The following is a 57671-nucleotide window of genomic DNA, read 5'->3' as shown; positions in this document are numbered from 1 at the left end:
ACCGAGTACACCAGGCCTAGGGGTCACGCCTCGCATGGACGTACTCGGCGATCCTGTCGCCAGCTTTACATAGGTAGGCTGCCAGCGCCCCGAAGGGTCTGCAGACCGACGATTATGTTTTTGTTGATCCAGTGGGTAATCAAGTGCCAAGGAGTTGAGCTCTGTTGGCGGCACCTGTCGACAAAGCCTGCTTCTTCAGCTTTCCGATCACACGCGGGCAACGAGCAAGAACTTCTATGTAACGTGTCCGAAGGACACGCCAATGTCGCGCGCCACTAGGGACATCCGCGACTGACTAACAGATCAGCACAGCGCGCTGGCACTGAACGCCATCCTTCCCAGGTTTGAGGTAAACACGGATGACGTTGCGATGAAAAGGTCATCTATCACGACGAACGGCAGGCAAAAGGATTGGGCTTGGCGCCGCCCTACATTCCCGATGTCAGCGGGCAAGAGTGGCGTTGAGTTGATGTTGTCCTCGCCCGAGGCGAACAGAGCGTGACGATTGCGTTTTGATAGGCGGATCTCCAGACCGCGCGCACTGAAACCGATTACTACAGCTAATCTCTGAAGAATTTTTTTGCCGTTGAACAGGCTGGAATATGGGACAAAATCGGTGTGTCAACTTTCACAATCGAAATAAGGTGTATTCATGTCCGTAGATCTCGTTGCCAGGCTGGACGACAAGTTGCGCGCGAAGCGCGAAAGCTTTGACAAGATCCCGGTGGTCGATATCGCGCCGCTTCTCGATGGCAGCAACAAACAGGCGGTGGCTAGGCAGATACGTTGGGCTTTGTCGAATACCGGGTTCATGTACGTGAAGAACCACGGCATTTCCCAGGACTTCGTAGATGCGGTATTCGATGTCAGCCGCCGGTTCTTTGATTTGCCCATGGCGCAGAAGTTGGAATTGCATGTGAGCAGATCTGATGTAGCGCTACGCGGATATATCGAACCATTCGGGGAAAACACCGATCCTGGCAAGACGATGGACCTCAAAGAGTGCTTTGACATCGGCCCTGAACGTTCGACCCTGGAAGGTCCGTTTTTTGGATCCAATCAGTGGCCCGCTGTTCTGCCCGAGTTTCGCGAACTGACGTACGGATACCATCAGAAGATGGTGGACCTTGCGAAAAAACTGCTGACTGGCATCGCATTCAGTCTGGACTTGGCGGAGGATTATTTCGAGAGCCAGATGCGCAGTCCGATCAGCATTCAGCGCCTGCTTCATTACCCTCCGCAGAATGGCTATGTCGGGGAAAACATCATCGGCATCGGAGCGCACACGGATTATGGCAATCTGACCATCCTGGCGCAGGATGACGTGGGCGGTCTTCAGGTGATGAACCGGGATGGAGACTGGGTGGAGGGCACGCCTATCCACGGCACCTTCGTCATCAACATTGGCGACTTGATTCAGCGGCTCACCAATGATCTCTATCTGGCGAACATGCACCGGGTGGTGAATACCACGGGGCGCGAGCGGTACTCGATCCCCTTCTTTATTGATGCCGATTTCGATGCCATCATCGAACCGCTGGCCTCATGTGTCACCGAGAGCAATCCGCGTCGCTATAAGCCGGTGACGTGTGGGCAGCATAAATTCGGGCGTTTTGCAGCAAGTTATGCTCACCTGAGCAAGGTATAACGAGTCGACCGTGGACTATCCGCAAGTCATTGATTGTGGTTGGCGATTGACGTGAATGCCGGCTTTGGAATTGCAGGATTTACGGGAGGTGCTGTGCGAGCGCTGGGTGGAGGACCCCTACTTCCAGTATCTTTGCGGCGAGGTGTTCTTCTGCCATGCGCTGCTGTTCGACCGCTCGTCGATGACGCGCTGGCGCAGCCACATGGGCCAGGAGCGGGATCGTAGCGCTCTTGCAGGAAAGCCTCAGCATTGCGGTCAGGACCGGGGCGATGAAGCCGGCCGACACGCGCCAGGTGATCGTCGACACCACCGTGCAGCCGAAGAACGTCATGTTCCCGACCGACGTCAAGCTCATCCAGCGGGCACGCGAACGGCTGGTGCGGCTTGCCAGGAAAACGGGTCTTAATTTGCGCGAGACCTATGTGCGGGTCGGCAAGCTGGCCCTGATCAAGCACCAGCGCTATGCCCACGCCAAGCAGTTCAAGCGGGCCAACAAGGCGCTGCGCAGGCTCAAGACCTATCTCGGCCGGACCATTCGCGACATCTCCCGTCAGATCGCTGGCAATACGGAACTGGACGCGCTCTTCAAATGGCCGCTCTACCAGGCCTCCACCCTTCTCGAGTATCGTCAGCGCCAGCGCGGCCGCAAGATCTGGAGCCTGCATGCGCCAGAGGTAGAATGCATCGGCAAGGGCAAGGCCCATGCCCCTTATGAATTCGGGGTGAAGGTGTCGGTGGCCACCACGCTGAAGCCCTCGAAGGGTGGCCGTTTCGCCCTGCATGCAAAAGCGCTGCCCGCCAATCCCTATGACGGCCACACACTCACAAGCGTCATCCCCGCCATGGAAAAGACCATCGGCAACGAGATCGGCCGCATCCTTGCCGATGCCGGTTATCGCGGCCACAACCGGAAAGCCACAAGTTCAGGGTCTTCACCGCCGGCCAGAAACGCCGCGTCACCCCGGCCATCAAGCGCCAGATGCGCCGCCGCTCCGCATCGAGCCCGTGATCGGGCACATCAAGGACGAGCACCGGATGGGCCGCAACTACCTCGCCGGCCAGCAGGGCGACGCCGTCAACGCCATCCTGGCCGCCGCCGGCTACAACTTCTCCCTCCTGCTCAGGTGGCTGAAGGCTCTTTTGTGCCTGCTCATCGCCACCCTCCAAAGTCAGCCGAAGGAACTCGACGCCTGATCCCTCTCATTGTTCACGGCCGACTATTCTAACGAAAGCGGGCAATGCGAAATTGCCAGCAGAAGTCCGGGAACAAGAAAGTAGCCGCTCAAGAGCTTTTTGCGAGCCAGCTCGCAAAAAGCCGGGCTTTCGAGCCTGCCCTTGGATGGATTTTCAGATAAAACGCGACAGGTGACGGAATACTGTCGGGCACAAGTTCGACCAGCCGTCCCTCTTTCATGAGGTTTTTGACGAGCCCGTCCCAACCCAATACCGCCCCCACATCGTCTTGAGCAGCCTGGAGGGCGATCATGTAGTTGTTCACAGAAAACCTGCGCCCCTTTGGGCCCGGGTGTCCAAGCGCTTGAAACCAGTCCGTCCAGTTCGTCCAGTCGGTTTCCTCATTATTCATGTGGATCAAAGGCGCCTTGAGTAGATCTTCAACTCTGCGAATGCCCTGTTCTGTGGCGAACCTTGGAGTTCCGACTGCGACAATACGGTCCTGAAAGAGTTTGTGGCACTCCTCGCGATTCTCCTGCGGGTTGCCGTACTGAATACTTAGATCACACCGGTCAGCCATTCCGGGCACGTCGCTGACGATCTGCGCGACAGTAATAGTGGGATGGCTTTTCCAGAACGCTGAAATCTTCGGTGTGAGCCATAGCGAGCTGACGGCCGTGGTGGTTCGGATCGTCACGTCAACGGCTTCCGGGCGATCGCGCATCTGAGTAACCGCTTCGGAAATCGCCTCGAGCCCGCGTTGAACCGCGACGAACAAGAACGCCCCTTTCTCAGTCAATTCGACACCGCGGCTTCTGCGCAAGAACAGGTTGCATCCGAGGTCACTCTCAAGCGCCTTAATTTGATGGCTGACAGCCGCCGGCGTCACGTTCAGTTCCTGAGCGGCGTTCTTGAAACTGGCATTTCGAGCGGCCGCCTCGAAGCAGATCAGAGCAGTTATCGAGGAGAGGTCATACGGTCTTGACATAGAGCCTCTTCGGACCCGCTTTTTGTTTCATGGGATGGGCTCGCGGTGCAGGCGAGATTAGCTGAACTAAATCGAGCTGAAAATAAGTACTATTGCGCAAAGGGCCTTCAAGCAAGAAAATTTCATCTCAAATGGGCACGCCATTTATGGAACTTCGGCATGAACGTCCCCTCGCCCTCCATCCAAGAGTTGCTAGCGCGCCGCGTCTCGGGCCATGCCCTTGAGCAGCCGTTTTATACATCGCCGACGATTTACCAGCTCGATCTCGAGCACATCTTCTACCAGGAATGGCTCTATGCGGCGCCGGCGTGCCAGCTTGCGAAAGCGGGTGGCTTCGTGACGATGCGCGTCGGTGCTTATGAGGTGATCATAGTTCGGGGCCGCGATGGTGAAATCCGCGCTTTCCATAATTCTTGCCGTCATCGCGGCTCGATGATCTGCAAGGCCCGCGAAGGTCAAGTGGCCAAACTCGTCTGCCCCTATCACCAGTGGACCTACGAGCTTGACGGCCAGCTGATCTGGGCGAATGACATGGGGCCTGACTTCGACATGTCCAGATACGGCCTGAAGCCTGTTCATCTGCGCAATCTGGCCGGCCTGATCTACGTCTGTCTGTCGGATACCCCACCAGATTTCGCACCCTTTGCCAAACTGGCCCTGCCCTATCTTGAGGTCCATGACCTTAGCAATGCGAAGGTCGCGTATACGTCGACCATCATCGAGACGGCCAACTGGAAGCTTGTGTGGGAAAACAATCGCGAATGCTACCATTGCAGCAGCAACCACCCGTCGCTCTGTCGTTCCTTCTCGCTCGACCCGGAAGTGGCGGGCGTGTCTGCCGACGGGTCGGTCTCGGCGACCCTTCAGGCGCATTTTGACCGTTGCGAAGCCTCAGGCGCGCCTGCGCAGTTCCGGATCGCCGACAGCGGCCAATTTCGCCTTGCGCGGATGCCGTTGCAGCAAAGGGCCGTGAGTTACACGCTCGACGGCAAGACTGCCGTTCGCAAGAATCTTGGCCACGTGGCTCTGCCCGATGCAGGCACGCTGCTGAAGTTCCATTATCCGACGACCTGGAGCCACTTCCTGCCAGACCACTCTCTGACCTTCCGAGTCACGCCGATCAGTCTCACGGAAAGCGAGGTCACCACCGTCTGGCTCGTGAACGGTGCCGATCACCATCTTGCCCTGCTTCGGCGCGCCGGTGGCGACAAGCAGCGGACGCAGGATGAACATGCCGGCCTTCATCGCGTTGGCCGACAGCAGCACTTCGGGAACGAACAGGATGCCGTCGCGGAAGTCCGCGCCGACGATGCGCATGCCCTCGACCAGAGCCTCGGTTAACACCTTGTAAGGCGCCCAGCCGCGCTCGAGAAGGATATTGGTGCCTTCCTCGATTTCTTCCTTCAACCCGTCATAAAGATCGTCGTGCATCTGCTGCACCAACTCGTCGTCGGAGAGTTCCGAAAGGATGATCTCGTCGTCGGCCATGCTCGACACACTCGCTACTCTCAATGCCGCTCCTGATGTTCCCGCGAAAGAGTGTGAAGAAACGATCGTGCCGGTGCCCGCTGCCTTAAACAAGGAAAAGAATAAGACCCGCAAAGCTAGGCGGAGCCGGATAGTAGTACGCGCGGCTATCTGAGTGGCGACTTATTCTTTAAATCTACTCAGCGCCTGTCACATGAGATCTCTAGGAATGCGCTCACTGCGTATGCGAGAAAAGACCCTCACACCATTGTGGAACGCCTCAATTTCCTCTGAAATAATCCATTCAGTCTTTGTGCAGGAGAGCCTAGAGGCGCAATTTGTCTCGGTCTCCCATCCTTCTCGTGAAAGAATCGATGTTCGGCGGCACTCACCCGTCAGCGATAGTGGGTCGCTCGTTCCGATTGTCCATCTATCCTCAAAGTCGCCCCCATAGACAAGCTTGTGATCGAGACTACGGCTACGAGCCCCTTTGGAAACCTTGCTATAATGGGTGAGACCATTGTCCAAGTCACGTTCCATCCAGCGTCTGCTTTCACCGGCCGCTATTGTTTCAGAGATTGGAGCAGGTTTGACAGGCGCTGGTTCCGGAATGTCAATGCGTTCGTGCTTGCCTAGCAGAGGGAGCGAAAGTTTGAAGCTAGGCAATTCGACGCTGAGCGTAGCGTCATAAGGCGGAGGAAGCATCATGGGCCAGTAGGCAGTTGAAAGAGCTACCCGAACCTTGTGTCCAGGGGCAATACGGTAGCCGCAGGCGTCCAGAGAGACGGTGACGCGTTCGTCATGCCCCGGTGTCAGCAGGGTGGGAGCGTCGCTGTTGCGGTGAGCCAGATTCAACAAACCAAACGATACTCGCGCTTCTGTGCCGTCAGGATAAACATCGATGAGGCGGACAGCGATGTTCGCTAAAGGGGAGTCACTGAAGAGTACTAACTGCAATCGTGGCGTTCCCAGCAGGACCATTTCCTGCTTGAGAACGTCGCTCTCGAAAATCAGCGAACCGCCATCATCAATACGCTGATCGCCCGGAAACTCTAACCCGCTGCTAGTCACGTACCAATGCCCTGCGGCCGTCCCAGTATCGAGCGGCGAGCGCAAGAGCCTGCGTCCGATCGCTGTTTGACTTGGGTCTGCCGCCAGCTTGCACGAAGCATCCAGCGAAAGGTCGCACATTTCCGGAGCGTGCCACTTCTTTTTTGCAATCCAGTAGCCGGGCGCGCGTTCAAATTTGACCATTGGTCTTGCGCCATCAAGGATGAAGGCACGCACTTGCGATATGTCGGACGCCCCATTTGGTTCATCACGAAGCCAGTGGTTCCACCAATCAATAGCCTCGGTAACAAAGTCCGCGCGTGGTTTCGGGTTGGCCAAATGCGGCCACTCGTGAACCCAGGGCCCAACTAGAGCCTTCACCTTCAACGGATTACCTTCGACAGCCTTAAAGGGCGTGTTGCGATAACCGTCATACCATCCGGCAATGACTAGAGCAGGTACCGACAATTCAGCAAAGTTCTCGCAGATCGAACCGTGTTTCCAGAACTCATCGCGACGCTGGTGAGACAGCCAATCTCGGATGAAAAAGGGCTCACTTTCAAGGCGCTCGAGCCACATCGCGCGCCAACGGTCACCGACGAGTGACGGGTCAGGGGCCCGAGCCATGATAGACAGCATAGTAGCCGCCCAAGAAAATTGATCTGAAAGATGAACGCCGTTTTTGTAGTGGATATCGTCGTTATATCGATCGACGGTCGAAGCAACCGAAATGACGGCCTTCAAGGCGGGTGGCTTCATCGCAGCGACCTGCAAAGTGTTGAAACCACTCCACGAGAGACCCATCATACCTACGTTGCCGTTGCACCACGACTGCGCGGCGATCCATGCGATTACTTCAGCGGCATCAGCAAGTTCGAGAGACGTATATTCTCCATCGATAGCGCCCTCCGACTCTCCCGAACCGCGAATATCAACATGCAAACCCGCAATGCCGGCGACTGCAAAAGCAGGAAAAGAAGACTCGTCACGCAAATTCTCAGGTCGCTTGCGATAAGGATGAAATTCGAGAACCGCCGGAACCGGCGCCTTTTCTGATCCGTCGGGCAGCCAAATGCGCGCAGCGAGGCGTACCCCATCCTTTAGAGAAATCCATTCATTCTCGATAACAGTGAACGTTTGATTAGTCATTTTCACACCAAACTTAAGCAACGTTGAATGATAGCGTCTCTGCCAACCTGCCATTCGCAGTGATGGCCGCTCTGCGGACGAAAATGGATGAAACTGCCATTAGTTTTGCTCTCTTCTCGGTTATCATGTACCTAGCTACTGTAGTTTCCCTCGAAGTGTAGCCGTGAAATCCAATTTTGACTGGGTATTACGTTGATGTCCAAGTCGCAGGAGTGCCCTGCGAAAGCTCCGGTCGGCCTACTCACAGAGAAATCCATGGACGGCTAGTGCCGCCTGAACCGCCAGGTAGGCTAAAATGATCAGAATTACATTGCAGACCAAACTTGGAGTACCTTTGACGCGAACATGCCAGATTGTTGATGCATCTGCGCGAAATCCGGCAGTGAGAGCCTGACCCGAAACTCGGGATTGGGCGGGGAAGCGGTTGAGTGGCTCCGTCCGTTGTGATTTCGCTTAAGTTGTCTAGGTTGGACGGAGGCCACCTGCCGGTCATATTGCCGCGCGGGGCAGCGGGATGCCGCGCCGCGATACATGTCGTCGGTATCTATTGTGGAGTGCCGCAGGCGCTTGAATACTTTCGTGTCGCCGGGAACGTGCTGGAGGAGCGCGGCCTGCTATGAAGATCATCCGGACTTGCGTGTGGCAGCACGAGCTTCCGCTCACGAAGCCCTTACTGGCTGTCCGGCAGTCGGCTAAAATTCGAGAAACTCGACGGGACCTTCGTTCGCATCGACACGGATGCCGGCCTGTCCCGCTGGGGCGAAGGCTGCCCTTGGGGTAACACCTACCTGCCAGCGCATGGACCCGGCATCCGGGCCGGTATCGCGACACTGGCACCGGCGCTGCTCGGCCGCGACCCGCGCGCGATCGAGGCGATCAACCGCACCATGCAACTGCATCTTCGCCTTCCCGGCATCTTTGGAGGGCTACAGCACCAAGGTGCAAGGCGTCGAATCCGACTTGGTCGCAGCATGGACGGTTCGCTCCTGGCCGAGCGCGCATGGTTCACCGAGTAAAGGCCGACATCCTCCCGTCTGGCCGCGCGGGCGGTTCCCATCAAGCGTCAGCTTTGGGTGCCGCCCGCGAAATTTCCCGCGTCTTTATCCACCACCCGATGGATTAGGTGATCTGCGATGACCCATCCGGACGAGCTTGTCGCAGCCGATCTGTTGAGCGATCTCAGGGCCATATCGTGACATGGCCGACATCGACATGACGCGCCTTTGCGCTTATTGGCTTGAGCGTTGCGCGGCGCCTTGCGCAAGACGGGTGCTGCCATGTGCGTTTTGGTGAGTCCCATCAGCCTGCGCTGTGCAGTGGACTATCGCACCTATGGGCTATTCCAATCGCAAGTGCCGACGACCTACCTGGTCGCGACTAGCGGCCCTCTCCTGCCGTATCGGGCGGAAGCTCGGAGTGGCCTTGAGAATGCCCTTGCGGCCTCTCGCAGAAGCCGCTCGGCCTCGGTGATATGGCCGGCAATGCGCACGGCTTCGGCATAGATGACAGTGGAAGCCCCGCCTCGAAATGCACAGCGCGCTCGATCGCCCGGCCTCATAGCGGCGCCACGTTTGGCTGTTTCAGGTCTCGTCGATGGACCAGACGGGAGCAATCGATCGCTCGGCGATACTTCAGCCATGTTGACGCCGGCGCCTCACCGTCGCCTCAGCTGCGCCCAGCAGCGTCGCATGGGTTTTCCGACAATATTCGACCGACCAATTACAACAGCATCTTTGCCTGCGAGAGCTGTTCATTATAACGAGTTCGCCGCGAGAGCCCGGGCCGCCTTTGCGTTTATCTCGGCAGAAGGGGCCTAACCCAGACCGCCTGATCGAATCATTTCACTTCTTTCCGCAAGGTGAAGGCGGTGACGGAGGAATTGTGCGGCCACTCTTTCTCGGCCTCGACGGTGAGCGAGGCGACGATGCGGCTGGATGAGGCGCTCAAGGCGTTCTTCACGCGGCGGCTCGAGGAAAGCTATCCGTATCTCATCTTGGACGCGCGCTACGAGCGGGCTCGCGAGGCGGGCGTGATCGCCAGCCAGGCGGTGCTGGTGGCGATCGGCGTGGATTGGGAGGGCCGGCGCCAGGTTCTGGGCGTTGAGCTGGCCAACCGGGAGAGCCATTCGAGCTGGCGCGAGTTCGTGACGGGGCTCAAGAATCGCGGGCTCGCCGGCGTCGAGTTCGTCGTCTCCGACGACCATCCGGGGCTCAGGGCGGCAATCCGCGAAGTGCTGCCCGAAGCGGTCTGGCAGCGCTGCTACGTGCACTTCCTCAGAAACGCGCTCGACTACGTGCCGCGCAAGGCGACGACGATTGCCTGATGGAGCTCAGATGGTTCTACGACCGCCGCGACCTTGCCGAGGTCAAACGCGACCTGGCGCAGTGGATTGCCAAATGGCAGGCCAAATATCCGAAGCTGGTCAACTGGGTGGAGGATAACATCGAGGAGACGCTGAGCTTCTATCGGCTGCCGCTAGCTCACCACAAGCACATGAAGTCGACGGATGACATCGACAAGCCTGATTTCGACTTTTTCGATTCCTGTTGCGTTTCTTTGTTCGGCTCAGGTGAGCCTGTTTCTTCGTCCCGGCCCACAGGATTTCCCATGCGAGCGTGTCGAGACGCAGTCAAGGCTGGCCGGTGCGATGGCGCCGCGGCCGGCTGCGAGGTTTCCAGGCCACGCCTTGACGGCGTCGAGCACGGCGCCGTTCTGGAGCGGACCGAGGGCGTCGGTCGTGCCGCCAGATTTCCTTGTGCTATATTTGTCCGGCACGGACGACCACGTGGCAAAGAGTGGTGCGAGAGGATGAGAGTGCCGCCACGCAGCCGTTATAGTCGTTCCTCGTTTGTGGCGTCCGTGCGCCGCTTCGGCCCGCGTGACCGCCAATGCCGAACCATTAGCTCGTAGGCACGTTCGGCATTCTCGGCCGCGGCTTTCTCGCTGTTTCGCAACTCCTTCACGTTGTAGGCGTAAGCCGAACCGCGGCGACCGACACCGCGCTCGCCCGGCGCGCCGGCCTTGAGAGCGAGCTGCCTCTGCTTTGCCGCCACCAGCGCCGGGCGAGCCCAGAAGTAGTCCTGCTCCTTTGTCAGCAGATGCCAGATCAGCACGGCGAGCTTGCGGGCGACCGCCACAGCTGCGACCTGATGACCACGCTTGTTGCGGATGCGTAGGAAGAAGGCCCTGAGCGGTCCGGGCGCTTTCGCCGCCGCCCAGGCGGCCTCGACCAGCATGGCGCGGGCATGGGGACGCGATCGATCTCGCGGATGTGGCGGGCGATAGCGGCCCGCTCGTCGTCGGGAAGCACCTGCCGCTCGAGCCAGGCGCGACCGCGATTGTTGAACGGATCGGCATGCGGGCACTTCGGCACGAGGTGCGCCTGCAGGATGCCATGCACCTCGTTCTTCACGCGCGTGCGATGCCGAACGATCTGGTTGCGCCGCGGGACGAGGCGGCGAAGCCGCTCGGTCCGCTCGTCAGGTACCCAGACCTCCGGGAGAAAGCCGCTGGCATGGAGCTGCGCCAGAACGCCGGCATCGATCTTGTCGGTCTTAATCCTGGCATGGGCGATCGCCTTCACCTGCATCGGGTTGGCGACAATCACCCGGCCGACATAGGGCGACAGAACCCGCACCACCGCCATGGCGTTGCCCGTGGCCTCGACGACAACCTCATCCGTCCGTCGCAAACTGCGGCGGAACCCTTCCAGTCCCGAGCGGGTCATGTCGACCCGTCCGTGATGGCGCAGCCGGCCGCCTTCCCAAACCACCACCTCCGCAAAGGTGCGGTGGATGTCCATTCCAATCACACGTCTCATCGGCTCCCTCTCCTCAAACAGTCGGGAGCCGGCGGGCGACGCGACACCTACGGATCCGCGCTCTCGGCGCAACCGGGCAGGTCGCAGGGGCGGCCAGCTACTAACGCGAGCTCGCAGCTCATCGAATACATCGGCCTGCCCGCACTTGGCGTGCTCCCGGTGCCCCTGTCCCGGATGGTCGCACCATACGCCGAAAATCGCTCATCTCCAGCGGGGATCGGATGGCACCGTCATGATCATACCGGTTACGAACATGCTGGAGCGGCTGAACCAGGAGATCAAGCGGCGCACCCTGGTCGTTCGCATCTTCCCCAACCCGCGGAGTTGTCTGCGGCTGGTTCGGGCGCTGGCGGTCGAGATCCACGAGAACTGGCTCGAGGCGACCCGCTACCTCAACATGGATCATCTGCGCGAGCACAAGAAGGAGAGCCTGAGGGCCTTGGCCGCCTGAGCACCGTCATGTGTCCGCCGCTCCGCTAAACACGGGGGCTGCGCGGCGGACACGCCGACGTGACCGCAATGCCACACCATTTTGCAGAACTTGATGCACACAACTTCCCGCTTCCGGCAAGCCGAAGCATTTGTCTCAACTGTCTCATGGTCAGCCTTCTCTTTGCCGGCATCAAAATGTCCTCGTTCATCGCGAGGTAATTGATGCCAAAGTTGCTGACCCAGGAGGTAATCTTCAGTGCCGAAAACCGGCCGGTCTTTGGCTGGAATGGTGGCCGGCTTCATACCGGAATGGTCGCCGGTGTTTGATCGGAATGGCGGCCGGCTTCACGTCGGAATCCGCAGACGTCACCGCAATGCCACGCCATTTTGCAGAACTTGACGCACACAACTGTGTCAGCCCAATCGTTGCCTCCGCCATCGCAGCAACGATTCTGGATCCCCGTTATTTTCGCAGTAGTCGCGAATTCGTGGCTTGGCTTGGCCTTTTCCCGAGGCAAAGCTCAAGTGGAGGCAAGGAAAGGCTCGGGCGGATCTCCGACAGGGAAATCCGAAACGTCCGCAAGCTTCTGGTGATCAGAGCAACGGCTGTTTTGCGCTACGGCAGAACCAAGACCTCCGGAAACGAATGGCTCCGCGCTCTTCTTGATCGTAAGCCTGCACGTTTGGTCACAGTGGCCCTCGCCTATAAGATGGCGCGCACTGCTTGGCGCTGCTAACCCGAAAGCAGGACTATCGGAATCAGAAAGATCCTACCGCGAATGCTGCTATAGCTGGATAACTAGGCCAACCTCACCGATACCGAATTGCAAGTGCTGATGATGACGTGACGAACTACCGGCAGAGCCGGGATCAGGAGAACCCGTTGGAAGCGGAGCAACATCTACTACGGACATTTGATTGGGACCCGATCTGCGGATCATATCAGGGCCAGCGGCCGTGTTATGCCGCACCAACAGGCCGGACACATGGCTGCACCCGCCGGTGCGACGTTACCGAAAGAATCCCTTGCAATGCAGAGGCTGTCCGCCTGATCGTCTTCAGACGGTTGATCTGACCTTCGACGGGGCTCGTGCTCCAGGGCTGGGTGATTGCCGCCCGGACAGCCTCAATGTCATGGCCGATGCCTGCTGCAAGGGAGGCCAGTTCACTATCCGTGGCATCGGCGATCCATTGCTCGAGGCCGGCATCATCGTCGCCGCGTACCACTGCAGGAAATCGGCGGGCGAGTTCGCCCGCGATCGAAAGCTCCGGCGCATTTCATGGAGATGGTGAAGGAACCGCTCGGTCTGCTCATCGAGAGATATCGGGTCTTCGCTCAGGAACCATGCACAGTTCCGGCGCGATGGCCGCCGCCACCGCGAATTTGGTGGAGCGGTCGATGACTGCTCCTTGCGGGCGGCGGTCCACCTGTAGACGGTCGCCTTGCTACCTTGAAAGCCGCGGCACTTGATTTCGGCCCACAATTGCAATCCGTTGCGCTAGCCCTTCCTGCCAGCGTCTTTCGAGATAATCGCGAGCACGATCGGAACCGCTGCTGCCAAATCTGACGTGATTTCCCGACCAAAACACACATAGGAGAGAAACGACCGCAGTGCGCTGGTCAACATAAAGCTCTCTGCCACGATCCGCGCCTTCTCCGCTGCGAGCGCTGCCGCCGCCGTGTCGGACCTGCGATCACTTCTAGGCGGCCGGGAAACCCACTGTTTGAGCCGTCCAAATGGACTTCCATTTTGCCGTCTGTCTCGATACAAACACCTCCGTCCAAAGCGGAGACTTCTTCGCATGATCAGCTCAGGCTGGGCAGGAGGGGATCAGGTGAGCGCTTACGCTGATGCCGCAGCCAAAGCAGCTGGATCAGCCCGTTCGCAGCTGCGAATTGCCGGATTTCGATACGCGTTGCTCACGGCCGACAGACCCACTCTGCCAGCGTGTCGGCGCCAAGCCGGCTTAGGCCGCGCCGTCTGTTATCGAAGTTGCGGACAGCCCTTCCGACCAGGGCACATCAAAAAATTCCGGTCCAATGCCCTTGATGTCCAGCAACATCGCTGCGGAGGCAGGTGTTGCCGCGTCTCGTGTCTCAACCAGTAATGCATTCCGCTCCGCGTCCACCGCTTGACTTTTTCAAGGAGTAATTCGAGGCGGTCGAGTTCGCGACCGATCGGAGCCTTGAGGTGTTCCGGAAGCGAGGACTGAAGAAGTCTGAGAAGCACCGGGCCGGCCATCATTCGCCAGCCAACATGCGACCATGTGCTGCGGTCCGACTTCGATGGCCGGTGGCTCCTCAGCTTTGCAACGATCGAAGGCCAGTGGGCAACGCGGATGGAAACGACAGCCCTTCGGCACGCGTGCGGCGCTTGGAACCTCGCCCTGCAGGGCCGGCAGTTCGGCGCGACCTGCACTGCCGCCAATCTGCGGGGTGGCATTGCGCAAGGCGACGGTATACGGATGGCGGGGGTTGAACGTGATCTCGTCGGCGCTGCCGATCTCGACCAGCCGCCCAAGGTACAGGACAGCAATTTGGTCGGCGATCAACCAGGCGAGCGGCAGGTCGTGGGTAATGAACAGCAGCGCCATGTTGTGTCTGTCGCGCAGATCAACCAGGACCTGAAGAATCTGAGCGCGTATCGAGACATCGAGCATCGACACAGGTTCGTCGGCGACGATGAGCTGCGGCCTGACGGCAAGCGCTCCGGCAATCACGACCCGCTGGCGCTGCCCTCCTGATAATTCGTGTGGGAAGCGGTCGAAGAAATCACCGGGAGGATTCAGCCCGGCGGACGCAAGAGCGTCGCCCACCCGCTCGGCGAGTTGGGTGCCGTTTTTGACCAGCCGCAGTGAACGCAGCGGCTCTGCCACGATATCGAATACGGTGTGTCGCGGATTGAGCGCCTGATAAGCATCCTGAAAGATCATTTGCACGCGATGCCGATAGGGGCGCAAAGCCGACAAGCCTTGAAGTGACGTCATATCGCGGCCTTCGAACACCATTCTGCCGCCGGTCGGCTGGGCAAGCTTGGTGATGACGCGGCCCACAGTGGTTTTGCCACTTCCCGATTCCCCGACCAGGGCGACGATCTCACCCCGTCGGACGTTGAGGTCGATCCCGTCCACCGCGCGCACGGCGCCGGCAGGTCGGGCCAGGACACGGTCGAACAGTCCGCCCTGGATAGGAAAATGAACTTGCAGGCTCTCAAGGCGTAGAAAGTCGGCGGTATCAGGCATGAGCTGCGACCTTGTCTTCTTGCGAGGACCTATAAAGGTGGCAAGCGACGCGTCCTCGCCCAAACTTATCGAGGCGGGGGACTTCGGTCGCGCAACCCCCCATAGCCGACGGGCAACGCGGATGGAAAGCGCAGCCCGGAGGTCGATTGATCAAGTTGGGGGGATCACCGGGTATTGGCCGGATCATCTTTTTGCCGTTCGCCGGGTTCGGAATCGAGTCGATCAGCAGTCTGGTGTACGGGTGCTTAGGGGTGGCGAAGATCTCAGCGACAGTGCCGTCCTCGACGATGCGGCCCGCGTACATGATCATCACGCGATCACAAGTCTCGGCAACAACAGAAAGATCGTGCGTGATCAAAATGAGGGCAAGATTAAGCCGCGCTCGCAACTCATCCAGCAGTTTGAGGATCTGAGCCTGTGTAATGACATCCAGCGCCGTCGTCGGCTCGTCGCCGATGATGATTGAGGGGCGACACGCGAGCGCCATGGCGATCATCACCCTTTGACGCATGCCACCGGACAATTCGTGGGGATAGGCGGCGCCCCGATCGGCCGGAATACCGACCAGCTCGAGCAGCTCTCTCGCCCGCGCGGTCGCCTCGCCCCGCGACATGCCGAGCTTCAGCATACACGGCTCGGCAATCTGCTTGATGATGCGGTGAACTGGATTAAGCGCATTCATCGCGCCCTGAAAGACGACGGATGTCTCGCTCCAGCGATGCGGCCGCATCGCCGCGTCATTGTCGATCAGCAGTCGCTCTCCGCGATAATGGACTTGGCCGTCGCTGACCTGCGCGTTTGGAGACAGGAGACCCGCGATCGCCATGGCGGTTGTGGTCTTGCCACTGCCCGATTCACCAACGAGCGCAATGGCCTCCCCGGGTCGAAGCGCGAAGCTTACGCCGTCGATCGCTCGCAATGAAAGGCCTTTGAGCCGATAGTCGACAGTGAGCCCGTCAACCTCCAAAAGCGACGCCCTGCTTTGAGAGCAGTCTATCATGGGATCACCCTGTGGCGTGGGTTGAAGGTGTCGTCGAGGGCATTTCCAATCAGGACGAAGCTAAGGGAAACCACTAGTACGCAAAGTCCGGGGGCGCCGAGGTACCACCAGGCTCCGGCACTGGCTGCACCGGCGCGCTGAGCAAGGGAAAGCAAAGTGCCCCATGAAGGCTGCAGCGGATCGCCAAGCCCGAGGAACGAGAGCGACGTCTCGACATAAATTGCGCCGGCGACGACCAGAGCACCATTGGCTGCGATTTGCGGCACGAGATTGGGCAGGATGTGCCGCATTATGATGCTGAGATTGCTGCTGCCCGCAACGCGCGCGCGATCAACGAATGTTCGCTCCTTGAGCGACAGTGTCTGGCTTCGAACGATACGTGTGACGAACGCCCAGCTTGTCATACCTATAACGACAATGATCACGAAAAGAGAAGGACGGAAGCCGAGGATTTCGCCGCTCCGCCCCATCACCTGGAGAAAGATGGGTGTGATGACCAGCGCCAGCACGAAGGACGGCATGACGAAAAAGAAGTCCGTCAAGCGCATCAGCCAGACGTCAACCCTTCCACCATAGTAGCCAGCCGTTATACCGATCGTAGCCCCGACGACGAGGCTGATCACAGTCGCCAATAGCGCAATCATAAGCGAGATCCGGGCACCATGGACGACCAGATTGAGCACGTCGCGCCCGACTTCGTCCGTCCCCAGAAGATGCTGGCTTTGAGGCGAAGCGAGGAAGTCACCAGTTGCGGTGGCTACGGTCTCAAGTGGGCCCACGAGGATATTGGGCACCGCAGCCAGCACAAGGAAGAACACGAGACACAACAGGCCGAGATGAGCCCCACCATAGCCAAGAAATTTGCGTAGAAAGTCCCTGATCGCTCGCGCTCGGCTACGCGGGGAATATTGAACGATCCTTTCACTCATTTCCGGACTCTCGGATCAAGAATGCCGTAGGCAAGATCGGCGATGAGGTTTGCAACCACGATCGATGCACCCAGCAACAGGAATATACCCTGAAGGACTGGGTAGTCTCGCGCGTTGAGCGCCTCGACGGTGAGGCCGCCGATCCCTGGCCAGGCGAAAACAGCTTCGACCGTAATGGCACCTGCCACTACATAGCCAAGGTTAAGGCTAATCAAGGTCACAACCGGCAGCATTGCATTTCGAAATGCATGCCGCATCAGCATCTGTCCGCCGGTCAGCCCCTTGGCGCGCGCGGTCACCATGTAGTCCTCGGTAACAACATCGCTCATCGCGGCACGAGCGACCACGACGTATTGGCCGATTAGTCCAAGGGCCATCGCCGTGACCGGAAGCACGAGATGCCGCAGGTAATCGAGAAACCAATCAAGGGAACCGCTGATAGCGCCAGGTGAATACGCACCATAGCCCGGAAACCAGCCCAATGCCGTACTGAAGATCACCACCAGGAGCATGCCGAGCCAGAAAGACGGCGTAGAATAGAGCGCCAGAGAGGCTCCCGTGACGACATAATCGACGGCTCCTCCTCTGCGCCAACCCGCATATAGGCCAAGCATGACCCCGCACAGGACCGCGATAAATTGGGCTAGACCGACCAGGGCGATTGTGGCCGCCAAGCGCTCCAAAATCAGGTCAGCGACATGCCTGCCCCTGAACTTGAAGCTGTAGCCGAAATCGCCACGAAGAGTAGCCGACAGGTAGTCGACCACCTGGTCCGGAAACAGCGGCCGATCGAGCCCCCAGTTTTGGCGCTGCGCCTCGATCTGCTCAGCGGTCACGCTGGTACGCGCCCCGGCAAGCAGAAGCGCGGCAGGGTCTCCTGGAATAACCCTGAACAGGATGAAGTTCAAGGTCGCCACCATTAGAAGCGTCACGGCCGCTCGAAGGAGGATCCTCGCCGTACGCCGGCTTGCCCCGCCTGCCGGCTTATTGTAAACCATCTTACACGGGCCTCAGGCGATCGAACGGAAAGTACCCCACCATCGACATCATGTCCTGTGTCCCCCAGCCCTCGAAGCAATCCTTGCGCCGAGCTTCGAGCAGGGTAGGGTAGCATAGCATTATGTAGGGCGCCTCGGTGTAAATGAGCCGCACCGCCTGATCGACCAGCTCCTGGCTTTTCTTGAGGTCGACGGTGACCTCGACCTCTGACAGAAGCTTGTCGAATTTCTCATTTGCCCAGAACGATCTGTTATTGGTGCCGATGGCCCTGCCGCTGCCGAGGATGAGCAGGTCGTGCGGGAAGGGAGTTAACCAGTTGTTGTCAATGAGCAGATCCCAGCCGGCATTCTCGGGGGCACGCCAACGGGCACCGAGCGCACCGGCGTCGAGCCGGGTCACCGATACGGGGACGCCAATTTGTCCGAGCCAGTCAGCGATCAGCTCCACGGCCGCGATCGGCAGCTCGATGTTGGCCGAAGGCCCGGTTATCAGCTCAAGCTGGAAGCTCTTACCCTCCTTATCCTCCCGGACGCCGTCGCCGTTCGTGTCCTGATAGCCGGCGGCATCGAGCCGGCGACCCGCCTCGGCGAGATCAAAGTGGCGCCTGAGGTCACTTAGGTCCGAGTAGTAATCGGTTGCCACCGGCATCACCAGCCCAACGCCGGCGTCGCCGTGCCCGCGGAGGGCGCGATCGACGATCGCCTTCTGGTCGATCGCGTAGCCGATCGCATCGCGAAACGCCGGATCCTGCAGCGCTTTGGTGCTGCCTGCTCCCTTCCCGGATAGAGTGTTGAAGGCCAAAAAGTTCCGCTGCTCGACGCGCGATTCACCGACCACGATGTCGGGATTCTTCGAGAGGTCGGCCCACTGGGCAGCCGTCAGGTAGAAGCCATAATTAAGGCTGCCACTCTTCAGACCCTGGGCGATGAGATCGGCCGAATTGAAGAAGTGAAAGACCATGCCGGCCGTCTTCGGCTGTCCCGCGCGGAAATACTTGTTCGGCGTGAATTGGGCGAATTGACCCTGCTGAAACTCCGAAACGATCATCGGCCCTGTGCCCACGAGCGGCGGGTCGTTGCGGAAGGTGCTGCGGGCATCGGCGTAACTGATGTCCTTCCAGATGTGCTCTGGAACAATCATTGTCCAGTTGTCGATTGGCCAGCGGGTGGGGACCTTGGTCACGATTTGCAAAGTCTCGTCATCAAGGGCTGTGATGGACTCGACGTTTTGCAAGCCGTCAGTGTTGTTCCAGCCGATGTTCAACTCGTCGGGCTTGCCGATGGAATCACCCAGGTAATTATAGGTGAATGCGGCATCCCGTGCCGTGGCAGGTTGGCCATCCGACCATTTCATGTCCGGCCACATCTTGAAGGTCCAGGTAAGCTTGTCGTCCGCAACGGACCACGCCTTGGCAAATCCCTGCCGATCAGCGTGGCGCTGGGCGTCCACGGCGACCAGGAAGTCATAGGAGAAAGCCGTCGGCCAGAACGAGCTCCAGGTCGCAAATGGGTTCATCGTATCGGGTGAAGCGGTTGCGGCGATGCGCACGATGTGATCGCCACACGAAGCTGCTAAGGCCCTCGAGTTTAAGATCAAGGGCATCGCCGATCCCATAAACATCGCCTTCATGACGGCGCGGCGACTAAGTGACCACTCGTTCATTCTTTCCTCCCTGAGTGCCGACTTTTGCCGGGTTCCATGGGAATCTAGAGTACATTTGCCCTGCAGTAATTTCGCTTCTGAATCGCAATAATTATGAAACGGGAATGGCATAATTCCCTTCCTATTGCCGCGAACCTGTCAAAGGAACCCACGGATCGCCTGGCGATCCTCGTTCATTATCTTGGGCTCACGAGGACCCATGATGGATAGTGGGCCAAGAAAAGGATAGCTGCTCGAGAAGTAGGGCGGTCACCCGGACGGCCCATTCCGGGGTTGTGCTCGATGCGGTCGACGCTGCACGAGCGGCGGCCGGTGCGCGGCGGCGGGTTCCACCACTCCGACTAGGGCGTGCAAGGCCGATTCAAGCGGTCCTCGCAACACAGATGGTTTTCACCACAGCAGCCACGAGTCAAGCCGCCTTTGCGGGCGTTCCAGCGCAGGGTTTTTCGAGGCTTGGCGTTGTGAGGGCGGCTGCGACGGCGGCGAGCTCCTCCTCGGCGCTGCGGAGGCTCAGATCGGTGCCTTTCGGGAAGTACTGTCGCAGCAGTCCGTTGGTGTTCTCGTTGGTGCCGCGTTGCCACGGGCTTTCCGATCGGAGAAAAGACCTGGACACCGGCATCTATCTTCATACGGTAATACGAACGACGCGGCTTGCCCGTGGGTTCCTCTCCAAGAACCAGTTCATCGCCTCTCCTGCGCGAAGAGACTTCAGCATGCTAGCCGTCTACCTTTTACAAACAGCTGACCTACTCTTCATCGAGGGGTGTGTCAGAGCCCTCTTTGAAGCCGATCCGGGGAGTCGATTCTGCGGCGATTGACATCGGGAAATCCGAGTTTCCTCCTCGTTGCGGAAATCGCTTTGCCCTTCGCATGTCCTAATCTCCTTCTTCGAGAAACCGAACGGCCTACTGCAACTCTCGCGCGCGTCCGGCGCCATTCCGGGTTTCCCAGATTGACTCAAAGTTGCGCAGCATCACTTCTGCGACACTGAAGGTTTGCTTTCCTTGCCGGGAAGTCAGGCGAGCGTCGATGTCGGGATAGATAAAGAAAGGAAGGGAAATTCGGTCAGTCGAACCACTGTGTACGACCTGATGCGGCGTGCTCTTGAACCGGTCGTCGCTCAAGGCCTGAAGCATGTCGCCTAGATTGACCACGAGACTGTCGGGGAGGCTCGGCGCCGGTATCCAACGCCCGCCGAACCACACCTGCAAGGAGCGGGTGGGGAGTTCCTCCTGCAGCAGCAGCGTAAAGAACCCATTGTCGGTATGCTTTCCGGCCGCGCCGCCAGTAGATGGATACCGGATCACGCGTTGCAGGACCGTCGGCGGGTTGAAATGGCGTTGGAACCAGCCCTCTTCCATATCGAGCAGGTCGGCCAGCGCGATCCCGAGTTGCGGCACAACCCCGTTGACCACGGTAGTCTGCAAAGCAAGCAGGCTTCGAGCGAAACCAGGAGCCAATGCGTCATCCGGAAGGCGTGTGCGTCCGGCAAACGGACGCCCGTCGTCTTCGTTCTCGAGTCCGAGGTCGAACATTTCCTTTGGATCGGGGCCAGCCTCGGGATGTAGCACCTCGCCGTGCAACGGACTGTATCCACGGGAGGTAGTGGGGTACACGTCTTGGGCGGCGTGACCGTAACGTTCCTTTGTCGACTGTGGCAACGCGAAGAACCGCCGTGAAGCCTGGATCGCTTCTGCGATCTGTTCTTTCGGGATTCCGTGCTTAAGATAGAAGAACCCGTACTCCTCGCAGGCCAGGCGTAGGCGCTCGCGCTCTTCGTGTCGCGTTGCATTGGCTGCCAGTTTCATCAGTGAGATTTGCGGTAGCGTGATCATAGCTGCTCCTCCGTTGGTGCGTTGGCTTTGTCGGTCACCTGAAAAACCCAGTAGTGCGCGTCCTCCTCCGCGACGTATCTGCCGTCGTTTAAACGCTGTGCCGGTACAAGGACCCCCGCATCCTGTAGACGCCGCACCTCGTCTTCAAAGGATGCGGTCTCCCCATAGCTCTTACGGGTGCTTGCGATGACGAATCCGTTCGGACGCGTGACGCGAGCCAGTTCGCGCAGTGCATCCGGTCGGACATGCCCGAGCGTGAAGACACCGCAGCAGACCGTAACATCGTAGGTTGCACTGGAGTAGTCGGAGAGCGGCCCGTTAAGGTCGACATCGCCTTGGACGTGGCGGTAGACGCCGGTTTTCCGGGCCTTTTCAGCCATCTCCTCGGAGAGGTCGAAACCGTCGAGTAGCCGGAAGCCAAGACGCTTCAACTGCACGCCGACGAGACCTGTTCCGCACCCAGCGTCCAGGATTGCGATGGCTGCTCGATCGCTGGCCAAATAGGCCGTCTGCACGGCCCCCGCCAGTTCCGCCACGATGGTCGGCCCGCAGTACCCGTCGCGGTCGACGTCCAGATCGTAGGAACTGGCCCAGCCGCGATAGAAATGTTTCAAGCGACCGGCGTCGCCGTCGAGGGCATGGGAATCCTTGATGCGCTCTCGGGCGGCTTGCTCCAATGTCGTCTGCTGATCGCGGGTATTCATGATAATTCCTCCGTGCAGGGGTAGATTCGATGCGGTCATTGGCAGCGCAATGGCTGTGGCTGAATTTATAGGCTGTTTCTTGTCGTATCGCTGCGCATGACTTGTCGCGAGCGCTTCTAGCGAAAGTACGCCAACTGCTGCCGCCGGACGGCCGATCTCAGGCTGCTGCGGGAATCAGTGGGGATGTATCGACTTGAGCGCTGTCCGGCATTCCGTCCAAGGCGCCATATTCGCCCATCAACTTGTCGAAGACGTCGCGTGGCAGCGGCAGGCAGGTGACGACCAATGCCGAAATCGCATATCGCATTGCGGTGCGTCTTGTCATCAGGTGTCCTTGCGTTCGCGGCCGCGGGATTGATGTCTTCTTTACCTCATGGCTGGCGTCCAAGAGCTTGACGATTGGTCGGCCCAATGCTGTCGCTAGCGATGAATCCGATTCATTATGGAAACGAGTTGCGCGCCCGATGCTTCCTCCAGCCTCTACAGCAGACATGGGACTTCCTTTCACAAGTCAGTCGGTGAAACCGATAGCCAATTTCCATCGTCGCAAAGGAATATCATCCAGATTGTATCTTGAGCAAGATAGTTTAAATTAAGAATAGTTCAATATATTTAACAGCTTTTTGAACATAATTTAATATTAATTTCGAAGCATTACCACAATTCTTCAACACAAGAGTTAGACACAGAGAGAATTTGCCCCTAAGGGTGTGACGAAATCCTGTTCGACAGCCGGCGAGAGGTCGAGATCGGCCGCGGCTCAGCCAACACCACCTGCTCGGTGGTAGCGGTGGAAACCTGCCTCAAGCTCGCCCGTATCGCGCATGATTCTCTCTTCCGGCGTGTCACCGGCAAGAGCAGGGCCGTAGCCCCCCGTCGAAACGGGCGACGACAGCCTTGCTGCGAACAGATGACAAACCCCTTAGCGGCAGCGCAGGATCATTCATGGTGGGTGTGGCCCTCCGGGACATTGCACGGATCAGCCTAGGCACAAAATCCTACGTCAGTTGGACGGCTTACTTCACATCCGCCAAACTGCGATGCAATTTCCGGGCTAGCAGCGCCCAATAAGGACGCCAGTTGAGACCGTCCCCCGGGCAAAAGCCCGGCTCTCGGAGGGCTCGAGCACGCGCAGTCGGCGCCGTGATCGGCATATGGATTCGGAACAACGTTTACAGGGAGCGGTTTCGTTCACAAATCCGAACGTCAAGGATTAACACGCTGCCGCTTGCGCGTGAGCCGCGCGTAGCGGCCTTTGCAGCGGGCGAGTGCCAGACTGCGAACAAGCGGGGCACGCGCCGATAGAGAACGGAGCGATCATCGCGGCAGGCCAGACGGCCAAGCGCGCAGGCAAGCGAGCTCTTCTCAACCCTGGCGGCCCACAAATGGCCAGATTGTAGCAGGCGTCGATGCAGTCGCCGGCGATGAGGGGCCGGTCGAGGCCGCGTTCGCTGCGAGAGTCGAAATCCTCAGAGGCTGCCCGATGTAGCAGTTTTGGGAAGCGCGGGCGGCGGCGAGCTTCGTCCCAGTAATAACCTGTTCGCCTGCGGCGCCATAGTTTGACCGCAGCTGACTACCCTGCAAGGCGAACCGCAGCCTTCGAGATGTGGGCGGCATCTCCTCGGTGGCGCTCGCCGCCGTCCAGACGCTCTATGCCACGCCGCCGGCAAACAAAGCGTTGCAACAGGTCCTTCAAATAAATTTACAGAAACTTTGCGACCGCAAATCGCTGACATTGATACGTTCACCACAAGCTGAGGTAAGGCGCGGCTAAGGAACGGCGCCGAGTTTCGCTCAGATCGCCCCACAGCACGCAACGGAAGGTCGACGCCAATGGCAAGAAGAGCGCTCATCCTGGTTGAAGGCCATTCACGGTGTACTGGTCTGCTATACGTTCAAGCGGCCAAGCGTCTTGGTCTTCATCCAATTACGCTGGCGGCCGATCCAACTCGGTACGACTACATTGCGGCGGAAAAGGTGGAGGCAATCCCGGTCGATACAGACAATCTCGATGCGCTTATCCGCGAATGTTCCCGACTGGGTGCGAGCTATGACATTGCTGGCATTGCGAGCAGTGAGGGTTACGTCTATGCGACAGTTGGCAAGCTCTGCAGGCACTTCGATCTACCTGGACCGAACCCCGAATCCATTGAACCATGCTGCGACAAATTCACTCAACGTCAGCTCCTCGCGGAGGCCGGCGTTCCAATGCCTGCTTATCGCTTGGCCACGAATGCCACGGACGTAAAAAGCTCTGCCGCGGAGATCGGCCTGCCGGTGGTTCTTAAGCCAGCCGTAGGCGCCGGCAGCAGAGGTGTCCGACTGTGCCGCAACATGGATGAGTTATCCGAACATACGACCTATCTATTGGGCGGAAAGCACATATGGCGGTCTTCGCCGAGGATACTGGTCGAAGAATTCGCACAAGGCCCATACTACGGCGCTGAGATAATGGGAAGTAAGGTCATCGGGATTGCCGCCGCCGAGTTCGCCCCTCCACCCCATTTCGTCTTTCGTGAATTCACCATTCCGGCCCTGCTGACTGATGACGAGCATGAGCGTATCGCCGATGTTTCGCAGAGCTGTTTGCAAGCTCTCGGCCTTGGCTGGGGGCCAACGAATATTGAACTCCGGTGGACGAAGCGTGGCCCAGTCGTCATCGAAGTCAATCCGCGTCTTCCTGGCACGCCCGATCCCCAAATGATTCAGTTGGCTTATGGTATCGATCTCATCACCGAGCACATCAAGCTTGCGATCGGCGAGGAATGGGACTTGCGCAAAAGGCATTCGCACATTGCAGCCGCGCGGATCCTAGTTCCTGATCGCGATGGCACCATTGATTGGATCGTTGGCGAGAGTCGGGCGGCCGCTGTGTCGGGTGTCGCCGAGGTCAAATTCTATGTTGAACCCAAGACGCCGATTCTCAGGAAAGGCGATTCTCGAGACTGGATCGGCCATGTCATCGCCGCTTCACCCGGCCGTGCCCACACCGCTGCGATACTTCAGCGAGCCGTCAACTTAATCGGTTGGTCGATCACACCATTTCCGACCGTTGGCAAATAGGAACAATGTGCGGCCGTTGCCGGTTTGTCCTGTAAAGAGCTGAATTGGGGCGCTGGGAGGATCGGTGGCGCGGCGGCGCTCAGGCCACAATCCGACGCCATCAAGGCCTGTGGGGGCTGGTGCGCGGCCGCGACGACCTCGTCGCGAGCAGGCTGGCGCTCGCCAATCAGCTCGTACGCTGTGCGCTGTTTTGGGACCACCTTTCGGGAGTGGTCGCGACGCGCAAAGTGTCGCTTTGGCTCGGTCACGCCGGCCTGCAAAGCACGGAGATCTATCTGCGGGCCGATCCGACCGAGAAGCTCGAGGCACTTGGCGCGATGGCGCCACCGTCGCTCAAGCCGGGTCGCTTCCGTGCTCCTGGCGCGCAGAAGATGCGGTATCATTTCAAATTGCGTCGCCTTTCGCGCTCCAATGCTTCGAGAATGGGTGAAATTTGCCGCAATCCTGCGACCACTTGGATTATGCTGCTCGCATTCCACTCTAGTGAGAGATGATGGACGTCCCCCATTATGCGTCTGTTTGCGGCAACGCTTGCTACTGAAACCCATAGCTTTTCGCCCCTCCCTACCGGCATCGATAACTTCAAAGAGGGGACATTTCTGCGGCCGGGCGAGCATCCCGAGGAGGCGCCGCTCTGGTGCACGGAACCGCTTTGGGCGGCGCGCCGAAGGGCGACTGCAGACGGCTTTACTTTGATTGAGGGTAGCTGCTACGCCGAACCTTCTGCCCCACGAACCAGCGCGATCACGAGTTCATGCGCGATGAGATCCTGGGTCAAGTCAAGGAGGCGGTGCCTGTAGATGGCGTACTGCTAGGTGTTCACGGCGCCATGGTGGCTTATGGCTATGACGACGTCGAAGGAGACCTTTTTGGAGCGCGTGCGGGCCCTTGTCGGCCCCAAATGCGTCATTGGCGTTGAACTCGACCCTCATTGTCATCTGACCGTAAAGCGCGTGAAGCTCGCCGACATCATAATTCTGTACAAAGAATATCCTCACACCGATCAGGTCGAACGTGCCGAGGAGCTGCCCGATTTGGTCCTGAAAATGATTCGGGGCCAAGTCAAGCCTGTGATGTCACTGTATGACTGTCGACAGTTGGCTTGGTACCGAACGGACATGCCGCTAATGCGGGATTTCGTCGATCGTATCAAAGCGACGGAGGGTAAAGATAGTGTGCTCTCTATTTCAATCGGCCACTGTTTCCCGCTATCGGATGTCCCCGAGGTGGGGAGTCGCGTGCTCGTCATCATGGATAAAGACAAAGCCAAAGGGGACACGCTTGCCACCGAGGTGGGCATGGAACTGGTCTCAATGCGTGGTCAACGGAGTTGGGTTGATAAGTGTTAGATGGCATCAGCGCCGCACTTGAATTCCAGGGTGCGCCGGCGGTGATTGCCGATGGTAACGACAACGCCGGTGGGGGGGGCCGCTTCGGACAACACAAGCATTCTACGCTGCCTCATCGAGCGTAAAGTCGAGAGCGCCGCCTTGGGCCCTCTCTGGCATCCTATCGCGGTGCGCCTATGCTTCCAAGCAGGCGAGGGAGCCAAGCTTCCGCTGCGCATCGGAGGCAAAATCGGCCCCGATTCCAGCGTGCCGATCGATGCGGCTGTGTCCGTAACCGGACTTAAGCGAGATTGCTGGCAGTCCAGTGGCCCAACGCGAAACCCGCTTGGTGACTGCGCTGCAGTGCGAATCGGCGGCGTCGAAGTTGTGCTCTCCAGCGAGCGGACGCAAGCTCTCGGGCTCGAGCGCGGGATGGCGATCGAACTTCAATTCAATTCATTCACCCGAGGAGCTGAATCCTTCGTCCAATGCTCCTCGCAAGGAAGATCTATGTCGTAAAGAATTTTGCGCCAAACTGATCGTCTGCATCGCCCATAATGAACAGCGGGTACCCGATATTTCCGCCAGCCGATCGAGCAGAAGCCCCAGCGGCTCGCGGTTAATCCGCGCCTTAGTTCTGTCGACACTGCGAGTGAGGCATTCGAATCCGGGAGACGACAAACCTCTCGTTCTCCAACGAATGACTTTGTTGGGAGACGACAACAATAATACTTCACTTGGCGAAGGAGCGTTTGGGCCCAAACTTTACCGATTGCTGAAAATGGGCTGCAGAAAGCTCGGGGTTTAAGATGCCAATCTTGCGCGACACGGTCACACCGACATTTCTCCATCTGATCCTGGTCCGGGCCACGCCCGACCACAGCGATCCTCAAGCGCTTGCTCAAATCTCCGCACCGTTGCTTTGAGTCTGTTCATCTGAAGTCCGCTGCTGAGTGCGCCAGAATGTGTCCGACGCTGCCGGCCGACGGCTCGTTGGCTCGATGTCGGCTTCGGTTAGGCGCTCAGAATGACGGACTGCCCCTGACGAACATCCGCTGCATTAGCGTACCAATGTGTGGGAGCTTGGTAGCTCAGACGTTACCCGACACATTCACCCGGAAGGGATAGCTCGTATCGTTTCAGCACTAAATGGCCCCGGCCGAGCACTGATTGGAACTATTTTGCACATTGCGGGCCGATCACCACATTTCAAAAGCACCGTTTCTTGGAGGACGTATTTCACAAGAAGAACGATTTCGGAACGGATCGGTCGTCGAGAACAGCTATTTTTGGCTGTGCAGGCTAAGAAAAGTCTCGTCGGCACAGCAACGCCTGAATTGGCGCAAACCTAGGGAGTTCGCGTGCAAGACCGCTATGGCGCGGTGAGGGCATCATCGCAGGACGACTTGGCAACAATCGTCAATGGCAGTGGCGGTCATCCGGGTTCGCCGCGCCGAAGCTTCCATTCCATGTGACCGCAGTGCAAATCATTGTCGGCCTGCAAACTTCGAGCTTACGCTATACGATGCCCGAAAATCAGACTTATTCCTGATCGTGTCGAAATTGCAGTCGCCGCCGAGGCACTCGGACCCGTTTCCGTAATTTCGCGCAACGAGAGAAAGCTATGACTTGTTCTGACACATTGAATGCCGTTTTCGAGTATATCGATGGGAACCGCGCCAGATCTCTCGAACGGCTGAAGGAGTATCTTCGTCATCCAAGCATCAGTGCCGAGAACATAGGTATCGCCGAAGTGGGTGCCCTGTTAGTCGAAATGCTGACGAACATAGGACTCGAAACCAGCCTGCAGCCGACGGCGGGGCACCCAATAGTGGTCGCGCGGTGGGAAAAGGCCCCCAGTAAGCCCACGATATTGCTCTACGGCCATTACGACGTGCAGCCGGCTGACCCGATCGATAAATGGCTCTCGCCGCCCTTCGAGCCGATTATTCGCCACGGTCGCATTTACGCACGCGGCGTGGGCGACAACAAGGGCCAGCATTTTGCGCAGATCCTGGCAATTGAGTCCCACCTCAAGGTGCATGGCGCGCTGCCCTGCAACGTCATCCTGCTGCTGGAAGGCGAAGAGGAGATTGGCAGCCCCCATATTGCCGATTTCGTGCGCGCCAACACGGAAACCCTAAAGGCTGATCTTGCCGTCACGGCCGACGGCCCGCGCCATGCGAGCGGCGCGCCTATGATCAAATTCGGCTCGCGTGGCGTGCTCTCCTTTGAGCTGCGCTGCCGCCATGCCAACGGCGACTTGCATTCGGGTAACTTTGGTGGCGTTGTGCCCAATCCGATCTGGACGTTAGTGCACCTTCTCGGAACCATGAAGAACGCCGACGGCGAAATCACCATTGACGGTTTCCACGACGGTATCGAGCCTCCGTCTCCGGAGGAACTGGCCGCAATCGAGCGCCTGCCGCTCGACGTTGAAGCCTATAAGCAGAGCCTCGGGCTCGTGCGGCTCGATGCGCCGGCGGAACGGCCCTTCTACGAGCGTCTGTGCTTCCGCCCGACGCTGACTATCAATGGCTTCCATGGCGGCTATGGCGGGCCTGGCAGCAAGACCGTCCTGCCCAGTGAGGCCTTTGTAAAATGCGACACACGGCTCGTGCAAGCGCAGGACCCCGGGGACATACTGCGCAAGGTCGCCGCGCATGTGAAGCAATACGCGCCCGATGTGGAGCTCATCGCGATGGAGAACATGTCCGCGTCAAAGACGCCTATAGCCTCGCCCTTCGCCGCGCCGTTACGCCGTGCATTCGTCGCAGCGCAAGGAGAGGAGCCCCTGCTTATCCCAGCGGGTTTTGGCAGCCTGCCCAGCTATGTCTTCAGCGAGATACTTGGCATTCCTGCTTTCGAAACGCCGTACGCGAACCATGATGAAGCAAACCACGCGCCGAATGAAAATCTAACACTTGATTGCTTCTACAGCGGGATTCGCACAGGCTCTGCATTGTTACATGAGCTTGGCTCGTTGCGACTTGGTGAACCATGATCGATAAGCGCGGTCTGTCCCTAGGATAGGCGCAGTCTTTCCGCGGCCGAATTCCGACATGCCCTTTCGACGAGTTCAACACGGTCTGGGATAGCTGGATGGCCGATGCTGACAGCCGATCAGGATCTGCGCTGAGCCGCGCTTGGCCGACCCGGCATATCGCCGACAAGCGGTCCAAGGGAGTCAGTACTAGCCTTTAACTTAAACTTATTCAGGACGAACTACAGGGTGGTTCAGCAGATGCCAAAGATCAACGCCGGACGCTTGCTGTTGGAGCTCAGACGATTCGCGCAATTCGGAGCGTACCGGACGGGTGTCCATCGCCCGACGTATTCGAAAGAGGATATGGACAGCCGCCGCTGGCTTGCGCAGCAATACGAAGACGTAGGGCTTCAGGCGCATATCGATGGGGTGGGTAATGTGTTCGGCATTCCGCGGTCGGAACGGCGATTCCTGTTGGTTGGGTCGCATGCAGAATCCGAGAACCGTGCCGGATGGCTCGACGGGGCCCTTGGCGTGATGTACGGCCTCGAGATTGCCCGGAGCTTCGCGGAAACACCGGATTGCGCTGGACTTCCCATCGCCCCAGTCGCGTGGGCGGATGAAGAAGGCCACTATGTATCGTTACTTGGTAGCCGTTCATTCATCGGTGACATCGACGAGGCGGAGATCGACTGCGCTGTGAATGTCCATCATGGGCTGCCGCTCAGGGAAGCGCTCTGTGCAGCCGGCCTAGCCGGTGTTCCCCGATCTCGGCTGGAACCGGAACGCTACGTCGGTTATCTGGAAGCACACATAGAACAGGGCGACGCGCTGGAAGCCTCGGGCAACCGGATCGGTGTTGTTACGAGCATTGTTGGGCTTTGGCAGTACTTAATCATCTTTCGCGGAATCCAGAATCACGCTGGTACGACGCGCATGATTATGCGAAAGGATGCCGGCGTCGCTGCAGCGACGCTAGCCATGGCAATTGCCGAACGCTTTCCGAAAGTGGCCGGCCCGCGTTCGGTGTGGACCACGGGCCGCATTAGCCTGGAGCCGGGCGCTCCCAGCATAATTCCAGGCAAGGCAGAGATGCTGTTCCAGTTTCGGGATTCAGAGATGCCGGTGCTTGAGCGCCTCGATGCGGCACTAAGGCAACTGGTCGAAGAGACCGCGATCAGCACCGGCTGCCGAGCGGAGATAGAGCGGACCGAGGCCGGTAAACCATGGCATATGGATGTGGCCTTCCAGGCAGCGATTGAGAATGCTGCCGCCCGCCATGCACCCGGCGCCTACGTGAGAATGCCAAGCGGCGCCAGTCACGACGCACAGGTCGTGGCTCGCAATCTGAGAGCCGCTATGCTTTTCGTGCCAAGCGTTGGCGGTATCAGCCATCACTGGACCGAAAACACTGACGATGCCGACCTGGTGCTCGGCTGTCAGGTGCTGGCTGATGCCGCCGAGACGATCCTGCGTGGCGAAAGCAGGTAGCGGTTGGCATCCGAGGCTCGGGGAGACTGGACCCTTCCGGCCCATCAATCTCATTCGGCTGAGTCCGATGACCGATGTACGAGGATGCTGACCGGCGACAACGTGACCGGGAATGAAGTTGTAGGCCTGAGCAGCCTTCAGCTGTTACGGGGCGGTCACGAGAGCGTCAACAGGTTCGTTTTGCTGTGACTAGACGTTATGACCGTGGTGTGAGCGGCGGCCCGCCCTTAGTCCTTGCAGCTGTAAAGCGAACGGGGGTTGCTTCTCTATTCGGCGTGTTGAAGTCAAGCGCTTTTCGAGTCCTTCCGCTTCGCCGGCGTTGCGCATCTTTCGCGGGGTCTTCCTTCTCTCCGGGATCGGCGCTCTGGCCCTACCCTTAATGGGGGATTCAGGAGAATGAGGTGGAACAATCTCGGAAGCGTCCTGATCGTTGTGATGCGACCGGTACTGCAACCCTCGCGAACTCACCTCATTCATCGTCCCGCGAAGGACGCCCCTTTTCCACCGGCAGGTGGAATCTTATGGGGTGATCCTTGTCACGCTGGCTCTGCGATCATGTTTCATCTCTGCGTTCGACTGCTGGCGACCATCTCCTCGTCCCGACCTTCTTTGCGCTGCCCGCCCGCGCGCAGGTGGGTCGTCAAGGGCCACGGGCCCATCGCGCAGCGACTTGCCCTTGACGGGCCACGCGCACGGCGGCAGGCTGCAATGGTCGGGCGCACGATCAGGCGGCCTTCGGCATGATGTCTTGTCGTGTCCAGCGGAACTCTGTGCCGTCGCGCCACATGCGATGCATGATCACCGCCAGCCGACGGGCCAATGCGACAATGGCCTTCTGTCGGCCGCGCCGCCTGGCGACATTCATCGCGCACGCCCTCAGCCACGACCATTTCGCCACGCGCGTCAGCAGCGTCTGCGCGGCTTCGTAAAGCAGCGTCCGCATGATGCCATCGCCGCAGCAGGAGATCCGGCCGATGCGGCGGCTTTCGCCCGACTCATGGAGCACCGGCGTCAGCCCCAAGATCGGTCCGACCGCCTTGGAGTTGCGGAAGCGGGCCGGAATGTCGATGGTCGCGGTATAGGCCAGCGCCACCACCGGACCGACGCCCGGTATCGTCGTCAGCCGCCGGCAGACCTCGTTATCCCGGACGATCGCCAGAAGCTTGCGGTGAAGCGCGGCAAAATTCTCGCGCAGCTTGCGGCGCGCATCGAGCAGCGGCTCGACGATCTCGGCCAGGTCGGGCATGCCTTCGGTGAGCTCGCGGATACGGTGCTCGAATTTGACGGCGCCGACCATGCCGACCTTGAGGCCGAAGTTGCGCAATAGCCCGCGGATGTCGTTCTGGATGGCGATCGCCTTGTCCTGCAAGAGCTTGCGCGCCGTCAGCAGTGCCCGGCGCTTCTGGCTCGTCAGCGTCTTGACATGGACCGGGCGGAACAGGTTGACCCGCATCATCTGGGCAATGCCACGGGCATCAATGCGGTCGGATTTGTTCGGCTGCGCCTCCAGGAACGCCTTGGTGTGGCGGGTCTCGATGCAGATCACCGGTAGGCCGGCTTCGGCCAGGCCGCTGAACAGCCATTGCGACAGCGGTCCGGCCTCGAGGCCGATCCGCTCAAAGGTCCAGGCAGGATCCGAGAGCACCCGCACAAGATCCTCGGGATGGCTCGGCACCTTCATCTCCCGGCAGATCTTGCCTGTTTCGTCGACAATGCAAATTGCGGTCTCTTTCACGGAGACATCCAATCCTGCATAATGTTTCATGCTGCGCTTCCTCCTTCTGATGACTTGTGGCTGCGCCATGCAAGAACCACGTTTAACATCACCCTCGAAGCGCAGCACCTTCAAGCCTTATCCACCATGCCATGGTCGCCCGAAGATGAGGCTCAAGCCGAATACCCCATCTCTGGAGTGGCCAGCCGAGCCCCAGCAAAGGAAGGACGGGCCATGGAAGAGGATAACGTTTTTCACGTCGGTATCGATGTGTCGAAAGCCAAGCACACGCGATTGCAATTGCCGCGGGCGGACGCAATGGGGAAGTCCGGTATTTCGGCGAGATCGACGCGACGCCGGCGGCCGTGAAGCGGTTGGTGCGCAAGCTGGAGCGCAAAGATCGGCGCCTGCATTTCTGCTACGAGGCCGGGCCGACCGGCTATGGCTCTACCGGCAGATCGTCGAGCTCGGTCACCGCTGCAATGTCGTTGCGCCCTCGCTGATCCCCAAGCGCCCGGGCGAGCGGTCAAGACCAACCGGCGCGATGCGGTCAGCCTGGCGCGGCTGCTGCGGACCGGCGAGCTGAAAGGGATCTGGGTTCCCGACCCGGTGCATGAAGCGGTGGGCGATCTTATGCGCGTGCGGTCCACGGCAAGCGAAGATCTGCGCAAGAAGCGCCACTCAGCTCCTCTCCTTCCTGCTGCGCCATGGCGCGTGTTCACCGGCCATAAGCACTGGAACCGGGCGCATGCCCGCTGGCTGGCAGCGCAAAAATTCGACCATCCGGCCCAGCAGATTGGGTTCCAGGACCAGGTCGACGTCATCACCGCCGCACAGAGCCGGCAGGAGCGGCTGGATGCCCAGCTGACCGAGTTGGTGCCGAGCTGGTCGATGGCGCCGGTGGTGGCGGCCTATCAAGCGCTTCGTGGTGTGTCCTTCATCGTCGCGGTCACCTCAGTCAGCGAAGTCGGCGACGTCCGTCGCTTCGACAGTCCGCGGCAGCTGATGGCCTTTCCGGGCCTGGTGCCTTCGAAGCGCCAGCGGTTCCAAACCTCAGCATTGCTTGCCGAGAGTTGTCCGCCATTAGCAAATGACGTTTCCATCGCGGCATACCGCTGCCTATCTAATACAGTGATGTCATAACCGCGCTCCAAAAGGGCATATGCAGTCGATACATCGGTGACCCGGCGCCGATGACAACAATCCTGGGCATTTTGTTCTCCAGACAAATAAACCGGTGCAGGCCTGCCGGCGATCACCTAGCCTACCGAGGCGGGCGAGCACTGCTCGTTCGGGCAGGGCATCACGTGCCGCTAGAGTTCGACAGTAGATCCGTCTTGCGGATGCATAGATCGACCCTGAATTACGCCAAGGACTATCATGACTTCCTCCCGGGGCATCGACGATGGCATTCCGTCATGTCGGACATCGGATGACTCCCAATTCCCTGCCTACCTCCGTGAAGGCCTCGACGGTACGGTCAATATCCGCACTCGAATGTGAGGCAGACATCTGCGTGCGGATACGCGCCTGATGCTTCGGGACCACGGGGAAGGAGAATCCGATCACATAAATGCCGCGCTGGAGCATCTTCTCGGCCATCTGCTGGGCGAGGCTCGCCTCGCCCAATATCAAAGGAATTAACGGATGGTCTGCGCCAGCCAGCGTGAAGCCCGCCTCGGACATCTTGGAGCGGAAGCGGTCGGCATTGGCATAGAGCTTTTGGCGCAGCGCATCGCCTTTTTCGATCAGATCGAACACCTTCAGCGACGCCCCTGTGATTGCGGGCATCAGCGTATTGGAGAAGAGATACGGCCGCGAGCGCTGGCGAAGCCAGTCGATGACCTCGCGCCTGCCTGCCGTGTAGCCGCCCGAGGCGCCGCCGAGCGCCTTGCCGAGCGTGCCGGTGATGATGTCCACCCTACCCTCGACGCCGCAATGCTCCGCCGTGCCGCGCCCATGCCTGCCGACGAAGCCGACCGCGTGGCTGTCGTCGACCATGACCATCGCACCGTATTTCTCGGCCAGACCGCAAACGCCGCGAAGATTGGCGATGATGCCGTCCATGGAAAACACACCATCGGTCGCGATCAGTTTGAAGCGGCTGCGCTCAGCCCTCTTCAACTCTTCTTCCAGCGCTCCCATGTCATTGTTGGCGTAGCGGAAGCGCCTGGCCTTTGAAAGCCGTACGCCATCGATAATCGAGGCGTGGTTCAGCGCGTCGGAAATGATGGCGTCTTCCTCGCCGAGCAACGTCTCAAATAGACCGGCATTGGCGTCGAAACAAGATGAATAGAGGATCGCATCTTCCACCTTCAGGAATGAGGAGATGCGCGCCTCGAGTCGCTTGTGCACTTCGTGCGTCCCGCAGATGAAGCGGACCGACGCCATGCCGTATCCATAGCGGTCGAGCGCAGTCTTAGCCGCGTCCCTCAGATCTTCATTGTCGGCGAGGCCGAGATAGTTGTTGGAACAGAAATTCAGGACCCTGCTGCCACCCGCAAGCTCGATCTTGGACGACTGCGTTGAGGTGATGACGCGCTCAGATTTGTAGAGCCCCGCAGACTTCAACCCTGCCAATTCCGCAGACAAATAGGCAATGAAATCGTTGTTCATCGGCAACTCCGCAGGAATGGCAAGAGTACGTCCATGGTAACCGCAGTCAATTCGCTCAACCCGCGCGCAACGACGCATAGGGTAGCGAAGCAGCTGCGAGCCCGACATATTCCACAGGGTTTGTGACGCCCAGCAAACCGGCATCACCAGTTCGCGGAAGGTCGACGGGTCGGTCCCCTCGTTGAGGTGCACGTTCACGGAGGGTGACCCGAGCTCGGCGGCGCAGAAAATTGCCGCAGCATCGCGGATCGCGCTCGCCTTCCGATTGCGGTCTCCCACCAGCAGGAGACGTCGGTGCGCATCGAGCAATCATCCAAATCCAGGGCGGCGCCCCGACGAAGCGCGCCTGCTCGAATTTCGCGAGTTTGCGTGACGACAGCTCATCGAGATCGTCACGGAGTTGCTCCTCAAGTAGCCGTCGCATGGCCCGCTTCTCATCACGGGTAGACGACAGGGGTCGACCATTTCGGATCATCGTGCTTTTGCCAGTAGAGATACATGAGCCGATGGGTAACGGGTCCCACGTGCCCATTAGCGATCGCTGCGTCGTCGATACGCGTCACGGGCATAATGCCGCCGGCAGTCGAGGTGATGAACACCTCGTCAGCCCCTTTGATGTCAGGACGACAAATATCAGCAGCGGTGGCCGAGAGCCCGATCTCGGCGCAAAGATCGAACACAGTCCGGCGCGTGATGCCAGGCAACACCCCAAAAGCGGGTGTCCTCAGGGACCCCTCCTTTACAACGAACACATTGAAGCCAGGCCCCTCCGCAATGTGCCCGTTTGTATCTAAGATCAGCGCCGTCTCCGCCCCCCTGTCGTAGGCATCGAAAAGACCCTTCACTAGATCGAGCCAATGGTAATTCTTGATCGCCGGGTCCACCGATTTCGGTGGAATGCGGACCGTTTCGCTGATCGCGACGTGCAAGCCTCTTTCGAGTTGCTCCTTATTGGCAACCGACCCAAACGGCACAGCAAACGCGATGAAGCGGTTCTCCGCCTGGCGGGGATCGCGACTGAACGTCGGCGATGTACCGCGCGTGCAGATCATCTCCACGTAAGCCGATCTGTGCCCCGACAAAGCAACGCAATTCCTCAGGATCGACTCTATTTTCTCCCGATCATAGGGCAGCTCCATTCGCAGCCGTTCCACGCCCCCAAAGAAACGGTCAAGATGCAAATCCAGCCGGAAGAACCTGCCATTCCAGACGTGCACCGTGTCGTAAGTGGCATCGGAGTGCAGGAAGCCCCAATCCAACACGGAGATTTTGGCCTCCGACATCGGCAGGTATTGCCCATCCACAAAAGCGATCCCGTCCGGGTAGCGCCGTTGGTCACAGTAATGCTCATCGACAGTTGGAAGAACAGGTAAGATCTGTACCATCGTGGTCACCATTCTTTTCCTTACACCGGGCGGTTACTTTTCCTGCGTCGAATGTCGGGCAAATCACACCGTCCTCACGCAGGATAGACTGCGCCCTCTACGTCGCACAGTTGCTTAGGGGAAAAAGCTCAATCTGATGCTGGACGCGCAACGGTGGTTTCAAAAGGCGGGCCGGAATGCTGACTTCAACGCAGCGCGCCCCAGCGTCCACCGTCACCGGCGGCTCGAACTTGCGTTGGAGGAGCGTGGTTCACTCGGTTCGACCGCGGCGAACTGAGGGAATGGCGAGTGTCCAGGCCACGCGAGAAGCGCGAGACGGGAGAGCAGGATCTTTCCGCTCCAGGCTCGATCAGATCATCAACGTGAAGCACGAACTGGTGCATCTGGCGCACCCCAGCCATGAGCGCCAGATGCGCCGCCGCTCCGCGATCGGCCACATCAAGGCCGAGCACCGGATGGGCCGCAACTAGCTCGCCGGCAAGTAGGGCGACTCCGTCAACACCATCCTGGCCGCCGCCGGCCACAACTTCTCCCTCGTCCTCAGGTGGCTGAAGGCTCTTTTGTGCCCTCTCTTCGCCGCCCTCCACACTCGGCCGATGGAGATCGAAGCCTGATCCCTCTATTGTTCACGGCAGACTGTCTCGAGACTATGATGAACAACGGCCACACGGCGCGATCGGGAACAAGGTCCCGGCAGTGCTCATGACATCGGCAGACAACGCCAGCCCCTCTTGCTGATCAGGCCAGAAAACTCTAGCGCCTGCCGAGAGTGGATTGGGGAGCGGTCCAAACGGCCGAGGCTCAATCACCGCAGGATAAATTCAGCAGCAGGTCACCTTCAGTCTCTGCAGAGATGAACCGAGGAACAGTTCCGAAGCCGCGGTATCGCGGGCAGCGTCAAGCCACCACATTTGGCAGTTCCTGAAAAACCTTAACACACTATCTTTCAAGTCCTGTCAGCGACCAACCGAGCACAAAACGGTCCGGCCACGCGATGCCAAACGAGGATGAGATTTCCCGCGCTCCGGCGGCCTGCTGACTGGCTGATCGGATGCTAAATTCGCGCTGCCCAAGAATTCATCCGGTCGCGCAAACTCCAATACCACAAGGCCACTAGACAGGAGCTGCCCATGACAATCGCGACAGTGCCAGCAATCAGCGAGGCGGATGCACGAATCGAGCGCCGACTTTGCGAGCTCGCAACTTGCGATTCAGCCTCGATCTGGGAGGCTCAAGACGAACTGTCCAGCGCGATTACAGAGGGAGGCATGCACTTTGAGGGGCGGGCGTATCCCGTATGTCTCCGGCCCCTTGCGATAGACTGCGGTCTGGCAAACCACCTCGGCGCTACCGCTGAGGCCGTAGTCAAGCTCCTTGATGTCGCCGCTGAACTGTATTGCTGCAATGAGGACGTACAAGACCTATTTCCAGCCTATAAACATTTGCGGCATCGGATCACTTCTCTCCCGAAACATCGGCCCATTGTAAGAATATGCCGGCTGGATGGCCTTTTCGGTAGCGATGGCTATTATAAGATAATTGAAACGAATACCGAAGCGCCTGGCGGCGTTATTCAGAACGGCCTCGCCGCAAAAATCTGGAGCCGCATACCCAACCCATTGACACATGGCCTTTCACTAGACGTGAGCAAGCAGCCTTTCGCCAAAGATCCGAACTGCTTCGTCCGGGAGCTGGTGTCTGCCTATTACGCTGCGGCCGGCAGCGAACTGAAAACTGCAGCCGTAGTCAACTTTCGCGGACGCTATACAAATGAAGTAGATTGGATCGTGAACGGTCTAAGTGACGCAGGCGTCAAAGCAACGTTGCTAGATGTTAGCGCGATGAAGCGCACGCCTCGCGGACTAGTCGGGCCTGACGGCGAACTCATCGAGCTTGTTTACAATAAACTCGACCCCAGGGACCTCATTGACGCTAAAGAATCTAGCGACTACTTAGAAGCCTGCGCGGCTGAAGAGGTGGTTTCGATAAACCCGTGGATCTCCCAGTGGGTATTATCTGACAAGGCGATCCTTGCTGTACTCAGCGATGATCGATTCAGCTCGAACTTCGACGCCGAGCAGATCGAGTTCATTGCACGCCACGTTCCATGGACCCGTTTTGTTAAAGCTGGAGTAACAACTGACCCCGAACGGCGTCGGATCGAGCTCATCGGCTACATCCGGGAGAACAAGGCCAATCTTGTTCTGAAGCCCTCTAACGCGACGCGTGGCGAGCATGTCTTGGTTGGGCGTCTCACCTCCTCAGTAGTCTGGGAGGAAAACATTGACCGGGCCGCCCGCAACCCATACGTTATTCAAGAGTACGTCAGACCCGGAGAGGTTACGGCTCTGCACCCGCCAAGCCGGTCAATCAAGAAAATGGCATATGGAGTTGACTGTTATGTATTCGGTGGCCGCCTAGCAGGTTTTCAGTCGCGTGCAAGCCTCGATCCTGTGATGAACGTTGGGCGAAGCGGGATTCTACTACCGATAGCTATCGACTAAATTTTCGCGCCTGAGCTCGCCAAGACGTTCCCTTTGTGGTCGTTTCCCATGAAGTTCTAATCGCCTCTGTAAGTGGCCCTTTCTTTCTGTCGACGCAGCGCCTGCGGGTTCAGGGTTCTCTCCGTGGTCGATCGCAAGGATCGCCGCATGTTTGCGTTGGAGCGGGTGGGGCGAAGTGGTATTCGCGGTTCCATGCGCACGCCTGAGAGCAAACTCATCCGTGCAGCGTCCCGGCAGGGACGCATCTCGGGAATAGAACTCGGTTAGGGAATCTGAAGCTCCTTTTTCAGGCGGCGGCACCGGCGTGCCGGAATGGCTCATTCGTCTTCACATGGCGTGGAGTATGACGGCGACCTTGCGCGCCACCGCTACCTCACCTTCTTGCGCCCGGCACTCTCTTAATCCACAGGCCCCAGGCCTTCTGGGAAGAGAAGTCAATCTGCTGCGTCAGGATCACGTTGGCGGCTTCAAAGAATGGGTTCGCGTGAGCTTGTCGCCTCGCTTCGAGATGCGGCCGTTTCGACTGACCACGCCGGATTCGTAGCATCTGGGCGTGAGGCCGAGATAGGCGCCGGTGCTGAAGGATCGGCGAAAGCGGGAAGCATCGTCGTAGGTCGAGGCGACCGAAAGCGCGATCGTGGTGCTGACGCCAGGCGCCGTCATGAATAGGCGGGCCTTGGCATTCCGCTTCGCGGCAGCGCGAACCTGCGCGTCGAGTTGATGCGCTCGATGATGGAACGGTGGGCCTCCATCATCGCCTCGACGATGCCTTAGTCTCAGGCGCGGCGTGGCGGTCTGTACTATTGAGACATCCAGGGCGGCATACTTCGTCATGGAAGTTCTCCTTCCTGCGCTGCGCCGCTGACCGATTCATCGATATGGTCAGGTTGGGGAACTGCCGCCCGGAATGCGAGAGCGCCTCGACGGTAGCGAAGCCGCTCGCGAGCGCGGCCCTCAGCAGCGCTGAAGCGAGCGAGGCGGCGTAGCGGTGGTCATCGATGTTCCTCGGTAAGGTCGGATTGCTGACACCAACCCATTCGGCATGACCACCGATGACCGACCACATGATGAACCTGGCACGTTCGTGGTGAAGACCCCGACGCCAATTCACCCATAATCAGGGATGAAATCCTGTTCAGGGTTTTCCGTCGTGGTACGGCATCGCAGGCATGGCCGTTCGGCCGTGATGTCCGCCTGGGTCGGCACGCTGCACTCCGGCGCCCCGCTCACTGCCCCTTCTAGATCTGCGCCTTCGGGATATCGATGCCGGTGACTTGGTCGGTCACTGTGTGCTCGACCTGGATGCCGCAGTTGACCGCGAGGGAGGTGAACCTGCCGTATGTCGGCATCTATCAGAAATTCGACTGTGCCGGCTGCGACGTAGCCCATTGTCTTGGCAAAGTGTTTCAAGTCGGCCGACAACGTCAGCGTTTCGTCTCCATCCACAGCCCGACCAATCTGTTCAATTGTCCAGGCAACAACGTGACCGCTGCTCAGAATCGTGACCTTCGCAGCGCAGCCGTCCAAATGTGGCGCGCGACAGTCATGCCAGAGACCGCGTGAAATGCGATCAGCGAAGAGCAGCGCGGCACGTGTCAAGTTAAGGCGACGGTACCCAACCAGCTTTCCGAAGTCAGCTTTGACTGGTTCGATGCAGCTTGGTCGATCAAAAAAGTCGGCCGGCCATGTAGCAATTCATGAGATTGGCCACCTTATCGTGCACATCTGCTGGACCTCAGATCCGGGTCCCCAACCACTTGTGGATATGCGGCTTGATATTGTCCAAGTCGGCGAAAACGCGGTCGATATCCATCAAATGGAGAGCGCTCGGAGGCGCGTGGTCCGTCAGGAGAGCTTCCCCCACCGACCTTCAACTCCGCATTCGTCCGATACGAGCGTGCGAACGCTACTTGTTACGGGGCCAAGAAGCCGACCGCGGCTTGCCGGCCGAGCCCGACGCTGGATCCTCGGCGAAATCTACGGTTGCTCTAACTCGTCCTTCTCGCAGATAGATAATCAATTTGCCTGAGGTAGCCTTTTCGCAACGGCAGGAGGCACCGCGATTTGGGTAGGCCAGCAGCACGGCCGTGTTGTCGTCAACCTCGCTGTCTTGTAGCTGATAATCGCGCTCCAGATTTGGTAAAGAGAGAGGCGCAACCTGGGCTGATCGGAAGCAGACGCATTTTGATCATCTGCCGGGCCAGGAGAGCCCCCTTTGTTTCAATGGGCGGCGTGAATTGCAACAAATGTTGCGCAAAGTTATGCGATTGTTAAAATCACATAAAATTAGGCATAGCTGGCATCGCTCGGTGGACGACCTAGATCGAAGGATCCTTACGGCACTACAAACGGACAACCGGCTCTCCTTTGCCGAGCTCGCGGAACTTGTCGGTTCCTCAGCCGCCTCATGCATGCGTCGAGTGAACAAGTTGCGTGCGGAAGGAGTGATCGTTGCGGACATCTCGTTGGTGGATCCGAAGGCTCTCGGCAAATCACTCACCGTTGTGCTCACGGTAGAGCTAGACCGTGAGCGTCTTGACCTCGTGGATGATTTCAAACGCGCGATGCGCGCGGCCAAGGAAGTAACCCAATGCTACATGGTTACGGGCGACGCCGATTTCGTCCTGATCGTGGCGGTTGAGGACGTCGAGGCCTTTGATGTCTTCGTCAAGACAAAGCTCTATACAAATCCGAACGTGCGAAAATTTAAAAGCATGATTACCCTTGATCGTGTTAAGTTCGAGCCACGGATCAAAGTGTAGCTTTCGGTGAGTTGCGCTGAAACCCGAGTTTTCTGACTGCCTACTGCACGCGCAGCTTCGGATTGTTTCGCCTGGCGGCTGTGCATCTAGGTGTTTAATCCCGAGATTTGCTTGAGGGGATTTTAACCTGAAGCGGTCTGGCTGTGCAGCGCAGGCCTCGGCGAGGTGCTGCCGAAGTTGATTATAGCTGCCGCAATACAAGCGCTTGACGATGGCGTCCTTGATGGTCCGATTGTTCTCTCGACCCGGTCGTTAGTCGGCGGTGAACTATCCGCAACGCATTGAGCTGGCATCCTAAAGCGGCTTTGGATTGCAGGATTTGCGCGTTTGGGGCGCTTTTTTCCTGCTATTCGGTTTTGCGATTGCCTTGTGCTCGGAGCGTGATTCACTCGGTGCGGCGGCGGCGATTCAAAGGGACGGCGAGTGTCCAGGCCACGCGACACTAAAGAGCAGGACCTCTTCTGCTCTAAGCTCGACAGATCATCAACATGAATCACGGGCTGGTGCGGCCTGGCGCAGGCGATCGACTGGCCGTCTCGGCGCGTCTATTCGGACGGACAGGCATGCGGTCGGCCGCCGACGCGGCTGATCGCGTGCGGATTCCGACGTGAAGCCGGCCGCCATTCCGATCAAACACCGGCCACCATTCCGGTATGAAGCCGGCCACCATTCCAACCAAAGACCGGCCGGTTTTCGGCACTGAAGATTACCTCCTGGGTCAGCAACTTTGGCATCAATTACCTCGCGATGAACGAGGACATTTTGATGCCGGCAAAGAGAAGGCTGACCATGAGACAGTTGAGACAAATGCTTCGGCTTGCCGGAAGCGGGACCAGCTCCCGCGAGATTGCGGTCGTGCTGGGAATAGCACGCAGTACGGTGCAGGATAATCTGCAGCGCGCAGCGGCAATCGGGTTGAGCTGGCCCCTGCCAGGCGAGCTGACCGATGACGCGCTTGAGAACAAACTCTTCGCTCGCAATGGCATCAAACAGGGCACGCGGCGGCGCCCAGAGCCGAACTGGGCCGATCTTGCCGTCGAACTCAAGAAGCCGGGCGTCACGCTCCTCATCTTGTGGGAGGAGTATCGAGGAAGTCATCCCGACGGATATGGCTACAGCCGGTTCTGCGAGCTCTTTCGCAGCTTCGAACAGCGGCTTTCGCCGACGATGCGCCAGGAACACGCCGCCGGCGACAAGGTCTTCGTCGACTATTCCGGCAAGAAGATCCCGATCGCTGATCGAGACACCGGCGAGATCCGTGAGGCGGAGATCTTTGTGGCGGTCTTGGGAGCGTCCAGCTTCACCTATGCCGAAGCAACCTGGACCCAGACACTGCCTGATTGGATTGGTTCACACGTCAGGATGTTTCGTTTCTTTGATGGCGTTCCCCGCCTGGTCGTCCCCGACAATCTGAAGTCGGGCGTCAGCCGCGCCAGCTTCTACGATCCCGAGATCAACCGCAGCTACGGCATGATGGCATCCCACTATGGCGTCGGCGTTCTTCCGGCACGGCCAAGAAAGCCTCGGGATAAATCGAAAGTGGAAAATGGAGTGCGTTTTGCCCAATCCTGCATTCTGGGGCGTCTGCGCAACCAGACCTTCTTCTCGCTGGCCGAGGCCAATGCCGCCATTCGCCAGGCACTCGATCGCATCAATGATCATGTCATGCGTCGGCTGGGCGTCAGTCGCCGGCAACTGTTCGAGAGTGTCGAGCGTGCTGCGCTCGCAAGCCTTCCGAGCGAAGACTACGAATTCGCCGAGTGGCGTTTGGCCCGCGTCTCGACGGACTATCATGTCGAGTTCAAGACCTTCTTTTATTCCGTACCGCACAATCTCATTCGCCAACAAGTCGATCTGAGAGCAACGGCACGCACCATCGAGATCTTTCACCGCGGCAAGCGCATTGCCGTCCATCAGCGCCGCTATGGTGGCCCTCGTCATGGGACTGATCCGGATCATATGCCCAACTCCCACCGGCGATATGCCGAGTGGACGCCGGATCGTTTCCGTCGCTGGGCCGCATCCGTCGGCCCCGAGACGGAAGGCTTGGTTGTCGCAATCCTCGCCAGCCGCCCACATCCTGAACAAGGCTTTCGAACATGCCTGGGTGTCCTGCGCCTGTTTCGCGATATTACCCGCGATCGCGCCGAAGCCGTGTCAGCCCGCGCTGTCGAGATCGGCGGGCTGAACTGCAAGAGCATCGCCTCGCTCATCGCCAATCACAAGGCCGCAAGGCATTCCACCGAACCGACCGCCATCGTCGATCACGCCAATCTGCGTGGCCCTGATTACTTTCATTGAGGAGACACACCAATGCTTATCCATCCCACCATCGACATGCTGCGCGAACTCGGCCTTCATGGCATGGCCACCGCCTTCCAAGAGCTCGACACACAGTCCGAAGCGCGCGGCCTCGAGCACGGCGAATGGCTTGCCATGCTGCTCGAGCGCGAGGCGACCATGCGCCGCCAGAAGCGTTTCGAAGCCCGCGCCAGGGCTGCAAAGCTTCGCCATGACGCACAGATCGAGAATGCCGACTTTCGTGCCGCACGCGGTCTTGACCGCAATCTGTTCATGGCGCTCGCCGGCTGCGACTGGATTCGCAAGCATCACAGTCTTCTCATCACCGGGCCGGCGGGCGTCGGCAAGAGCTGGCTGGCCTGTGCGCTTGGCCACAAAGCTTGCCGAGAGGATTTCTCCGTCGCCTATCACCGCGTTCCTCGGCTGTTTGCAGCACTTGCCCTCGCGAGAGGCGACGGACGTTATGGCCGGATCCTCAAACAACTCGCCAAAACCGACCTTCTCATTCTCGATGACTGGGGGCCGGAAAAACTCAATGATGACCAGCGGCGTGATGTGCTTGAGATCATTGAAGACCGCTACGAACGCCGATCGACAATCGTCACCAGTCAGCTGCCCCTGGATCGCTGGTACGAGATCATTGCAAACCCAACTCTGGCCGATGCCATCCTGGACCGCCTCGTTCACAACGCCTATCGCATCGATCTCACCGGAGAAAGCATGCGAAAACAGCGCTCGCCAAAAGCCTCTGAAACAGCGCAAGCTTGACCGGAAACAAAACCCAATCCAAACATCAACCAGACCCAGGATCAGTCCGAAAAATGGCCGGCTTCAAATCGGAACACCGGCCGGAATGAAATCGGAATGACTGGCCGGCTTCAAATCGGAATCGATGGCCGGCTTCGTCGGAATACGCAGATCGCGGGACTGGCGCGATTCTCACACACACTTTCTTGGACGCGCTCTTCAAATGGCCGCTCTGCCAGGCCGCCACCGTTCTCGAGCAGCGTCAGCGCAGCTGCGAGATCTGCAGCCTGCACGCGCACGAGGTGGAATGCATCGGCAAGGCAAGGGGCAATGCGCCCGTACGAGTTCGGGGTGAAGGTGTCGGTCGTCACCACGCTGAAGCGCTCGAAGGGCGGCCATTTCGCCCTGCATGCAAAAGCGCTGCCCGGCAATCCTATGACGGCCACTCGCTCGCAAGCTTCATCCCCGACATGGAAGAGATCAGCTGCGTCCTGGCGACGCCGGCTATTGCGGCCACAACGCACCGGAGAGCCACAAGTTCTGGGTCTTCATCAGCGGCCAGAAACGCCGCGTCACCCCAGCCATGAAGCGCCACATGCGCCGCCGCTCCGCGATCGAGCCCGTGATCGGCCATATCAAGGCCGAGCACCGGATCGGGCCGCAACGACCTCGTCGGCAAGCAGGGCGACGCCGTTGTCAACGCCATCCTGGCCGCTGCCGGCTACAACTTCTCCTTCGTCCTCAGGTGGCTGAAGCCCATTTATGCCTTCTCTTCGCTGCCCTTCCAAACTGGGCCGAAGGAGATCGAAGCCCGATCCATTGTTCACGGCAGACTCGTTGGTCATGGGTGCCTGGCCTCGATTGTGCGGTGCTCGATGTCATTTCTGGCGCAAGTGTATTCCAAGGCGTGTCACTTCCTCATTAATTAGCGGCACAGCCGAGCGACCGGCGGGCAGTGCCGGCTTGCGTTGCCGGAGACTTTCCTACAATTCTATAATGCGCAAGTTTGCTGCTTTTATTGCTGCAGCCGTTCTGCTGGGAGTATCCATTTTTTGCTTTACTTTTTTTATGTGGAAATTGACAGTGTTTGCGGATATTCCAAGAATAACTCCTATTTCCCACGAGGATTTCCCTCTCGCTGTCCATAGAATACACTCTTTTTCTCTTACAGACAGGTAAGGTTCCTGGTCGACACCAGTCGAGTTCGTGAACGTCATTGCCCTAAGATGGAAATGAAACGCGGCAAGTTGCAAATAGGTGATTGTTCTATTTGGGAATTCGCGGTCCCAAGGTCGAGCAAAGCTCATGATCGCAAAGCTGCCATCGGGGCCGCGCAATGGAACGCTAATGCCTGACCTTAAGCCGAACGTCGCAGCCTCGTCGAAAACGCGCCGTTCGTCCTCAGTCGTGCTTGCGTCATTGTGCACCTCGCTCCATCGAAAGGCGCCTGCCCGCGTTCGACTCGCCTTGATGATGGGGTCTATCCTGTCATAACCCATTTCGAAATAGCGCTTCTGCCATTCATCAGGATAGTTCAGCATGACCTCCGGATCGGGTCGGATCGGCTTCAAAAGCCTTCCCTCGGGAGAACCATAGGCAATCCACGGGCAGTCAAAGTTCAGGGCAAACGCAGATAACAGGGCGAATAACTGCTTGGATTGAGCAACGCCGTCCGTCTGATCAAGAAATCGGCCGAACTCGACCGCAAACGCTTCTTCCCTCGCCGCGTTCGAAAAATGCATCGACGGTACCAACGAGAATTGGTTAGACACTTTGGTTGCCGGCCCTCGAAGTTGAGAGACCGCGGTCGTCGGCACCCGTTCCATAGTCTCTGCTCCGCAGCCATTTGCGCCGGAAGTCATCAATGGTGCACAAAGCTGCTGGCAGTAAGGCCTGCGGCTCTGCGCGCTGCCCCTTCCGAACCGGCTCGTCAAGCTCTGCCATAATCTAGCAGACCAACCCAAAGCAGAAATTATTTTCGGTTAAGTGTAGTTGCTACAGTTTTACATAAAGGTGTCATTTTTGCGATTCGTTAGTTAATTTATGCTAATCTTTCTTGAGTCGACTTCGACGGCCATTTCGATATCTGTGACACCGCAAATCTTGCGATTCCAAAGCCGTCCTCCGCCTCAATCAGGTGACTTGCGGATAGTTTCACGGCCGAACGAGGCATCATCATGCCCCGTCATTGCGGCGAGCTCGGCCGCGGCCGGATCACTCCAACACCGTTCTCGATGGCGGTTTGCGTGCCAAATGGCTGCGAGAGCTTCTTTAGCCTCGCCAGAATGCCTAAAGCTTGCGATACGGCAGCGAGATGCGCACGCCCCGGTTGGCAAACCTTTTCAAGTGATCGAGCTCTTCAAATCGGAATCGATGGCCGGCTTCGTCGGAATACGCAGCTTGGATCCTGTGCGGCGGGATTGTAATTTGGCAACGCTGCACGGACCTGCCTCAGGCTTGCCAGCTTCTCCGGCGGGACCACGATGCTTTTGTCCAAACGAAGAGCATTGAGTCCTGGTCTGCCTGGCGCCTCGCCAGCAGGATCGCACGCGCGACCCATGGGGCTGAACGATGTAGCAAATGACACCAATGCCGGGCGGCCACGACCAGTCCAAGAAGCGAGCGGCGCCGGCTTGGGCGAGATTCTCGCCCGCACCTGCATGGATCATCCCGTTCTCATCAGCGCCCGGGTCGTCTCGCGCATACTTGAAGGCCCTAGTCGAGGGTATGGTTGTTCGCGCGACTAAGCATATTGAAGCCATTGCTTTTAAATCAGGCCCCAACTCCGGGACACTGATGCAATACGCACCACCGTACTCAGCCTGCGGACTTCCTTTGACCGACCGAATATCGAAGATGTTGGTTTCCATGTTGCCGAACGTCACATCGGCTTCTTGAAGAATCCAGACGAGCTCGTCGAACCCAGGGTGTCGACCCTTGGTCACTGGTCGCGCCAAAAGCGAGCTCGCCGTGGTTGTCAGCTCCAATGGTCATCATGGCGGGTTCGACAAGATCGAGATAGCCACAATCCCACAGATCAGCTTTGACGATCCGCCAGCGACCGATCAGCTGGCAGCCAGCAGGCGCGGTCATGTCGGCACCGCCAGCAGCTTCGGCAGCCGCACCAGATTGTAGGCGGCGGCAGCGAAGATGAAGCCCCATCGGACGCGGTCGCGACCGCGCAACTTCGTCTTCTCCTGCCCGGCGACCGTCTTGATCCCGCCGAACGCCTCTTCGATGCGCTTGCGGATACGCTGACTGACGGCATAGCCGCCATGCCGGGTCGTACGCCGGTCGATTGCCGAACGGCGGCCGTTCGTGTTCTGCGGCCACATGCGTCACCCGCATCGAGGGTAGCTCATTGATGAAGTCCTGCGCATCATAGGCCTTTGTCGGCGCCGAGCGTGATTGCTTGCGGACGTCGGCACGCGGCTCGATATGTGCAATGCCGCCACTTGCTCAGCATGTCCGTCGGCCAGCGTCAGGCAGGCTTCGAGCAGCAGGCCGTGGCGGTTCTCTATCAGCCCATGTCCCATGAAGCACAGCTTGGCCTCCTTGCCTTTTGCCCTTGCGATAGAGCCTGGCTTCGGGGTCGGTGGTCGAGGCATGCGTATCGTTCGACCGCTTATGGCCGTGGAAATCCGCTTCCGCGTTGCGCCCGCCGCCCTCTGCCGGCGGCTCGCCGAGCCGTTTCCCGGGTCGTCGTCCGACAGGCTCTTCGGCTTGAGGCTCTTCATCGACGCCCACGCTTCAATCAGCGTGCCGTTGACCGAGAAGTGATCCGTAGACAGAAGCTTCTTCACCTTGGGTTGCGCCAGCACCGCCGACAGGAACTCCGCCGCGATGTCACCTTCAAGCAGACGCCGCGGCCGTCCGACTTCGCCCGTCCGGCGTCAACCCGGACACGCGCCGGTTTCGGCCAAGGACCTGGCGCAAGCGCTGCCCGAGGACGCCTGGTGCGAGGGCTCCAAGGCGCCGCTCGCCTCGCGCTTTGTCGCCGTCCGCGTCCGGCCGGCCCACCGCGATTACTGGCGCTCCGCACCACGACCTGAGGAATGGTTCCTGATCGAGTGGCCGCAGGGCGAGATCGAGCCGACCAAGTACTGGCTCTCGACCTTGCCGAAAGATACCGAGCTCGCCGACCTCGTCTACCAGGGCAAGCTGAGATGGCGGATCGAACGGGATTATCAGGAGCTCAAGCAGGAGATCGGCCTTGGCCATTATGAGGGCCGAGGTTGGCGGCTTCCATCACCACGCCACGTTCTCCATCGCCGCCTACGGATTCCTGGTCTCCGAACGGAGGCTGATTCCCCCCTCAGCCCCACGCTTGGCGCCGCTCCTCAAGGCACCTGCGCTATCCGAAGATTATCGACCCCGCGGCGCCGCCGCTCCGTCCCGAACGCCACGTCAGCAATTCCATCGCCACATCCGGATTAGACTCGCCCACGCCTTGGCGCGGCGGCTGCCACGATCTCCATGCTGCCATAACTATGACACAGTAGTACTAGAGCCCGCGCAAGCGAATCCGAGCTTGCTCGTGGTGCCGACTATGAGGAGCTTCCTGCCCAGTGCCAACGTCTGCGCCATAAGGATCGGATCGTTGCCCGCGCTTGACGCCCACCGGATGCGACGAGAAGGCGGTCGCCCTCAATGCTGTGGATCTGCGAACGTACGAGATCGAGTCGCTCAAGCAACCAGTACAGCTTTGCACGGGAGTTGTCCGGCGTCGTTTCCTCCGCGATGCGGAAGTCCATGAGCTTCTCGGCCCGTTTCACAGGCCTAAGTGGAAGCTGGGAATGGCGAAATGGGCAAGAATCGCCTTGACGAGCCGCGTGGCTCACCCACCAGGGGTTGTCGTTCGCGGTCCGGCTGCCGCTCGTCCCCCGCTTCGAGCGTGGGGATCGCCATAGTGCAATTCTTGCCGCGCAGCCAGCCGAGAAAGGCGCGCATCAAAAGCTCGGTGTCGAGACGATCCGGTCTTGGGCGCCGGTGCTCACGTGAGCCGGCAACGCTGGCGGGGTGGATGGCATAGGTCCCGATGCCGCGCGCCCATATTTCGATGACCGCGACGATCATGTTATCCTGTTGGCGGCCGGTAAGGGACCGGCTCGCGTCAAAAGACTGCGACATGCGGCCTCCTTATGGTGGTGGATCTATCAGAGCCGAAGAACGCCACACCCTCGCTTCTCGCCCCATAGCAACTACTCGCCGGGACATGACCATTGCCAATGCAGGACGCCAGTAACATTGGACGTCGTCCATGTATCCACTCCTTAGGAGGCTTGGTGCTTATCAATGAATTCTTTCACCTTCTGTTTGCGATGCATCTCAGCGTGCGCCCAGCGCTCCCGTATGTCCTCGCATTTGAGCTGCATGTCCCGAAAGAGCTTTTTTGCTACAGAAACCTGGTCGTCGGTTGATGTTTTAGCGGGGCCTCCTCCGAACCGCAGAGCGTCCCTGCACTCTTCAAGACTCGCCGGCAACACGCCGTCGAGCTGGCTGGCCAGACCGCTTCGGCGCTCCGCGACGCTGTTATCCTGGGACAGGCGCCTGGCGATCTCACCAATTAGTGTGTGGGCCTTCCTGAAAGGAACACCTCGCAACGCCATCCGTTCGGCGGCGACGGCCGTCATAGACGAGCCGTCTTCCAGATTTTTGCGCATCGGCTTCACGTTGAAAGACATGAATTGCACAATGAGCGATGTGAGGGTTATGGCCCGCTTCAAGGCATCTTCCGCAAGGCCCAAAGGAGAGCAGCCGTAGTTGCTCGCTTCGATTGAGTTGCTGAAAGGCGATTTGCTGGTAGCCGTTGCCGCAGAAACATATGCGCCAATCACGATGCTTGCCGATCCCTTGACGTGTTCAAGCAGAAACGGGTTCTTCTTTTGGGGGAGCATGGAAGAGCCGCCCGCAAGGTTGTGAGGAATGTCTAAGAGGGCGAACTCCCGCGTGGTCCAAACCTGCAGGTCCTGGGCCACACGACTGAGCAAGATTGAAACGCTAGCGAAAACTGAAAGCCCTTGCAGGTGATGATCGCGGCTCGCGACCGCATCAAGTGAGTTGAAGGACGGCAGTTCGAATCCCAGAAGACTTGCTGTTTTCAAGGGGTCTATCTGCATACTGGTGCCTCCGCCCGCACCCGCCCCCATAGGGCAATTCCTGATATCTTCCAGCAGGCGATGGAGGCGCTGGCGCTCGCGCCCCAGGGCGAAGAAGACGCCAAGCAGGTAGTGTCCCGGCGACCCAGGGAGTGCGATCTGGTATTGACTGTACAGCGGAGCCACAAGTCGCGATGCCTCTTCAGCTCGCTGGAGCAGGGCATCTTGTGCAAGTCCTATTTCTTGCGAGATGGAACACGCAGCTTCCCGAAGAGCCAGGAGAGAAATGGTCGCATTCAAGTCGTTGCGGGACCTCGCAAGGTGCAGCCAGCCGGCCTTGTCCGGGCCAGCTCTGGCGGCAAGTTCCGCCTCATAGGCCAGATAAAGGCCACGCGGAGCATCGCGGCCCGCCAAAGACTGAAAGCCCTCGTCCTGCAGGTCCAAGATGTGCTTGAGGAGATCGGCAGCGGCTGCTTGGCTGACCAAGCCCTGGTCCGCGAGCATCACTAGATGTGCTTCGTCTATGGTCGCCTGGTGCCGCAGAAGGCGACCGTCACGCGAGATTTCGATAGGCGGAGCGAGCAACTTCATCGCTTCGGGATGCAGAGTCCACCTGGCATCGCTTGACCCACCGTGCTGCTTGTTGTCCGATTCACCAACAGCCGTCTCGATGTCGATCACAAGGGAGGCGATCATCCCTTCAGCTGCCGCGGCAGCTGCATTGACATCATCAGCGACGCCTACGGCGTAAGCCACTCGGTCTCTGAAGTCGCCATTTATTTGAACTTCGTCTCCCTCAGACTTCAGAAGACCCGCTTCAGGCACTACAGGCTCTGGATTTCGAGAAAAGCCCAGGCGTTTGAGCTTCCCGGATGTGTGAGCAAGTCGGAAACGGATGGCTCCCGCCCTTGCGCTCGCGCGTGGAGGCGTGAACCCTTTTCCCGCGTAAAGTCCAATCACTGTGTCAAGGATTGACGTGCCCAAGGCGTGCGAGAGCATGACTGGAATCATTCCTCCAGCCAGTCTGGGGTTGACCTCGATGATGACGGGGCCCGACTCCGTTATCACGAACTCCACATGAGCCGGTCCGAACTTCAGGCCCAGAGCCGACACCGCTCGCGCAGCGAAAGAAGCCAGTTCCTTGAGGGATGGCTCCGGTAGCGGGGCCGGGAAGTCGTGCCCTACCTCGACGAAGCAGGGAGCCGGCCCTTTGTGCTTGGCAAGAATCCCAAGGCAATGCAGCGCCCCATCGTACGCAATTATCTCAGCAGAGTATTCTTTACCCGGTATATATTGCTGGATGAGGACGTCGGGACTGGGCAGATCCACTTGATCCAATAATACGTCCTTTGCACTCTCAAACGCCTTGGTGGCGGCTGCAGCACTATCGCATAACCTCACGCCGCTACTACCGCTTCCGGAGACCGGCTTCACGACCACTGGCAGAGTAGCTTGGGCAAGAATGTTCTCCACGTCTCTGACGGAAGTGGCCAGCCGAGTTTCAGGGATAGTGATTGATTGTCGCTGCAACTCGGCCGCTTGCTTCCATTTGTTCCGGCAGGTAGCTATAGCCTCCGGATTCGCTGCTGGTAGCCCGATCGTAGTCGCAGCACGTGACGCTGCTTCCACAAAATAATCCGACGACGAGTATATTCCTGCCAGCCTTCTTAATTTGACGGCGACCCCAATGAGTTCGTCCGGACTACGCGTTTCAGCTTCGATCACTTGAGCGACGGATTCCCTGTGAAACGGATAGCGCGCAGGATTGCGCGTGACGAGATAGGGCTCAAAGCCCAGGGCTCGGGCGCGCTTCATCAACAGTTCGCCAGTGCCCGTCGTGTTGCTTTCTACGAAAAGGAAGCTACCTCGGTTCATCATGAAGCATTCTCGAGCGCGTGTAGGACAGCCTCCCGGCTTCTCCGATTCCAATGATATCGGTTCCATGGTGGGAGAGCCCTCGAGGGATGATTTTGGGTTGCCGGCGCGTCCAGGAGTACACCTTCATTTAGACATCCGTTCTGCTCGAGCCACTTATGGTCGTAAACAGCTTCGACGTAGCGGTGGCCTTCATCAGGACATATGACGACTACGGTCTCTTCTGGATACTGCCGAGAGCGCCAGCGCCCCACGATGTAGCTCGCTCCGGAAGTCGGTCCAGCGAAAACGGCGTGCCGCTCGTGGAGAGTACGCGTTGCAGCAAATGCGAGCGGAGCCGAGATGAAATGCACCTCGTCATACAGTTCGTGCTTCACGTTTTTGGGGACAAGACTGTTCCCCAGCCCCCGAAGTTTCCGCTCGCCGTCCAGTTGGCCAAAAATGACGCTATTGAAGGTGTCCACGCCGACCAGGCGCGCACCAGAGGCTTTTTGGCGAAGGCGCTCTATCGTTCCGCAAGTAGAGCCGCCTGACCCGACAGAACCAACCAAAGTTACATTGTCATCCAACATTTCAGATACTTGATCAGCGAAGATCTTATAGGCCGCGGGGTTGTCTGGTGTTTCGTATTGCTGGGGCCAGAAACAGGAGCGGCCCAACTGTCTCATTCTAGCGTGTAATGCATCGAGGCGGCTTCTTTGAAAGCCACCCTGATTCGCCTTCTCAGTTATTATGCGGACTTCGGCTCCCAAGGATATTAACCTGTTTTCCAGGCCTTTCTCCATCACTGGATCTGTGAAGATTTCGAGCTGGAATCCGCATTCCCGGCAAACTACTGCCAAACCCAGCGCGAAGGTTCCACTTGAGGTCTCAAGAACTTTCATGCCGTGCGTCAAAGCTCCTCGAGCCAGCGCTCGCTCAATGATGTACTTCGCAGGGAGAAGCTTCATGAACGCGAACTGCGCAAGATAAAGGTTTGTCTCACACCTGATAATGCTGGGGAGAGCATAGGCATCAGAATAGCCGGAGAATGGCAGGCGTTTGCGAACAGCGTCCATATTGCTTACCTCACCGGCAGCCAGTAATGGTCAGATATATTTTTGGCGAGTTGTCGTATGGCGATACATGGGCGAGCACGGACCGAAGCTTCCGTGGAAAATCAGCCGCCATTCGATCAAGCAGGATTCCAATCATTGTGCCGCTGTGCGCGACTATGACCCCGAGAGCGTCAGTGGCCTCGGATGCTTTCAGCATCGGGTTCAGATGCTCCTTTGGAGCCCGCTCCTGATGCAGGAGCGCGCTGGTCGTAGCTATTCTGCCTATCGCGGCCGTGTCACTCCGCGGTATTGCGATCCGTGCGCAGTCGAGTAATTGGTGATATTCTGCTCTGTGACTGGTGGAGATTTCACCTCGCCGTTGATCATAGTCGACAGTTTCGACAGTCCCTCCTTCATCGATGCCAACGATTGCAAGCGGCGGCATTTGCCCAAGGAAGGAGAGCAGCCTACATGCACGCTGCTGATATGCGACCACTCCTGGGTACATCACCCCGTCGGATGGCTCGATCTCCGCCATTAGCTTCTCGATCAATGATGTCCGGACCCTACGCTTGAAGCAGCAGGCGATTGACCGTGCAGCCGCAACAAGATCCGCAGACGAACTCGCCAGCCCTTTGCCTTCGGGGAGCTCAGATTGCAAAACGAGGATTCCTCCCGAGGTGCCGAGCGCAACGACGAGATTCTCAGCCAATCGTTTTGCTTTGACTTTATGTGACGGATAAACGGTTACGGATCGTGTGCCTGCGATCGGCATGAAGTGCGCTCGCGCAAAGAGCGCGATGGGCATCGTGACCAAGAAGTGAGGGTCCCGGGGAACGGAGCCGACCGGCAACTGGCCTTGCAGTAACTCGCCGAATGTGCCGCAACAAAGAGCGTCGCTGGAATGAACCCTTGGCTGCTGCCCGTCCTCGGCGGTAATGAGGGCTGCATCTGCGCCATCGAACGTCTGGTGATACATGTATGGCCTCCACACTTCATCGGCGGCCGCTTTGAGAAGTTCTCTAGTCGAGATGCTCGCCCCGCTTCCTCGAGGGCCGATAGGATGCGCAGAATTTTGGATCGTCATATCACTTCCCCGTCAGGTATATTGAAGTGTGATTTGCTGCTACGACACGAGACCCAGATCATCTGAACTGAGCTCGCGTTTCGGTTGGCATACTTTTAAGTACCTAGGGGCGCTAGGCGCCTAACCTCGGACTCTGGAGGTGAACGTACCATTGTCAGCGATTTTACGTCGCAAAGATTCTGTGAAATTACTTGTAGGATCTGTTGCACCGTTTAATTACCGCGGCGTGGCATGGAGCGTCTCAGTGAAACTCGTTGGGCGCGACGTTCAGCCATTTTGAGCAGACCGGTGGTCCCGCTTTGCCACCTTTGGGCGGAATCTGATCGGTAACGGCGCGCCACTGCCGCGCACACTGTTCTCGACATCCCTCAGCTTCGTTTGAATGAGCTTGCGCGCCGTCAGCACCCCCGCACCTTTTGCGCGCCAGCGACTTGCAATGCACCGGTCGGAAACCAGCCAAGCCGCACCAGCTGCGCGATTCCACGCGCGTCATTGCGGCCCGACTTCACCGGCATCGCCTTGAAGGCGTCGCGCACATGCCGCGTCTCCAGCAGCTCCACCGCCAATCCCGCTTGCCGCATTGCCGCATAGAGCCATTGCGACAGCGGCCCGGCTTCCAGGCCGATCAGAACCAGAGGAAGGCAGAGCGACGCATTCATGCATTCAACGCCTTCGGCTCGCTTGCCACCTTGCTCTAGCTAGTGCCCGTCCACAAACGGTAAGCTGCTGAAATTACTGGAGGAACCACCAAATTTCCGCAGGAAAGGCCTGACGGTTTCAGGTACACCTTAGATCATACCACTGATTCTAAAGGGAAACCCGCAACCGCCGGAGCCGACAATGCGCCGTTAGTGGTATGAGATCGCCACAAGGAAGATCATTGTCGAACAGACGTTCGAATTTGGCACGAGAGGCGACCGTCGTCATTCGACGTTCAGAGTTCTCGCGTTCAGCCGTGTCCGATTGAAGACGTCTATGTTAGAATCTGGATACACTGACGCGCTCGTATTCCGCCGGCGCGGCACGAAATACGTAGGTTTTCTTCTTTTTGTTCGAACAACCTCTTCCGTGGCACGCCGATTGCACGGGACACGGTTAAGGCTCGCCGCGTTCAGCCGAGCTGTTGTTTTCGATCAATGAAGCCCGAGAGTGTAAGCGTGATAGCGGGCAAACATCCAAGGAGTGGCTCATGCGGGTGGCCGTCGTGTGGAACTATGATCATAAGGGCGTAATTAACCGGTTCGGTCGGCCTCGCCCGTGGGGCGACGACCGCGAGACGGTCGAAAGGGTGGTGGCGGCACTGCAAGAGGGCGGCCACGAGACGCTGCTATGCGAAAGCGACAAAGGACTGCTCACTACGCTCGAGCGGTTCATGCTACCCGATCCGCAAACCCGCCCCTCCGGAATCGTCTTCAACATGACGTACGGAATTCAAGGCGAGTTGCCTTGCACTCACCTTGCGGCCATGCTCGAGATGGCCGGCGTTCCGTACACCGGATCGAGTCCGCTCGGACATGGGCTGGCGACCGACAAGGTCATCACCAAGAGGCTCATCCGCGATGACGGCGTGCCGACGCCAAACTTTCGCGTAATGCGCCGCGGCACTGAGACCATTGGCGACCTGCGATTCCCAGTGGTAGTGAAGCCGCGTTACGAATCTACGAGCCTCGGATTGCAGCTCGTACACGAACCCGCTCAGTTGAGGCAGGCCGTAGAAGTGATCGTCACGCACTATACGCAGGATGCGCTCGTAGAAGAATACATCGAGGGACGGGAAATCACCGTCGCGCTGCTCGGAAACGGAGAGCTCGAGGTCTTGCCTTTTGTGGAGCACGACTTCGGCGACCGCGAAACGCGCCTTCTGACTCTGGAAGCGGTCGCGCCGCCGCCGAAGATTTGCCCGGCGCGAATCGCAAGCAAGCTTGCGACGATGCTGCGGGATATTTCGGTTGCGACCTTTCAAGCTTGCCAGTGCCGGGATTACGCCCGCGTCGACCTCCGGATCGATCGCTCCGGCCAGCCCTTTGTCCTAGAGATCAACTCCATGCCGGGGCTCGGTATACGCTCCTTGTACTCCCTGGCCGCGACGACCGCCGGATACAGCTACTCGAGCTTGATCAATCGCATCCTCGACGTCGCCCACACACGGTATTTCGGAACCGGCATTCCCTAGACCGGACACACGTCGAGCCGGCGCCTACTTAAGGTGCCTCGGCAGTCACAGCTAACCGCGGACCTCAGGGATGACTACTTTTTAGGGGGCAGGCCACAATTCCAACGACAGGAAAATTGCGCCAAAGATTGGTGGGGATAGCGGTCGGTGCTTCCGATTGGCAAGCTGCGACTGGCATGTTTAGCAGTTGTGTGCGTCAAGTTCTGCAAAATGGCGTGGCATCGCGGTGACGTCGGCGTGTCCGCCGCGCAGCCCCCGTGTTTAGCGGAGCGGCGGACACATGACGGTGCTCAGGCGGCCAGGGCCCTCAGGCTCTCCTTCTTGTGCTCGCGCAGATGATCCATGTTGAGATAGCGGGTCGCCTCGAGCCAGTTCTCGTGGATCTCCACCGCCAATGCCCGAACC

37 protein-coding genes and 19 pseudogenes (1 of these 56 running past the window's edge) are annotated in these 57671 nt (G+C 58.8%); 25 read left to right on the top strand and 31 right to left on the bottom strand.

Annotated features, from left to right (window positions below; all coding sequences use genetic code 11):
- The 3 genes and pseudogenes from NKJ15_RS27605 to NKJ15_RS27595 form a co-directional block, all read left to right on the top strand.
- Positions 1 to 73: the 3' end of a mandelate racemase/muconate lactonizing enzyme family protein gene (locus NKJ15_RS27605; RefSeq protein ID WP_352818940.1), read on the top strand. Its footprint begins 1034 nt before the window's first position; the window shows 73 of its 1107 coding nt (coding positions 1035–1107); its start codon lies off the left edge, out of view; the stop codon is at positions 71 to 73.
- 579 nt (positions 74 to 652) lie between these two features.
- Complete coding sequence (locus NKJ15_RS27600; RefSeq protein WP_352818937.1) at positions 653 to 1648, top strand: isopenicillin N synthase family dioxygenase; 996 nt, start codon at positions 653 to 655, stop codon at positions 1646 to 1648.
- An 85-nt stretch (positions 1649 to 1733) separates the two neighbouring features.
- Positions 1734 to 2842: pseudogene (locus NKJ15_RS27595) on the top strand (IS5 family transposase); the annotation flags it as partial.
- 88 nt (positions 2843 to 2930) lie between these two features.
- On the opposite strand, the gene NKJ15_RS27590 reads toward NKJ15_RS27595, so the two are convergent.
- Positions 2931 to 3809 carry a LysR substrate-binding domain-containing protein gene (locus tag NKJ15_RS27590; protein ID WP_352818935.1) on the bottom strand — a complete coding sequence of 293 codons (879 nt, stop codon included), beginning with the start codon at positions 3807 to 3809 and terminating at the stop codon, positions 2931 to 2933.
- Positions 3810 to 3968: 159 nt separating this feature from the next.
- On the opposite strand from NKJ15_RS27590, the gene NKJ15_RS27585 reads away from it, so the two are divergent.
- Positions 3969 to 5150, top strand: a complete 1182-nt coding sequence (locus tag NKJ15_RS27585; RefSeq protein ID WP_352818932.1) for an aromatic ring-hydroxylating oxygenase subunit alpha — start codon at positions 3969 to 3971, stop codon at positions 5148 to 5150.
- On the opposite strand, the pseudogene NKJ15_RS27580 reads toward NKJ15_RS27585, so the two are convergent.
- From NKJ15_RS27580 to NKJ15_RS33105, 3 genes and pseudogenes are all read right to left on the bottom strand, one after another.
- A pseudogene (locus tag NKJ15_RS27580) lies at positions 5091 to 5240 on the bottom strand (B12-binding domain-containing protein); the annotation flags it as partial. The gene NKJ15_RS27585 and the pseudogene NKJ15_RS27580 sit on opposite strands and share 60 nt — an antisense overlap.
- Before the next feature lie 246 nt (positions 5241 to 5486).
- The gene (locus NKJ15_RS27575; protein WP_352818929.1) at positions 5487 to 7475 is read right to left on the bottom strand and encodes a CocE/NonD family hydrolase; all 1989 of its coding nucleotides are present in this window, start codon (positions 7473 to 7475) and stop codon (positions 5487 to 5489) included.
- A gap of 1655 nt (positions 7476 to 9130) precedes the next feature.
- A pseudogene (locus NKJ15_RS33105) lies at positions 9131 to 9219 on the bottom strand (bifunctional methylenetetrahydrofolate dehydrogenase/methenyltetrahydrofolate cyclohydrolase); the annotation flags it as partial.
- 102 nt (positions 9220 to 9321) lie between these two features.
- Here NKJ15_RS33105 and NKJ15_RS27570 point away from each other — a divergent pair.
- Positions 9322 to 9995 (top strand): annotated as a pseudogene (locus NKJ15_RS27570) (IS256 family transposase); the annotation flags it as partial.
- A 311-nt stretch (positions 9996 to 10306) separates the two neighbouring features.
- Here NKJ15_RS27570 and NKJ15_RS27565 read toward each other — a convergent pair.
- Positions 10307 to 11295, bottom strand: a pseudogene (locus NKJ15_RS27565) (IS110 family transposase).
- A gap of 247 nt (positions 11296 to 11542) precedes the next feature.
- On the opposite strand from NKJ15_RS27565, the pseudogene NKJ15_RS27560 reads away from it, so the two are divergent.
- Both NKJ15_RS27560 and NKJ15_RS27555 read left to right on the top strand, forming a co-directional pair.
- Positions 11543 to 11746: pseudogene (locus tag NKJ15_RS27560) on the top strand (transposase); the annotation flags it as partial.
- Positions 11747 to 12059: 313 nt separating this feature from the next.
- Complete coding sequence (locus tag NKJ15_RS27555; RefSeq protein ID WP_352818926.1) at positions 12060 to 12464, top strand: transposase; 405 nt, start codon at positions 12060 to 12062, stop codon at positions 12462 to 12464.
- Positions 12465 to 12687: 223 nt separating this feature from the next.
- On the opposite strand, the pseudogene NKJ15_RS33100 reads toward NKJ15_RS27555, so the two are convergent.
- Positions 12688 to 12891: pseudogene (locus NKJ15_RS33100) on the bottom strand (hypothetical protein); the annotation flags it as partial.
- Here NKJ15_RS33100 and NKJ15_RS27550 point away from each other — a divergent pair.
- A complete protein-coding gene (locus tag NKJ15_RS27550) occupies positions 12862 to 13020 on the top strand; it encodes a hypothetical protein (protein WP_352818923.1) in 159 nt (52 codons plus the stop codon). The pseudogene NKJ15_RS33100 and the gene NKJ15_RS27550 sit on opposite strands and share 30 nt — an antisense overlap.
- A 556-nt stretch (positions 13021 to 13576) precedes the next feature.
- Here the strand turns inward: NKJ15_RS27550 and NKJ15_RS33095 are convergent.
- From NKJ15_RS33095 to NKJ15_RS27500, 10 genes and pseudogenes are all read right to left on the bottom strand, one after another.
- Positions 13577 to 13797 (bottom strand): annotated as a pseudogene (locus NKJ15_RS33095) (transposase); the annotation flags it as partial.
- Between the two features lie 72 nt (positions 13798 to 13869).
- Entirely contained in the window at positions 13870 to 14970 is a 1101-nt protein-coding gene (locus NKJ15_RS27540) for an ABC transporter ATP-binding protein (RefSeq protein WP_352818922.1), read from the bottom strand.
- Positions 14963 to 15970 (bottom strand): ABC transporter ATP-binding protein, encoded by a 1008-nt coding sequence (locus NKJ15_RS27535; RefSeq protein WP_352818919.1) that lies wholly within the window; start codon positions 15968 to 15970, stop codon positions 14963 to 14965. Before NKJ15_RS27535 ends, NKJ15_RS27540 begins: the two co-directional genes overlap by 8 nt.
- Complete coding sequence (locus NKJ15_RS27530) at positions 15967 to 16899, bottom strand: ABC transporter permease (protein WP_352818917.1); 933 nt, start codon at positions 16897 to 16899, stop codon at positions 15967 to 15969. Before NKJ15_RS27530 ends, NKJ15_RS27535 begins: the two co-directional genes overlap by 4 nt.
- Positions 16896 to 17897 (bottom strand): ABC transporter permease, encoded by a 1002-nt coding sequence (locus NKJ15_RS27525; RefSeq protein ID WP_352818914.1) that lies wholly within the window; start codon positions 17895 to 17897, stop codon positions 16896 to 16898. The genes NKJ15_RS27530 and NKJ15_RS27525 overlap by 4 nt, the downstream gene beginning before the upstream one ends.
- Position 17898: 1 nt before the next feature.
- Complete coding sequence (locus tag NKJ15_RS27520; protein ID WP_352818911.1) at positions 17899 to 19560, bottom strand: ABC transporter substrate-binding protein; 1662 nt, start codon at positions 19558 to 19560, stop codon at positions 17899 to 17901.
- A gap of 341 nt (positions 19561 to 19901) precedes the next feature.
- Positions 19902 to 20161, bottom strand: a pseudogene (locus NKJ15_RS27515) (hypothetical protein); the annotation flags it as partial.
- A 304-nt stretch (positions 20162 to 20465) separates the two neighbouring features.
- A complete protein-coding gene (locus NKJ15_RS27510; protein WP_352818908.1) occupies positions 20466 to 21395 on the bottom strand; it encodes an isopenicillin N synthase family dioxygenase in 930 nt (309 codons plus the stop codon).
- Entirely contained in the window at positions 21392 to 22099 is a 708-nt protein-coding gene (locus tag NKJ15_RS27505; protein ID WP_352818905.1) for a class I SAM-dependent DNA methyltransferase, read from the bottom strand. Before NKJ15_RS27505 ends, NKJ15_RS27510 begins: the two co-directional genes overlap by 4 nt.
- Before the next feature lie 157 nt (positions 22100 to 22256).
- Positions 22257 to 22424, bottom strand: a complete 168-nt coding sequence (locus NKJ15_RS27500) for a hypothetical protein (RefSeq protein WP_352818903.1) — start codon at positions 22422 to 22424, stop codon at positions 22257 to 22259.
- A gap of 411 nt (positions 22425 to 22835) precedes the next feature.
- Between NKJ15_RS27500 and NKJ15_RS27495 the strand changes: the two are divergent.
- Positions 22836 to 22979: pseudogene (locus NKJ15_RS27495) on the top strand (integrase); the annotation flags it as partial.
- A gap of 350 nt (positions 22980 to 23329) precedes the next feature.
- On the opposite strand, the pseudogene NKJ15_RS27490 reads toward NKJ15_RS27495, so the two are convergent.
- A pseudogene (locus NKJ15_RS27490) lies at positions 23330 to 23609 on the bottom strand (ATP-binding protein); the annotation flags it as partial.
- 323 nt (positions 23610 to 23932) lie between these two features.
- Here NKJ15_RS27490 and NKJ15_RS27485 point away from each other — a divergent pair.
- From NKJ15_RS27485 to NKJ15_RS27455, 7 genes are all read left to right on the top strand, one after another.
- Complete coding sequence (locus NKJ15_RS27485) at positions 23933 to 25162, top strand: ATP-grasp domain-containing protein (RefSeq protein WP_352818900.1); 1230 nt, start codon at positions 23933 to 23935, stop codon at positions 25160 to 25162.
- A gap of 44 nt (positions 25163 to 25206) precedes the next feature.
- Complete coding sequence (locus NKJ15_RS33090) at positions 25207 to 25656, top strand: hypothetical protein (protein ID WP_502906954.1); 450 nt, start codon at positions 25207 to 25209, stop codon at positions 25654 to 25656.
- 260 nt (positions 25657 to 25916) lie between these two features.
- Positions 25917 to 26081: a M81 family metallopeptidase gene (locus NKJ15_RS27475; protein WP_352818898.1), complete on the top strand. Its 165-nt coding sequence runs from the start codon at positions 25917 to 25919 to the stop codon at positions 26079 to 26081.
- Positions 26008 to 26511: a M81 family metallopeptidase gene (locus NKJ15_RS27470; protein ID WP_352818896.1), complete on the top strand. Its 504-nt coding sequence runs from the start codon at positions 26008 to 26010 to the stop codon at positions 26509 to 26511. The genes NKJ15_RS27475 and NKJ15_RS27470 overlap by 74 nt, the downstream gene beginning before the upstream one ends.
- 51 nt (positions 26512 to 26562) lie before the next feature.
- Complete coding sequence (locus tag NKJ15_RS27465; RefSeq protein ID WP_352818893.1) at positions 26563 to 27009, top strand: MlrC C-terminal domain-containing protein; 447 nt, start codon at positions 26563 to 26565, stop codon at positions 27007 to 27009.
- Positions 27010 to 28114: 1105 nt separating this feature from the next.
- Positions 28115 to 29494: a M20/M25/M40 family metallo-hydrolase gene (locus NKJ15_RS27460; protein WP_352818890.1), complete on the top strand. Its 1380-nt coding sequence runs from the start codon at positions 28115 to 28117 to the stop codon at positions 29492 to 29494.
- A gap of 240 nt (positions 29495 to 29734) precedes the next feature.
- Entirely contained in the window at positions 29735 to 30967 is a 1233-nt protein-coding gene (locus NKJ15_RS27455) for a hydantoinase/carbamoylase family amidase (protein ID WP_352818887.1), read from the top strand.
- Positions 30968 to 31691: 724 nt separating this feature from the next.
- On the opposite strand, the gene NKJ15_RS27450 is transcribed toward NKJ15_RS27455, so the two are convergent.
- A complete protein-coding gene (locus NKJ15_RS27450; protein ID WP_352818884.1) occupies positions 31692 to 32732 on the bottom strand; it encodes an IS110 family RNA-guided transposase in 1041 nt (346 codons plus the stop codon).
- Positions 32733 to 32915: 183 nt separating this feature from the next.
- Here NKJ15_RS27450 and NKJ15_RS27445 point away from each other — a divergent pair.
- Positions 32916 to 33734: pseudogene (locus NKJ15_RS27445) on the top strand (IS110 family RNA-guided transposase); the annotation flags it as partial.
- Here NKJ15_RS27445 and NKJ15_RS27440 read toward each other — a convergent pair.
- The 3 genes and pseudogenes from NKJ15_RS27440 to NKJ15_RS27430 form a co-directional block, all read right to left on the bottom strand.
- A pseudogene (locus NKJ15_RS27440) lies at positions 33719 to 33894 on the bottom strand (FAD-dependent oxidoreductase); the annotation flags it as partial. The pseudogenes NKJ15_RS27445 and NKJ15_RS27440 overlap by 16 nt on opposite strands.
- A gap of 203 nt (positions 33895 to 34097) precedes the next feature.
- Entirely contained in the window at positions 34098 to 35297 is a 1200-nt protein-coding gene (locus NKJ15_RS27435; RefSeq protein WP_352818985.1) for a glycine C-acetyltransferase, read from the bottom strand.
- A gap of 437 nt (positions 35298 to 35734) precedes the next feature.
- Positions 35735 to 36694, bottom strand: coding sequence for an aminotransferase class IV (locus NKJ15_RS27430; RefSeq protein WP_502906953.1), 960 nt, complete (start codon positions 36692 to 36694; stop codon positions 35735 to 35737).
- 269 nt (positions 36695 to 36963) lie between these two features.
- Here NKJ15_RS27430 and NKJ15_RS33085 point away from each other — a divergent pair, with 269 nt between their 5' ends.
- Positions 36964 to 37152 (top strand): hypothetical protein, encoded by a 189-nt coding sequence (locus NKJ15_RS33085; RefSeq protein ID WP_502906958.1) that lies wholly within the window; start codon positions 36964 to 36966, stop codon positions 37150 to 37152.
- Positions 37153 to 37812: 660 nt separating this feature from the next.
- The gene (locus NKJ15_RS27420; protein WP_352818881.1) at positions 37813 to 39186 is read left to right on the top strand and encodes a hypothetical protein; all 1374 of its coding nucleotides are present in this window, start codon (positions 37813 to 37815) and stop codon (positions 39184 to 39186) included.
- A gap of 453 nt (positions 39187 to 39639) precedes the next feature.
- Here NKJ15_RS27420 and NKJ15_RS27415 read toward each other — a convergent pair whose 3' ends face one another.
- Together NKJ15_RS27415 and NKJ15_RS27410 are read right to left on the bottom strand one after the other, a co-directional pair.
- A complete protein-coding gene (locus NKJ15_RS27415) occupies positions 39640 to 40020 on the bottom strand; it encodes a transposase (RefSeq protein ID WP_352818878.1) in 381 nt (126 codons plus the stop codon).
- A 276-nt stretch (positions 40021 to 40296) separates the two neighbouring features.
- Positions 40297 to 40584, bottom strand: a pseudogene (locus NKJ15_RS27410) (ATP-binding protein); the annotation flags it as partial.
- Between the two features lie 911 nt (positions 40585 to 41495).
- Between NKJ15_RS27410 and NKJ15_RS27405 the strand changes: the two are divergent.
- The 4 genes and pseudogenes from NKJ15_RS27405 to NKJ15_RS27385 all read left to right on the top strand — a co-directional run.
- The gene (locus tag NKJ15_RS27405; RefSeq protein WP_352752850.1) at positions 41496 to 41948 is read left to right on the top strand and encodes an Lrp/AsnC family transcriptional regulator; all 453 of its coding nucleotides are present in this window, start codon (positions 41496 to 41498) and stop codon (positions 41946 to 41948) included.
- A 789-nt stretch (positions 41949 to 42737) separates the two neighbouring features.
- On the top strand, positions 42738 to 44249 hold the full coding sequence (gene istA / locus NKJ15_RS27395) for an IS21 family transposase (protein WP_502906952.1): 1512 nt from the start codon (positions 42738 to 42740) through the stop codon (positions 44247 to 44249).
- Between the two features lie 12 nt (positions 44250 to 44261).
- Positions 44262 to 45017, top strand: a complete 756-nt coding sequence (gene istB, locus NKJ15_RS27390; RefSeq protein WP_352818873.1) for an IS21-like element helper ATPase IstB — start codon at positions 44262 to 44264, stop codon at positions 45015 to 45017.
- A gap of 185 nt (positions 45018 to 45202) precedes the next feature.
- Positions 45203 to 45760: pseudogene (locus tag NKJ15_RS27385) on the top strand (transposase family protein); the annotation flags it as partial.
- Positions 45761 to 45979: 219 nt separating this feature from the next.
- Here NKJ15_RS27385 and NKJ15_RS27380 read toward each other — a convergent pair.
- The 3 genes and pseudogenes from NKJ15_RS27380 to NKJ15_RS27375 form a co-directional block, all read right to left on the bottom strand.
- Positions 45980 to 46822, bottom strand: a complete 843-nt coding sequence (locus NKJ15_RS27380; protein WP_352818870.1) for a LuxR family transcriptional regulator — start codon at positions 46820 to 46822, stop codon at positions 45980 to 45982.
- Between the two features lie 578 nt (positions 46823 to 47400).
- A pseudogene (locus NKJ15_RS33080) lies at positions 47401 to 47956 on the bottom strand (CapA family protein); the annotation flags it as partial.
- A gap of 129 nt (positions 47957 to 48085) precedes the next feature.
- A pseudogene (locus tag NKJ15_RS27375) lies at positions 48086 to 48859 on the bottom strand (transposase); the annotation flags it as partial.
- Between the two features lies 1 nt (position 48860).
- Between NKJ15_RS27375 and NKJ15_RS27370 the strand changes: the two are divergent.
- A pseudogene (locus NKJ15_RS27370) lies at positions 48861 to 49386 on the top strand (IS701 family transposase); the annotation flags it as partial.
- Between the two features lie 389 nt (positions 49387 to 49775).
- On the opposite strand, the gene NKJ15_RS27365 reads toward NKJ15_RS27370, so the two are convergent.
- The 5 genes and pseudogenes from NKJ15_RS27365 to NKJ15_RS27345 form a co-directional block, all read right to left on the bottom strand.
- Entirely contained in the window at positions 49776 to 50126 is a 351-nt protein-coding gene (locus NKJ15_RS27365) for a hypothetical protein (protein WP_352818868.1), read from the bottom strand.
- A 143-nt stretch (positions 50127 to 50269) separates the two neighbouring features.
- Positions 50270 to 52972 (bottom strand): lyase family protein, encoded by a 2703-nt coding sequence (locus NKJ15_RS27360; protein WP_352818865.1) that lies wholly within the window; start codon positions 52970 to 52972, stop codon positions 50270 to 50272.
- Entirely contained in the window at positions 52969 to 54027 is a 1059-nt protein-coding gene (locus NKJ15_RS27355; protein ID WP_352818862.1) for a cysteine synthase family protein, read from the bottom strand. The genes NKJ15_RS27360 and NKJ15_RS27355 overlap by 4 nt, the downstream gene beginning before the upstream one ends.
- Positions 54028 to 54037: 10 nt before the next feature.
- Positions 54038 to 54985 carry a GHMP family kinase ATP-binding protein gene (locus tag NKJ15_RS27350; protein WP_352818859.1) on the bottom strand — a complete coding sequence of 316 codons (948 nt, stop codon included), beginning with the start codon at positions 54983 to 54985 and terminating at the stop codon, positions 54038 to 54040.
- A gap of 450 nt (positions 54986 to 55435) precedes the next feature.
- Positions 55436 to 55787 (bottom strand): annotated as a pseudogene (locus NKJ15_RS27345) (IS110 family transposase); the annotation flags it as partial.
- 495 nt (positions 55788 to 56282) lie between these two features.
- On the opposite strand from NKJ15_RS27345, the gene NKJ15_RS27340 reads away from it, so the two are divergent.
- Complete coding sequence (locus NKJ15_RS27340; RefSeq protein ID WP_352818856.1) at positions 56283 to 57266, top strand: D-alanine--D-alanine ligase family protein; 984 nt, start codon at positions 56283 to 56285, stop codon at positions 57264 to 57266.
- Positions 57267 to 57671: the final 405 nt, after the last annotated feature.

This window comes from Mesorhizobium sp. M0207 (genome assembly GCF_040321995.1).
GTDB lineage: Bacteria > Pseudomonadota > Alphaproteobacteria > Rhizobiales > Rhizobiaceae > Mesorhizobium.
The sequence above is the reverse complement of the archived record's forward strand: the minus strand, read 5'-3'. Positions and strand labels throughout refer to the sequence as shown.

What these genes read in the sequence shown, in the direction of transcription:
- NKJ15_RS27360 (WP_352818865.1), bottom strand. Translation starts at nt 52,972, where the DNA reads ATGATGAACCGAGGTAGCTTCCTTTTCGTAGAAAGCAACACGACGGGC.
- NKJ15_RS27455 (WP_352818887.1), top strand. Translation starts at nt 29,735, where the DNA reads ATGCCAAAGATCAACGCCGGACGCTTGCTGTTGGAGCTCAGACGATTC.
- NKJ15_RS33085 (WP_502906958.1), top strand. Translation starts at nt 36,964, where the DNA reads ATGGCGAGTGTCCAGGCCACGCGAGAAGCGCGAGACGGGAGAGCAGGA.
- NKJ15_RS27460 (WP_352818890.1), top strand. Translation starts at nt 28,115, where the DNA reads ATGACTTGTTCTGACACATTGAATGCCGTTTTCGAGTATATCGATGGG.
- NKJ15_RS27450 (WP_352818884.1), bottom strand. Translation starts at nt 32,732, where the DNA reads ATGAAACATTATGCAGGATTGGATGTCTCCGTGAAAGAGACCGCAATT.
- NKJ15_RS27530 (WP_352818917.1), bottom strand. Translation starts at nt 16,899, where the DNA reads ATGAGTGAAAGGATCGTTCAATATTCCCCGCGTAGCCGAGCGCGAGCG.
- NKJ15_RS27420 (WP_352818881.1), top strand. Translation starts at nt 37,813, where the DNA reads ATGACAATCGCGACAGTGCCAGCAATCAGCGAGGCGGATGCACGAATC.
- NKJ15_RS27475 (WP_352818898.1), top strand. Translation starts at nt 25,917, where the DNA reads ATGCGCGATGAGATCCTGGGTCAAGTCAAGGAGGCGGTGCCTGTAGAT.
- NKJ15_RS27340 (WP_352818856.1), top strand. Translation starts at nt 56,283, where the DNA reads ATGCGGGTGGCCGTCGTGTGGAACTATGATCATAAGGGCGTAATTAAC.
- NKJ15_RS27415 (WP_352818878.1), bottom strand. Translation starts at nt 40,020, where the DNA reads ATGACGAAGTATGCCGCCCTGGATGTCTCAATAGTACAGACCGCCACG.
- NKJ15_RS27430 (WP_502906953.1), bottom strand. Translation starts at nt 36,694, where the DNA reads ATGGTGACCACGATGGTACAGATCTTACCTGTTCTTCCAACTGTCGAT.
- NKJ15_RS27365 (WP_352818868.1), bottom strand. Translation starts at nt 50,126, where the DNA reads ATGTCGCAGTCTTTTGACGCGAGCCGGTCCCTTACCGGCCGCCAACAG.
- NKJ15_RS27525 (WP_352818914.1), bottom strand. Translation starts at nt 17,897, where the DNA reads ATGGTTTACAATAAGCCGGCAGGCGGGGCAAGCCGGCGTACGGCGAGG.
- NKJ15_RS27350 (WP_352818859.1), bottom strand. Translation starts at nt 54,985, where the DNA reads ATGTATCACCAGACGTTCGATGGCGCAGATGCAGCCCTCATTACCGCC.
- NKJ15_RS27510 (WP_352818908.1), bottom strand. Translation starts at nt 21,395, where the DNA reads ATGATCACGCTACCGCAAATCTCACTGATGAAACTGGCAGCCAATGCA.
- NKJ15_RS27380 (WP_352818870.1), bottom strand. Translation starts at nt 46,822, where the DNA reads ATGGAACGGGTGCCGACGACCGCGGTCTCTCAACTTCGAGGGCCGGCA.
- NKJ15_RS27470 (WP_352818896.1), top strand. Translation starts at nt 26,008, where the DNA reads ATGACGACGTCGAAGGAGACCTTTTTGGAGCGCGTGCGGGCCCTTGTC.
- NKJ15_RS27500 (WP_352818903.1), bottom strand. Translation starts at nt 22,424, where the DNA reads ATGACAAGACGCACCGCAATGCGATATGCGATTTCGGCATTGGTCGTC.
- NKJ15_RS27585 (WP_352818932.1), top strand. Translation starts at nt 3,969, where the DNA reads ATGAACGTCCCCTCGCCCTCCATCCAAGAGTTGCTAGCGCGCCGCGTC.
- NKJ15_RS27435 (WP_352818985.1), bottom strand. Translation starts at nt 35,297, where the DNA reads ATGAACAACGATTTCATTGCCTATTTGTCTGCGGAATTGGCAGGGTTG.
- NKJ15_RS27520 (WP_352818911.1), bottom strand. Translation starts at nt 19,560, where the DNA reads ATGAACGAGTGGTCACTTAGTCGCCGCGCCGTCATGAAGGCGATGTTT.
- NKJ15_RS27575 (WP_352818929.1), bottom strand. Translation starts at nt 7,475, where the DNA reads ATGACTAATCAAACGTTCACTGTTATCGAGAATGAATGGATTTCTCTA.
- NKJ15_RS27550 (WP_352818923.1), top strand. Translation starts at nt 12,862, where the DNA reads ATGGCCGATGCCTGCTGCAAGGGAGGCCAGTTCACTATCCGTGGCATC.
- NKJ15_RS27540 (WP_352818922.1), bottom strand. Translation starts at nt 14,970, where the DNA reads ATGCCTGATACCGCCGACTTTCTACGCCTTGAGAGCCTGCAAGTTCAT.
- NKJ15_RS27355 (WP_352818862.1), bottom strand. Translation starts at nt 54,027, where the DNA reads ATGGACGCTGTTCGCAAACGCCTGCCATTCTCCGGCTATTCTGATGCC.
- istB (WP_352818873.1), top strand. Translation starts at nt 44,262, where the DNA reads ATGCTTATCCATCCCACCATCGACATGCTGCGCGAACTCGGCCTTCAT.
- NKJ15_RS27600 (WP_352818937.1), top strand. Translation starts at nt 653, where the DNA reads ATGTCCGTAGATCTCGTTGCCAGGCTGGACGACAAGTTGCGCGCGAAG.
- NKJ15_RS27590 (WP_352818935.1), bottom strand. Translation starts at nt 3,809, where the DNA reads ATGTCAAGACCGTATGACCTCTCCTCGATAACTGCTCTGATCTGCTTC.
- istA (WP_502906952.1), top strand. Translation starts at nt 42,738, where the DNA reads ATGAGACAGTTGAGACAAATGCTTCGGCTTGCCGGAAGCGGGACCAGC.
- NKJ15_RS27485 (WP_352818900.1), top strand. Translation starts at nt 23,933, where the DNA reads ATGGCAAGAAGAGCGCTCATCCTGGTTGAAGGCCATTCACGGTGTACT.
- NKJ15_RS27465 (WP_352818893.1), top strand. Translation starts at nt 26,563, where the DNA reads ATGGTAACGACAACGCCGGTGGGGGGGGCCGCTTCGGACAACACAAGC.
- NKJ15_RS27535 (WP_352818919.1), bottom strand. Translation starts at nt 15,970, where the DNA reads ATGATAGACTGCTCTCAAAGCAGGGCGTCGCTTTTGGAGGTTGACGGG.
- NKJ15_RS27555 (WP_352818926.1), top strand. Translation starts at nt 12,060, where the DNA reads ATGGCGGCCGGCTTCACGTCGGAATCCGCAGACGTCACCGCAATGCCA.
- NKJ15_RS27505 (WP_352818905.1), bottom strand. Translation starts at nt 22,099, where the DNA reads ATGAATACCCGCGATCAGCAGACGACATTGGAGCAAGCCGCCCGAGAG.